The following is a 55255-nucleotide window of genomic DNA, read 5'->3' as shown; positions in this document are numbered from 1 at the left end:
ACCGCCCCAGGTGCCAGTCCGACGTGTGCAGAATTCTCAAGTGACGGCTCCGCCCCGCATGTTCACTTCCTCCGCCCCCTGAGCCCGCGCCGGACCGGCGCGGACCTCACTGACCGCTTCGACCACGTTAGCGCCGCCCGGCACCCCGCCCGCCACGGACCTCGGTTTTGCCCGGCCGTCTCAGGCGTCGCCGTACGCCTCTCCGCCGGTTTCGAAGCCGGCCGTGCCCGCGGTGGTGTCGGCGAGCCACGCGCGGAAGGGCTCGACGTCCGCCTCCGGCAGGCCGACCTCGATCGTGACCGCCTCGGCGTACCGGACCTCGCGCACCGCCCGGCCGGTCGCCCGCAGGTCGTTCTCCAGCTTTCCCGCGCGCTGGTGGTCGACCGTGACGGTGACGAGCCGGAAACGCTGCCGGGTGATCGTGCCGACGGCGTCCAGAGCTTCGCCCACCACTCCCCCGTACGCCCTGATCAGCCCGCCGGCGCCGAGCTTCACGCCACCGTAGTAGCGGGTGACGACGGCGACGGTGTACCGGACCTCGCGGCGCATCAGCATCTGGAGCATCGGGACCCCCGCCGTACCGCCCGGCTCGCCGTCGTCGCTCGCCTTCTGCACGGAGGCGTCCGCGCCGATCACGTACGCGAAGCAGTGGTGCGACGCCGTCGGGTGTTCCTTGCGGACGTGCGCGACGAAGTCCTGCGCCTCCCGTTCGGTCGCCGCGGGCGCGAGCGCGCACAGGAAGCGGGATCTGCTGATCTCCGCTTCGTGCACGCCCGCGCGGGCGACGGTCCGGTACTGCTCCTGCATTCGGCCCACCCTATGCGCAGGCCGCGGGGGTGCTACTTCCGGAGCAGCAGGACCACGGCCGCGACGACCAGGCCGACGGCCACGGCGGCGACGCCGTACGCGAGACGGTGGGTGCGCAGACCGGGCAGGAAGCGGTCGGCGGCGTACCGGCCGGGGCCGGTCAGCGTGAGCGCCGCCGCGGCCGCTGTGAGAAGCACCTCGTACTCCACGCCCTCGGGGGCGAAGAAGCCGCCGCCCCACTTCACCGCGAGCACGTTGACCAGGGTGCCGAGGACGGCCGCGCCGGCCAGCGGGGTCAGCAGTCCGAGAGCGAGTCCGAGACCGCCCAGGGTCTCGGTGAGACCGGCCACGACGGCCATCGCCCCGCCGGCCGGGTAGCCGCTCGCGGTGAAGAACTGCCCGGTTCCTTCGAGTCCGCCGCCGCCGAACCAGCCGAAGAGTTTCTGCGCGCCGTGGGCGGCCATGGTGAGGCCGAGGGCGATACGGAGCACGAGGAGGCCCGCGTCGTAGCCGTGGAGCGAGGAGGTGCGGCCGACCGCGGTGCCGCTGATGACGGGTACGCCGAGGGTGCTGGTGGGGGGAGTCATGTGAGGGGCTCTCTCCTGTTGCCGTGGGGGGAACGGATCACGTTACTTGAAACTTCAAGTCACAGGTCGCGACGATACACATCGGTACAACGTTGAACAACAACGCGCCCATGAACAGCTCGCGCGTCGTCGGGGAATGTCCGCACGGCACCGCCTGTTGGCCCCGTGCAGTGACCTTTCGACTCCTGGAGGCAGGGCGTGTACGGCGACCCGGCAACGATCCGCAAGATCCTCACCCAGTCCGGTGACACGTGGGCGGTGGTGGGCCTGTCCACCAACCGGACGCGGGCGGCGTACGGCGTCGCCGAGGTGCTCCAGCGCTACGGCAAGCGCGTCGTCCCGGTGCACCCGAAAGCGGAGGTCGTCCACGGCGAGCAGGGGTACGCCTCACTGGCCGACATCCCGTTCCCCGTCGACGTCGTGGACGTGTTCGTCAACAGCGACCTCGCGGGTGGCGTCGCGGACGAGGCGGCGGCGGTCGGCGCGAAGGCGGTGTGGTTCCAGCTCGGTGTGATCGACGAAGCGGCGTACGACCGCACCCGTGCGGCGGGCCTGGACATGGTCATGGACCGCTGCCCGGCGATCGAGATCCCCCGGCTGGGCTGACGGGCGACCCAGGGCGCGCAGGACGCGCGCGCTCCCGGGAGGGCCGACGGACCAGGCCGCGCCCGGCGGACCTCAGACGCCGAGCCCCTCGATCACGACGGCGCCCGGCAGACCCGCGAAAGCCTTGCCGGGCACGATGAGCTTTCCCCTGCGGCGCCCGCTGCCGACCAGCACCCACGGGACGCCGGTGACGGCGGCGTCCACGAGCAGCGGCCAGCCGGCGGGCAGCCCGATCGGGGTGATGCCCCCGTACTCCATGCCGGTCTCGCCGACGGCCGTGTCCATGGGGGCGAACGACGCCTTGCGCGCGCCGAGCTGCTTGCGGACCGCGCCGTTCACGTCGACCCGCGTACGGGAGAGGACCAGGCAGCCGGCCAGGGTGCTCTCACCGCCCCGCTTGCCCGCGACGACCACGCAGTTCGCCGACGCGTCGAGGAGACCCGCGCCGTAGTGCTCGACGAAGGCCGCCGTGTCGGCGATCTCCGGGTCGGTGTCGACGTAGAGGATCTGGTCGGCGGGTACGTCGTTGCTCCAGGCGCGCACCGCGTCCGCGACCGGCGCGGTCAGCAGGCCGAGGCAGTCGGGGGCCGGGGTGGCGTCGTCGAAGTCTCCGAGGGGTGCGCGCATGAGAGCGACGCTAACAGCCCTCACCTGCGGACGGGTTGACCGTCTCGCTGTGCGGGCGGGGCCGGGACGAGCCACGCTCCCGCTCGCCGCCGCGGGCGTACGGGCGGCTCACTCGGCGGTCTCCGCCTCCAGCTCGGCCAGCGCCAGCAGCTGCTCCGGGGTGACGCCCTCCGGGATCGGTACGGGCGCGGGCGTCCGCAGCGGCGGCTGCCAGCCCTTCACCGCGTCCCAGCTGCGCACGACGCGGGCCGGCGCTCCGGCGACCACCGCGTGGTCGGGCACCTCGCCCCGCACGACGGCGCCCGCGGCGACGACGACGTTACGGCCGAGACGGGCGCCCGGGAGTATCACCGCGCCCGTGCCGATCCAGCAGCCGGGCCCTATCTCCACCGGTTCGGTGCGGGGCCACTGCTTGCCGACGGGGACGTCCGGGTCGTCGTAACTGTGGTTGGTGGACGTGACGTACACATAGGGGCCGAAGTAGCAGTCGTCCGCGACGGTCACGGTCGTGTCGGCGATGACGTGGCTGCCCCGGCCGAGGACCACACCGTTGCCGAGCCGCAGGATCGGGTCGGGGCCGAGGTCGAGGCCGGGCATCATGCCGGCCGTCAGCGTGACCTGTTCGCCGATGATGCAGTGCTCGCCCAGGTGGATCCACTCCTCGCCGAACACGGTCCCCTGCGGGAAGGCGAGCTTGGTTCCGGCACCGATCGAACCGAACCGCAGCCGTCCCGGATTCTCGGCGCTGACCGCGCCGGTCCGCTGGACCCATCGCCAGCCCGCGTGCACGGCGCCGGTCACCAGGCGGCGTCGCCAGGCGGTCACCGCGGAGAACGATGAGAACGTGTTTCTGTTCTTCGGCACCCGCTCACGGTAGTCGGCCGGACCCGGGCCGCCCGTCGCCGCCTGCTGTGATGTTCGCCCCACCCGGCATCGCGGGGGCCGGGGCCGTCGCTTACGGTTCCCCCTGGCGCGACCGACCAGCACACAGGCACCGAAGCACCGAGGAGCACGCGATGGCGGAGCAGGCTTTGATCACCGGCGTGGGCGGCAAGGAGCCGCGCGTCGACCCGTCGGCCTTCGCCGCGCCCACGTCCGTCGTCATCGGGGACGTCACCCTCGGCCCGGGCGCCAGCGTCTGGTACCACACCGTGCTGCGCGCCGACTGCGGCCCGATCGTCCTCGGCACGGACAGCAACATCCAGGACAACTGCACGGTGCACGTCGACCCGGGCTTCCCCGTCACGGTCGGCGACCGCGTCTCGGTCGGGCACAACGCCGTACTGCACGGATGCACGGTCGAGGACGACGTGCTGGTCGGCATGGGCGCCACGGTGCTCAACGGCGCGCACATCGGAGCCGGTTCGCTGATCGCCGCGCAGGCGCTCGTTCCGCAGGGCATGCGGGTGCCCCCGGGCTCGCTCGTCGCCGGCGTACCCGCCAAGGTGAAGCGGGAGCTGACGGACGAGGAGCGCGAGGGCATCAAGCTGAACGCCGCGATGTACCTGGAGCTGGCGCAGGGCCACCGCGAGGCGCACGCCGACTAGCGACGGCGGGCGGCCGTCAGTCGGCGGCCGCCGCGACCTTCTCGGGTGCGGCGGCCTCGGCGTCGGCCACCTCGGCCCGCGCCTCGGCCTGGGCGGCGGCCTTCTTCGCGCGGTTCTTGAGTACGAGCATCGACGTGACGCCGAAGAGCACCGCGACCACCAGGCCCAGCCAGGAGAAGCGCTTCAGCCACGCCTCCGCGACCACGCCCACCGAGTAGATGACGGCGGTGGTGCCGCCCGCCCACAGGATGCCGCCGAAGACGTTGGCGATCAGGAACTTCCAGTACGGCATGCGCAGAACGCCCGCGAGCGGTCCGGCGAAGATCCGCAGCAGCGCCACGAAGCGGCCGAAGAAGACCGCCCACATGCCCCACTTCTCGAACGAGCGCTCCGCCATGGCGATGTTGGACTCGCTGAAGTGCTTGGGGAACTTGCGGCCCAGTCTCGCCAGCAGCGGCCGGCCGCCCCTGCGCCCGATCGCGTAGCCGATCGAGTCGCCGATGATCGCGCCGGCCGTGGCGCAGGCGCCGAGCACGTACGGGTCGATGTCGCCGTGCTGCGAGGCGAGCAGGGCCGAACTGACGAGAACGATCTCCCCCGGCAGCGGAATGCCCAGGCTCTCCAGCCCGATGACGACCCCCACCAGGAGGTAAATGCTGACCGCGGGGATGGTCTCCAGCCACTCCGTGATGTGCAACGCCGGTTCCTGTCGTCGAGAAGGTGCGGCTGACCGCCGTGCGCCCCCGTGGCACACGGCGGGCAGCCTACCCGCACCTCGTCGCGCCGTGACGGCGTCCGGGAGGTCGCACCCGTCACACGGGGCAGTGGATCAGCTGTTGGGGCGCAGGGTCCAGACGACGGTCATCTCCCCCGTCACGGCGCCGTCCTCGCGCTGGATGGAGATCTCGACGGGGAACTCGGGGCGCTGTCCGGCATCGAGCTCCGCGACGACGTCGGCCACCGGGCGGCCCAGGGTGGCGGTCGCGGTGACCACGCCCATGGCGAGCTTCTTGTAGCCGATCTCGGCCTTCACGGCGAGCGGCACGGCGCGCTGGAGCTGGTCGCCGAAGGCGGCGATGACGATGGCGCCGCTCGCCGACTCGGCGAGCGTGAACATGGCGCCGGCGTGCGGGCCGCCCACGTGGTTGTGGTACGCGGCCTGGTCCGGCAGGCGGACCACGGCACGCTCGGGGGTGGTCTCCAGGAACTCGAGGTCGAGGGTACGGGCCATGGGAACCGTGGCGACGAGCATCTCGCCGACGGACATCTGATCTGCGCTCATGAAGCGCGATGTTACCCACGAGTAGGCAGCCTTGGCCATCCCTCCGGGGGCGGACGTCCCCCCAGCGGCCGGACACCTCTATCGTTACGGGCCATGTGGCCAGGACAGCAGCCGCCCGGGGGCGAGCAGAACCCGCAGGACGCGAACCAGAATCCGTACCAGCAGCCCGGCTCTCATCAGCCGTACCAGCAGCCGGGGTACCCGCAGGCCGGCCAGCACCCCGGTCACCAGCAGCCCAACCCCTTCCAGCAGCCCCAGCAGCATGCGGGCGCGCCGCAGTACCCGCCCGCGATGCCGCCGGGCGGCGGCGGGAACGGGAACCGGACCACCGTCATCGCGGTCGTGGCCGCCGTCGCGGTCGTCGCCGCGGCGGTGGTCACCGGCGTGGTGCTCCTGGGCGAGGACGACGAGGGCGGCCCGACCCGGGCCGCCGGCAAGGAGACCTCGGCGCCGCCGTCCCCCACGCCCGAGGAGCCGTCCGCTTCCGCCTCGCCCACCGAGAACCCGCGTGGCGGCTCGGTCGACGGAGCCGAGCCGACGATCCCCGGCTGGAAGGTCGTCACCAACCCGAAGTACGGCACGGCCTTCGACGTACCGCCGGAGTGGGAGGTGAAGTCGCCCGGCCTGAGCATCAGCTTCACGGACGACAAGGACAAGCCCCTCATCTCCATGTCGGGCCCCGCCTACTTCAAGAGCGGCTGGTGCGGCAAGAACAGCATCCTCGGCGCGGCCGGAACCCGCGGTGCGAACGGGGCGAGCAAGACGGGCCCCGAGGCCGAGAACGTGGCCGCCGCCTGGGTCTTCGGCGGGTACGACCAGAAGGAGACCGGCACCTTCAAGGTGTCCGAGGCAGCGCCCTTCACCGCGACGTCCGGACTCAAGGGCAGTGTCTCCGTCGCCACCGTCACGGGCGTCAAGAAGGAGGACAAGTGCGACACCGACGGCAAGTCGATCGCCTTCGCCTTCAAGAACGCGAACGGTGACTTCGCCGTCTGGAGCCTGTTCACCTCGAAGGGCGTCAAGGACGAACTCCCCGAGGCGACCGTCAAGCGGATCCTCGGCACGGTCCGGCTGGCCGGCTGATCATGGCCGGTCCGCCGCCCGACCGGTTTGGCAAGGGCGGGCGACGCCAGCGATAGTCCCGGGGTGACATCTCCCGCCGCCGTTCCCCGCCGAGTCCGCCGCCCCGACTGGGCCGGCCGCAACTACGTACTGCTGACCGCCGCCGCGATCGTGACGAACTTGGGCACCCATGGTGCGCTGATCGCGTCGGCGTTCGCCGTGCTCCAGTCGGGCGGCGACGGCGGGGACGTGGGGATGGTGGCCGCCGCCCGTACGCTGCCGCTCGTCCTGTTCCTCCTCATAGGCGGAGCGGTGGCCGACCGGATACCCCGGCACCACGTGATGGTCGCCGCCAACGCGCTCAACTGCGTCTCCCAGGGCGCCTTCGCCGTCCTGGTCCTGACGGGCGACCCCAAGCTGTGGCAGATGATGCTCCTGACCGGCCTGTGCGGCGCGGGTCAGGCGTTCTTCAACCCGGCGGCCGAGGGCATGCTCCTGTCGAGCGTCAGCGGCGAGCAGGCCAACCGCGCCTTCGCCCTCTTCCGGATGGCCATGCACGGCGCGTCCATCGGCGGCGCCGCGCTCGGCGGCGCGCTGATCGCCGCGGTCGGCCCCGGCTGGGTCCTCGCCGTCGACGCGGTCGCGTTCGCGTTCGCCGGCGCGCTGCGCGCGTTCCTCGACGTGAGCCACATCCGGCCGCGCCAGCCCGGCGGCGGGATGCTGGCCGACCTGCGCGAGGGGTGGCGGGAGGTCGTCGGACGGCCCTGGCTGTGGAGCATCGTGGCCCAGTTCTCGGTGGTCGTCGCCGTCGTCGGAGCGGCCGAAGCGGTGTACGGGCCGCTGGTCGCCCAGGACGAACTGGGCGGCGCCGCGCCCTGGGGCCTCGCCCTGGCCGCCTTCGGCGCGGGCACGGTCGTCGGCGCGTTCGTGATGATGCGGTGGCGGCCCCGGCGGCTGCTGCTCGCCGGAACGCTGTGCGTCTTCCCGCTCGCCCTGCCGTCGGCGGCGCTCGCGGTGCCGCTGCCGGTGGCCGGTCTCGCCGCGGTGATGTTCGTCAGCGGCGTCGCGATCGAGGTGTTCGGCGTCTCCTGGATGACGGCGCTCCACCAGGAGATCCCGGAGGAGAAGTTCTCCCGGGTGTCGGCGTACGACTGGTTCGGCTCGGTCGCGATGCTGCCGCTGGCGACGGCGGTGGCGGGGCCCGTCGAGAGCCTGGTCGGGCGGCACGAGGCGTTGTGGGGGTGCGCGGCGCTGGTGGTTCTCGTGACGGCCGCGGTGCTGTTCGTGCCCGACGTACGGAACCTGACGCGCCGTACCCGCGAAGTGGCGAAGACGGACGGGGCCCTGGCGGTGTCAACCGACGCGGAAGGCGCCCCCGGGCGGCTCGGGTGACTCCACCGCGTCCTCGTCGCGCACGGTGCGCGCTTCACCGGTGAAGCGCCGCAGGGAAGGGCCGCTCTCCACGCGCGCGGGGAACACGTCGGCGGCGGTCCTGCGGGCGAGGGCCGCCGTGTCGATCGGCGCGTGCGAGGCGACGAGTACCGCGTTGCCGAAGCGGCGGCCGCGCAGGACGCCCGGTTCCGCGATCAGCGCGACCTCCGCGAAGACGGCCGCGAAATTGGCCAGTTGGGAACGCAGGAAGGCGAACGGCGCGCCGTCCGCGAGGTTGGCGGCGTAAATCCCGCCGGGGCGCAGGACGCGTCCGGCCAGGCGCGCGTACTCGACGGACGTGAGATGCGCGGGCACCCGGGAGCCGCCGAATACGTCGGCGACGAGTACGTCGGCGGACGCGGCGGGGGCGCTTTCGAGCCAGGCGCGCGCGTCGACGCCGTGCACGTGCACGCCGCAGTCGCCGGGCAGCGGCAGGTGTTCGGCGACCAGCGCCAGCAGGCCCCGGTCGGCCTCCACCACGTCCTGGCGCGAACCCGGCCGGGTGGCGGCGGTGTAGCGCGGCAGGGAGAGGCCGCCGCCTCCGAGGTGCAGTACGTCGAGGGGGGTGCCCGGGCCGGCCGTGCAGTCGACGACGTGGGCGAGGCGGCGCGCGTACTCGAACTCCAGGTGGGTGGGATCGTCGAGGTCGACGTACGACTGGGGCGCGCCGTCGACCGTGAGCAGCCAGGCGCGCGGCCGGTCCACGTCGGGCATCAGCTTGGCAACGCCCCAGTCCACGTCCCGGATCACGGGTATCGGCTCGTCCACGCCACCATTGTGCGCTGCCGCGCCGCCGCCCGGTTACGGGTGGGCGCCGGGCCGGCGCGCGGCAGGGAACGCCGGAGGCTTAGGGCGACCGGGGGCAGAAGCCGCCCCCGGTCGCCGGGGGCGGCATCCGTCAGGTCAGCAGGGACGTCACCGTGCCCGCGCCCACCGTGCGGCCGCCTTCACGGATCGCGAAGCCGAGACCCGGCTCCAGCGGTACCTCGCGGCCCAGTTCGACGGTCAGCGTGAGCGTGTCACCGGGGCGGGCGACAGCGGTCTCCCCGAGGTCGATGTCCCCGACGACGTCCGCCGTCCGGATGTAGAACTGCGGCCGGTAGCCCGTCGTGACAGGCGTCGTACGACCGCCCTCCCGCGCCGACAGCACGTACACCTGCGCGGTGAAGCGCCGGGTGGGCGTCACGCTGTCCGGCGCCGCCACCACGTGGCCCCGGCGCACCGCGTCGCGCGGCATGCCGCGCAGCAGCAGCGCGACGTTGTCGCCCGCCTCGGCGGACTCCATGGGCTTGCCGAAGGTCTCCACTCCGGTGACGGTGCTGGTCTGCGGACCCCCGTCCGCGCCCAGCACCTCCACCCGGTCGCCGACCCTGATCGTGCCGCGCTCGACGGCGCCGGTGACGACCGTGCCGCGCCCGGTGATGGTGAGGACGTTCTCCACCGGCATGAGGAACGGCGCGTCCGTGTAGCGCTCCGGAATCGGTACGTACGTGTCCACCGCGTCCAGCAGCGCCTCGATGGCCGCCGTCCAGCGCGGGTCGCCCTCCAGCGCCCTGAGCCCCGAGACCCGTACGACGGGCACCGAGTCGCCGCCGTAGCCGTGCTCGGACAGCAGGTCGCGCACCTCCAGCTCGACCAGATCGGTCAGCACGGCGTCCTCGCCGTCGTCGACGGCGTCCGCCTTGTTGAGCGCGACGACGATGTGGTCGACGCCGACCTGGCGGGCGAGCAGGACGTGCTCGGCGGTCTGCGGCATGATCCCGTCGAGCGCGGACACGACGAGGATCGCCCCGTCGACCTGCGCGGCTCCGGTGACCATGTTCTTGACGTAGTCGGCGTGGCCGGGCATGTCGACGTGCGCGTAGTGGCGGGTGCTGGTCTCGTACTCGACGTGCGCGATGTTGATGGTGATGCCGCGCTGCGCCTCCTCGGGGGCCCGGTCGATGCGGTCGAACGGCACGAAGGCGCCCGTCCCGCGCTCGCTGAGGACCTTGGTGATGGCGGCGGTCAGGGTGGTCTTGCCGTGGTCGACGTGGCCCATGGTGCCGATGTTGAGGTGCGGCTTGGTGCGCACGTATGCCGTCTTGGGCATGGTGATCTTCCTCGGAAGTTCGAAGCGGAGGGGACCCCTGGGCCTTGCCGACCCTCCCCCTGTGGGGTCCGCCGGACGATCCGGGAAGGGTCAGCTTCGGGCGCCGTCGAGGGGCGCTGCGGCAGGCACGGCCGCGGCGGACGCCGTGCCTGCGGCCGCTGCTGCGGCGACTGCGGCGAGGGTGGACATGGCAGCCTTCGGCGCGGCCGCGACTGCGGTCCGTGCTGCGAGGAAGGCGTGCGTGAACATGCGTTGATCCTCGCCGACGCCCGCCCGCGCGTCGAACGAATTATCCGTGCGACGGGTGCGACGGGTGCGACGTGCCCCCGCCGTACGGCGCGTCCGCGCGACCGGCACGTGCGACGCGCGTTGCGGCGATCACATGCGCTTGTCGGTTAGTCTCCCCGGATGCTCGACACCGCCGCCCCGCCCGTGGGGTTCGCCGTCCGCTGTACCAGAACGCTGCTCTCCCCGTGGTCCCGGCTGTCGTTCCTCGTGCTGATGCTCGCGGCCGCGGTCACGGCCGTGCTGGCCTTCGAGCCGCAGCGGCTCCTGAGCGGGGGCTGGCCCCCGCAGTTGAGCGGTGCGGCGGCCGTGGTGCTCTTCGGCGTCGCGTACGGGCTGTGCACCGCGGCGTTCGTACCGCGCCCGATCCTCAACCTGGCCGCGGGTGCCCTCTTCGGTTCGCAGGCGGGACTCGTCGCCGCCGTCGCGGGAACGGTCGTCGGCGCCGGGATCGCCTTCGGCCTCGGCCGCGTCCTCGGGCAGGACGCGCTGCGCCCGCTGCTGCGCGGGCGGGCGCTGCTCGCGGCGGACGGCCAGCTGAGCCGGCACGGGTTTCGCACGATGCTCGCGATCCGGCTGTTCCCGGGGGTGCCCTTCGCGGCCGCCAACTACTGCGCCGCGATCTCCCGCATGGGATGGCTGCCGTTCCTCCTGGCCACCGGGATCGGCTCGATCCCGAACACGGCGGCGTACGTCATCGCGGGGAGCAGCGCCTCGTCCCCCACCTCGCCGGCGTTCCTGATCGCGATGGGCTTCATCGCCCTGTCGGGCCTCGCCGCCGCGGTGGTCGCCTGGCGCAGGCGCCACCGCCTGCGCGGCGAACGGCCCGCTGCCTGAGCCGCGCGAGAGGCCGGCGGGCGTCGCACCCGACGCCCCCGCCCCGCGCGTCCGCGCGCCCGGCCGGATGCCCGCGGGGCCCGTTCCCGCCTGATCGGTTGCGCAGTCGGGGGCTTCCCGCAGCGCCGACATCTTCGGGCGATACGCTGCGCACCAACTGACCTTGACTGCACCTGCACGCTGCACGCCGCTGCACAAATACATCGGGACGGCCTTAGCCCCATGAGTTGGTTCGAATCATTCATCCTCGGACTCGTCCAGGGGCTCACAGAGTTTCTGCCGATCTCGTCGAGCGCCCATCTGCGTCTGACAGCGGCCTTCGCCGGCTGGCACGACCCGGGCGCGGCCTTCACCGCGATCACCCAGATCGGCACCGAGGCGGCCGTCCTCATCTACTTCCGCAAGGACATCGCCCGGATCGTCTCCGCGTGGTGCAGGTCGCTCGTCGACCGGTCGATGCGCGGCGACCACGACGCCCAGATGGGCTGGCTCGTCATCGTGGGCTCCATCCCGATCGGCGTGCTCGGCGTCACCCTCAAGGACCACATCGAGGGCCCTTTCCGCGACCTGCGGCTGATCGCCACCACCCTGATCGTCATGGGCATCGTCCTCGGCATCGCCGACCGCCTCGCCGCGCGCGACGAGGTCGGCGGCAAGCACCGCGCGATCCGGGAGCGCAAGACGCTCAGGGAACTGGGCGTGAAGGACGGCCTGATCTTCGGCATCTGTCAGGCCATGGCCCTGATCCCCGGCGTTTCCCGCTCCGGCGCGACGATCAGCGGCGGCCTGCTGATGGGCTACACCCGCGAGGCGGCGGCCCGCTACTCGTTCCTGCTCGCCATCCCCGCCGTGCTGGCGTCCGGGGCCTTCGAGCTCAAGGACGCGAGCGAGGGCGGTCATGTGTCGTGGGGCCCGACGATCTTCGCGACGATCATCGCCTTCGTGGTCGGATACGCCGTGATCGCGTGGTTCATGAAGTTCATCACGACCAAGAGCTTCATGCCGTTCGTGATCTACCGCGTCCTGCTCGGCATCCTGCTGTTCATCCTGGTCGGTACGGACACGCTCAGCCCCCACGCGGGCGAGTCGGCGGGCTGATCCGCGCGCCTCACCAGTGCGAAGGGCGGGTCAGCGCGGGCGGGAGCCCGGTGCCGGCGTCGCCCTTCGCCGCGTTGAGCTGGGCCTGCGTGAGGAAGAAGCTGCCCGTGAGGTCGGCGCCCGAGAGGTCGGCGTCGCGGAGGTCCGCGCCGATCAGGTCGGCCACCCTCAGGTCGGCGCCCCGCAGGTCGGCGCCGATCAGGTACGCCCCTCGCAGGTCGGCGCCGTGCAGGTCGGCGCCCTTGAGGTTCGCGCCGATGAGGTCGGCGCCCCTGCGGTTCTTCTTCGCCCCGCCCTTGCTGCCGCCGCGGCCCTTCGCGGCCCGCGCGCCCCGGCCGGCGGTCCCGCCGGCCGCGCCCGTGGCACCGGCGCGCACGAGTTCGCTCGTACGCAGCAGGAGCACGTTGACCTCCTGGCGGTGCGCCGCCACGTCGAGGGCGAGGATCTCGTCGGGGCTGCCCTGCGAGAGGCGCTCGATCCTGGTCAGCGCCCCGCGCAGGTCGGCGTGGAGCGAGCGGGCCGGCTCCAGCGCCAGCGCCTCGGTGAGGTACCAGAGCAGCTCGTGGAGCTGCCGCACGACGGGAAGCAGCGCGAACATCTGCCGCGCTGTCTGCGGGGCGCTGCGCCAGTCCTGGCCGGCATAGGTGACCTGGGAGATCCGCTGCCCCGCGCCGAAGCAGTCGTACACGGTGCAGCCCTGGTAGCCCACGGGCCGCAGGCGCTCGTGGACACCGCAGCGGAAGTCCGGGAGCAGGTTGCGGCAGGGCCTCCCGGCGTCCTTGTCGACCGCGAAGTCGGCGGAGGCCGTGAAGGCGAGTGCGACACAACACAGTGCGAAGCAGTTCGCGCAGTCGGCACGCAGATCGAGGCCGCCTCGGCCGGGGTCGGATTCGGCGTGAACGCGCTGCTCGGACAAGGTGTGCGATCTCCTGGTGCGGGAACAGGACGCCGTCGGCCGGCGTCGGCGATCAATGCTAGTGCGAGGAAAACCACTGCCGTTCTGGTGCTCACTGTCAGTGCCTGGCCGTAGTCTTGTCGCATGTACCGCACACCCCCGCCGGTTGGTTCCGTGCGACCCCTGACCGAGGCGAATGAGGCAATTCGCGCTCTGGTGGAGTCCCGCGCCGACGAGGCATGGCCTGCGGACGAGTACGAGACGCTGCTCCTCCAGTGGGCCGCGGCCGTGCGCGGGGAGATCGCCGAAGCGGCCTAACCGGCCCCGCCCGCCGTCTCGCCGCCCGCACCGACCCGTTCTCCACGGCTGCCGCCTCCCCGGATGCCGCCCGGCGCCACCGCGCGCCGCCCCCGGATGTCCCACATGCGGACTTCACCCGCGTGCGTTCTACTGGCCGAGGGCCTGTGGCACGGCGCAGCCCCATGCCCACGCCCCGCCACGGCCAGGCCGGCCCGTGGCCACAGGACCGCTCCAGCACGCCATCGTCCGGAACAGCTCCACGGAGGCACCCGCATGGCCACGCTCCCCGTCTGGAAGTTCGACGCCCCCGACTCGGCGGAACGGGTCGAGACGACCCTGCTGTCCCTGCGGAAGGAGGGGCTGATCACCGTCGACGACGCGGCGGTGGTGAGCTGGGCCGACGGCGACAACAAGCCGAGGACCAAGCAGCTCCACAGCCTCGTCGGCACCGGCGCTCTCTCCGGCACCTTCTGGGGGATGCTCTTCGGCCTGATCTTCTTCGTGCCGCTGCTGGGCGCCGCGATCGGCGCCGCGGCCGGGGCCCTGGGCGGCAGGCTCACCGACGTCGGCATCGACGACGACTTCATCGAGCAGGTCAAGGCGAAGGTGACGCCGGGCACTTCGGCGCTCTTCCTGCTGTCCCGGGACGCGGTGACCGACCGGGTCCGTGACGCGTTCCCCGTCGGCCACGCGGAGCTGGTGCACAGCAACCTCGACCACGAGGCCGAGGCGAGGCTCCGCGAGGTCTTCGCGCACTGACCGGCCGTCGCGCCCAGGGGTGATCCGGTGCCGGGGTCCCCCGCGCACGGCCCTTGGCCCGGGGCGCCGGCTGCCGGAGACTGGCCCGATGACGCAGCGTGAAGAGCTCGCGACCGTACTGGACCGCCTGGCCGTCGACGCGGTCGTCACCGGCTACGCGGTGGCCGTGGACGACGCCGACTGGGCCGGCTACCGCGCCCTGTTCACCCCGGGCGGCCGGGCCGACTATCGCACCGCAGGCGGCATCGAGGGCCCGGCCGCCGAGGTCGCGGACTGGCTGGCGGAGACGATGCGGCTCTTCCCCGTACGCCAGCACCTCATCGTCAACCGGCGGCTGCGGCTCGAACATCACGGCGGCGTCCCCGGGGACCGAGCGGCGCTCCGGGCCGACTACGTGAACCCGATGATGTTCGACACCCCGCCCGAGGGGACCACGGCCGACGACGGTCCGCGGCGCCCGGCCGAGCCCAACGTCATGACCGGCGGGCGGTACGCGTTCGGCCTCGTCCGCACGGAGGACGGCTGGCGGATCAGCTCGGTGGTCGTCCAGGAGAAGTGGCGGCGCACCACGCTCTGACGTGCGGGGATCCTGTTACTCCCGTCCCGTCGCGGGCACACTGTCCGCGATCGCCGCGCTGCCACACACTGGTGGCAGGGACTGCTCCCGGACTCCTCGCGGGGCAGAGCGGCAGGACGAGGAGGCGCGCGCATGCGGATTCCGGCCGGCCGGTGGGACGGGCTGTCGTCGCCCTGGTGGCGCGGCCTCGCCGCGGTGGTGCTCGGCGCTCTGCCCGCGCTCTCCTTCCCCGCGCCGTCCCTCTGGTGGTTCGCGTACGTCGCCCTCGTGCCGTGGATGCTGCTGATCCGCTCGGCGCCGACGGGCAGGCGGGCGGCTCTGGACGGCTGGCTCGGCGCCACCGGGTTCATGATCGCCGTGCATCACTGGCTGATGCCGAGCCTGCATGTGTTCATCGTGGTCCTGGCGGCGCTGCTGGCCCTCCTGTGGCTGCCGTGGGGGTGGCTGGTCGGGTCGATGCTCCGCGGGACGCCCTCGGTCCGCCGCGCGACGGCCGCCCTCGCCGTCGTGCCCTCCGGGTGGCTGATGGCGGAACTGGTCAGGTCCTGGCAGGGGTTGGGCGGACCGTGGGGGCTGCTCGGTTCGAGCCAGTGGGAGGTCGCCCCGGCGCTGCGGCTCGCGTCGGTCGGCGGTGTGTGGCTGGTGAGCCTGCTGGTGGTCGCGGTCAACACCGGCGTCGTGGTCCTGGTGGCCGTGCCGTCGGCCCGCAGGCCGGTGGTCGCCGCTCTGGTGGCCTGCGCCGTCGCGGCGGGCGCCGTGTGGGCGTGGGCGCCGCGCCCCGAGGAGGCCGGCCGGGCGCGCGTGGCCGTCGTACAACCGGGCGTCGTGAGCGGGCCCGAGCGGCGCTTCGCGCTCAGCGAGGCGCTCACCCGTGATCTCGCGGGGCGGGACCTGGACCTGGTGGTGTGGGGCGAGAGCAGCGTCGGGGCGGACCTGAGCGAGAGCCCCGACCTCGCGGCCCGGCTCGTCACCCTGTCCCGCCTGGTGGGCGCCGACGTCCTGGTCAACGTGGACGCGCGGCGCGCCGACCGGCCCGGCATCTTCAAGAGCTCGGTGCTGGTGGACCCGCAGGGCGTCACCGGCCGCCGGTACGACAAGATGCGCCTCGTCCCCTTCGGTGAGTACGTCCCCGCGCGGTCGGTGCTCGGCTGGGCGACCTCGGTGGGCAAGGCCGCGGGCGAGGACCGCAGGCGCGGCACGAGCCCCGTGGTGATGCCGCTGTCCGGCGGGCTGCGCGTCGGGCCTCTGGTGTGCTTCGAGTCGGCGTTCCCCGACATGAGCCGTGAACTGACCCGGCGGGGAGCCCAGGTGCTGGTCACGCAGTCGGCGACGTCGACGTTCCAGAACAGCTGGGCGCCCGAGCAGCACGCCTCGCTCGCGGCGCTGCGGGCCGCCGAGACCGGCCGGCCGGTGGTGCACGCGACGCTCACCGGGGTCAGCGCGGTGTTCGGCCCCGGCGGCGAGCGCGTCGGGGCGCCCCTGGGGACGGACGAGAGTGCGTCCGCGGTGTACGACGTACCGCTGGCCGGAGGCACGACGGTGTATGCGCGGGCCGGCGACTGGGCCGTCCACGGCGCGCTCGCCGTACTGGTCCTGCTGGGCGCGGCGGCGGGCGTACGGGCCCTCAGGCGGCCCGCTGCCCCTCGGCCGCCAGGACGATCCGCTCGCACAGCTCGTGCGTCAGCAGCGCGTCCCGGGCGCTGAGCGGCGTTCTGGCCCGTACGGCGTCGAGGAAGGCGTCGACGGACTGCTCGATGCCCCGCTGGCGCGCCACCGGCACCCAGTCGCCGCGACGGCGGACGGTCGGCTGCCCCTTGTGGTCGACGACCTCGGCGAGGTTGAGGACCTGGCGCTTGGCGTCCTGGCCGGAGACTTCGAGGATCTCCTCGGTGGAGCCGTTCATCCGGTTCATGGTGCCGATCGCGGTGAACCCGTCGCCGGACAGCTGGAGGACGACGTGGTGCACCAGTCCCTCCACGACCTTCGCCCGTACGTCGATGTGCTCGACGGTGCCCGGGACGAGGAAGCGCAGGGTGTCGACGACGTGGATGAAGTCGTCGAGGACGAGCGTGCGCGGGTCCTCGGGAAGGCCGACACGGTTCTTCTGCATGATGATCAGATCGCGCGGGTGCTCGGCGCACTGCGCGTACCCGGGGGCGAGCCGGCGGTTGAAGCCGACGGCGAGGCTCACGCCGCGCTCCTCGGCGAGCCGCACGAGCCGCTCGGACTCGGCCAGTTCGTACGCGAGCGGCTTGTCGACGTACGTCGGCACGCCCGCCTCCAGGAGCCGGGTCACGATCTGCGGATGCACGGTGGTGGGCGCGTGCACGAAGGCGGCGTCCAGGCCCTGGCCGAGCAGCGCGTCGAGGTCCGAGTGGCACTGCGCGTCGGGGATCCGGTGGGTCGCGGCGACCTGCGCGAGGGTGGCGGGCGTGCGGGTCTGCAGGTGCGGTTCGAGCCCCGGTCGGGTGGTCAGTACGGGCAGGTATGCCTTCTGAGCGATGTCTCCGAGCCCGATGACGCCGACCTTCACGGAGGGTCTCCCTAACGCTGTGCCTGGTGATCGCGGACCTGGCGGTCCCGCGCTCCGGCAGCATACGTGCGCTGCGGCGGCAGCCAGTCGGCGATGCCGTCGAAGGTGCGCAGGGCGAGACCCGGGCCGAAGCCGGCGAGGCGCATCGCGGTGTCGCGCACGGCGACGCCCGGGGCGCTGCGCAGCGACACCAGCCGCGCGATGGTCGCGGACTTGCGGACGATGCCGGTGGTGCGCGGCAGCCGGTCGGCGGAGTACGCCGCGAGGCCGCTCCCGAGGTCGGTCGCGTCCGGCAGGTGGTGGGCCAGGACGACGCCGTCCTCGATGGCCTGGTTGCCGCCCTGGCCCAGGGTGGGGCACATGGCGTGCGCGGCGTCGCCGAGCAGCACGGTCCTGCCGCGGTGGAAGGCGGGCAGCGGGTCGATCAGGTGGTGCACGTCGTGGCGCAGCACCTCGGCGGGGTCGGCCGCTTCGATGATCCGGGGCACGGGGCTGTGCCAGTCGCCGAACCTGCGCAGGAGTTCGGCCTTCTCGCCGTCCGGGGCGCGCTCGCCGGCGGGGGCGACGGCGGCGGCGTACGCGTAGACCCGGCCGTCCTTGAGCGGCTGGCTGCCCCACAGGGCGCCGCGTCCCCAGGTCTCGTGCGGCGCGAAGGAGGGGACGGCGCCGGCGGGAACGACCACGCGCCAGGTGGTGAGGCCGGAGTAGGCGGGGCCGGGGTGGTCCGGGAACAGGGCGCGGCGCGTCGCGGAGTTGATGCCGTCCGCGCCGACGACGAGGTCCGCCTCGATGCTCCCGTCCGGGGTGGTGACCACGGCGGGACGGCCGCCCGCCACGCCGGGGTCGGCCGACGTCGCGGCGGACCCCGTGCGTACCGCGCCGCCGGGGAGCCGCGCGGCGAGGCGCTCGACGAGGGTGGCGCGGTGGACGAGGACAAGGGGGCCGCCGAAGCGCTCGGCCGCGGCGGAGCTGTTCGTACGGGAGAGCCAGCGGCCGGCGGGGGTTCGCATGCCGCCGTCGCCCTGCCACGCGGCCAGGGCGCGGATCTCCTCGCCGATTCCGACGACGTCCAGGGCGTGATGCCCGTTGGGGGCGAGGGCGATGCCGGCGCCGACCGCCTCGATCGACTGCGCGCGCTCCAGGACCGTGACGCGCCAGCCGTTCTGGTGGAGGGCGACGGCGGCGGTCAGTCCGCCGATGCCGCTTCCCACCACGACGGCGTGGGGCTGGGGCCGGGCCGGTGCGGGGGGTTGTGTGCGGGGCTTTGGGCTGATGGCCATGACGCCTCCTCGGCAACTACACCTGTAGTGACACGACGAGCGTACTACAGGTGTAGTCGACGCGGTAGGTTGGTCCCATGACCGCACGTGCCACGACGGGCCGCTCCCGTCCCGAACTGATCACCGACGCCGCGCTGGCCCTGCTCGTCGAGCGCGGGATGCGCGGGCTCACCCACCGGGCCGTCGACGAACGCGCCGGCCTGCCGCAGGGCTCCACGTCCAACTACGCCCGCACGCGCCAGGCGCTCCTCGAGGCGACCGTGCGCCGGCTGGCCGAACGCGAGGCCCGGGTGCTCGCCCTGGACGAGATGCCCGCGCCGACGGGCGGGCTCGACGACATCGTCGGCGCGCTCGCGGGCGTCCTGCACCGCCATCTGACGCACCACCGTGAGCTTCTGGTCGCGCGGTACGAACTGGGTTTGGAGGCGACGCGCCGGCCCGAACTGCGCGCGTTCTACGACGCGGCCGGACGCCACCATTTCCGCGAGCCGCTCAACGCGCTCATGTCGGCGGCCGGTTCGCGGGAACCCGAGCGCCATGCCCTGTCTGTGGTGGCCTGGTGCGAGGGGCTGATGTTCTCCTGCGCGGCGGGTTCGTACCACGCGGCGGTCCCCAGCGAGGAGGAACTGCGCAAGGGGTTCGGCGAGTTGCTGCGCGGGATGCTCGGCGTGCCGGGAGGCGGCGCCGAAGGGCCGGCCGGGACATGAGGGCGGCCGGTGAGCCCTGGCGGTGAGTGGATCAGTGAGTGACGATGAGCGTCATGACACACCCCGACGCGCGCATCGATCCCTCCACCACCGCCGGCGAGCGCGACATGCTCGAAGGCTGGCTGGACTTCCACCGCGAGACACTGGCGCTCAAGTGCGCGGGCCTGAGCGAGGAGCAGCTGCGGGAGACGGCCGTGCCGCCGTCGGACCTGTCGCTGCTCGGACTCGTACGGCACATGACGGACGTCGAACGGGGCTGGTTCCACCGGGTGCTGGCCGACGAGGACGCCCCCGCGCTCTACTGCTCCGGCGAGGACCCGGACGGGGACTTCCACTTCACGGACAAGGACACCTGGGCCGACGCCGACACCGCCTGGCGCGAGGCGGTCGGCCGGGCGCGCGAGCTCGCGGCGGGACGCTCCCTCGACGACCTCGGCGCGGGCGAGCACCGCAGCGGGAAGCAGTACAGCCTCCGCTGGATCTACGTCCACATGATTGAGGAGTACGCCCGCCACAACGGCCACGCGGACCTGCTGCGCGAGCGCGTCGACGGCACCACGGGCGACTAGCGCATCACTCGTGCGGGCCAATCTCCCGCTCCGAACTCCCGGAAACCACCCCGCGCCCCCCAGAGTTGCGCGGGTGCACCGAACGAGAACCACAGTGAAGATCCTCATGGGAGTGGCGGTCACGGCCGTCTCCGCCACCGTCACCGGCTGCGTGGCGGTGGAGCCCCCGCCCTCCCCCGCCGCCGTTCCCTCGCCGGACTCCGAGCCGGTCTCGCGGGACCAGGAGGTGAAGCCGCAGATCGTCCAGGCACCCGCCCGTGAGGCGCTGGACGCCGCGCTCCAGCCGTCGGAGGAGGCAGCACCCAGGGCCGAGCGGCGCCGGGCCCCGGTGGTGCGCCGGACGGCCCTGCCCGCGCCGCCCCGCCGCCCGGCCCGGCTGCCGGCCGCCGACCCGGCCCCCGCGCCGCCCGTACCGGCCGCCCCCGGGCCCCCCGAAGCCGCCGGGCCGGTGCCGCGCGTACTGCCTTCCCTGCCCGTGCCCGCCCCGGGCGCGGACGTGTGCGCCCTGGGCGAGGGGTACGGGGGCTGGCAGCACGACAGCGCCCAGGCCCGGATCTGCCGCGAGACCTACGGGCGCTGACGTACCCGGAGCGGTCATCCCGCGTCGGTGAGTCTGCGCTCGAGCCGGTCGATGGCCGCCCGCACCCCGTCCCCGTACCCGTCGTCGCCGAGCGCGTCCGACGCCGCCCGCGCCCGCCCCAGGTGAGTGCGGGCGGCGTCCGGGCGGTGCAGCTTCAGGTAGTCGGCGGCGAGGTTGAGGTGCAGCGAGGGGTAGAACCCGCGCACCGCGACCGAGGAGTCGTGCCGGGCCACCCGCGCGTCGGTCAGCCCGTCGGCGGCCGCCAGCGCCCTCAGATCCCACACCAGTTCGTCATGGGCGTCGTCCTGGGTGTCCGCCATGTAGTGCGCGAGCGTGCAGCGGTGGAACGCGTCACCGTCCTCGCCGATCTCCTCCCACAGCTCCGCGAGGCGGTTGCCCGCCTCCTCGCGGTCGCCTGCGTGGAGAAGCATGATCGCCTGTCCGATCCGCGTCATCGTGACGTCCTCGGACGTCTCCCGCTGCTCCATCGCCGTTTCTCCTCGCCCGCCGTACGTGCGCGTGAAAGCCAATACCGACGATCACGACGCTAGACCCCGCCACTGACAATCGGGCTCAGGCTCGGGCGGCCGCCCGGCGCCGCTGCGCCAGGCCGGTGACCGTACGCGGATCTGTGCCCGCGCTCGCGGAGAGCAGCGGGCCGCGGCGAAGGGCGGGCCGGCCCGGCCGCGCGACACGGCGGGCCGGTCCGTCCCCTCCACCTTCGGGCACGAAGTGGGCCGGTCAGCCCAGGTTCGGGACGGTCCAGTCGACGGGCTGGTGCCCCTGCGCCGCGACCGCCTCGTTGATCTGCGTGAACGGCCGGGACCCGAAGAACTTCTTCGCCGACAGCGGGGAGGGGTGCGCGCCCTTCACGACCACGTGCCGCTCCTGGTCGATCAGCGGGAGCTTCTTCTGCGCGTAGTTGCCCCAGAGCACGAAGACGGCCGGGTCGGGCCGCGAGGCCACGGCGCGGATCACCGCGTCCGTGAACGTCTCCCACCCCTTGCCCTTGTGGGAGTTCGCCTCACCGGCCCGCACCGTCAGTACGGCGTTGAGCAGCAGGACACCCTGCTCGGCCCACGGCATCAGATAGCCGTTGTCCGGGATCGGGGTGCCCAGCTCCGCGTTCATCTCCTTGTAGATGTTCCGCAGGGACGGAGGCACCTTGACGCCCGGCCGCACCGAGAAGCAGAGCCCGTGGCCCTGCCCCTCGCCGTGGTAGGGGTCCTGGCCGAGGACCAGGACCTTCACACGGTCGTACGGCGTCGCGTCGAGGGCGGCGAAGACCTCTTCGCGCGGCGGGTAGACCGGCCCGTTGGCCCGCTCCTTCTCGACGAATTCGGTGAGCTGCTGGAAATAGGGCTTCTGCAGCTCGTCCCCGAGGACGCCGCGCCAGGACTCGGGCAGCATGTCGGTGTCGGTCACGTCAACAACCTCCGGTAAACGATCAGTTCTTCAGCAAAGAACCTACCCGCGGCCACTGACAACCGGCTCCTACCAGCTGGTCTTCTTGTGCAGCTGCCAGACCTGCATGATCGTCTGCGGGTCCAGCGCCCGTTCGGCACCGGCGATCTCGTCCGAGGCGGCGACGTACAGCTTGCCCTGCCACAGCGGCAGCAGACGCACGTCCTCCAGCAGGATCTCCTGGGCGCGCCCGAACTGGTCGCCCACCGCCGCGCGGTCGCTCTCCTGTCGCGTCTTCGGCAGCAGGCTGGCCGTGATCTCCGGGGTGTTGTACGGCGTACCGACGGCGTTGTTCTCACCGACGAAGGGGGCGACGAAGTTGTCCGGGTCCGGGAAGTCGGGAGACCAGCCTCGGCCGAAGACCGGGTACTCGCCCTTCTGGTAGCCCTTGGCGAAGGCGTTCCAGGGGCGGTGCTTCAGCGTGATCTTGAACAGCCCGGACGCGTCCAGCTGCCGCTTGAGCTCGGCGAACTCCAGCGCGGTGGACGATCCGTACCGGTCGGAGGTGTACCAGAAGGTCAGCGGCACCGGCTCGGTGATGCCCGCCTCGGCGAGGATGTTCTTCGCCTTCGGCACGCTCGGCTCGCCGTACGTGTCGAAGAAGCTGGTCGCGTGGCCGGCGACGCCGCTCGGGATCATCGAGTACAGCGGCTCGGCGGTGCCCTTGTAGACCTTGTCGACGAGGGCGCCCCGGTCGACCAGCTGGGCGATCGCCCGGCGGACGGCGGGCTTGCGCGCGTTCGGGTCCTTGGGGTTGAAGACCAGGTAGCGGATCTCGGCTCCCGTCGCCTCGACGACCTGGAGCTCCTTCTCCTTCGGCTGGTCCTCGAGGTCGATGACCTGCTCGGCGGTCAGACCGCGGAACGTCGCGTCGATCTCCTTCTTCTTCAGGGCCGCCACCATCACGGCGGAGTCCTGGTAGTAGTGGATCGTGACGGCGTCGTTCTTGAGGTCGGCGAACCCGTCGTACTTCGGGTTCTTCACGAGTTCAGCCATTTTGTCCGGCTGGTACGACGCGAGCGTGTACGGTCCCGAACCCGTCAGCTGGTTGCCCGCACGGAGCTCGTCCTTCGGGTAGTCCGCCGGGCTCACCATCGACATCGCCGGCGTCGCGAGCACGAACGGAAAGGTGGCGTCCGGCTTGTTCAGACGGAAGGTGATCTTTCGGTCGCCGCTCGTCTCCACCTCGTCGAGGCTGGTCAGCAGCCCGCTCGGACCTCCCTTCTGGTTGATCGTGACGATCCGGTCGATCGAGTGCTTGGCCGCCTTCGCGTCCAGCGCCGTCCCGTCGGAGAAGGTGAGCCCCTCGCGGAGGGTGCAGGTGTAGACCTTGTTCGAGCTGTCCGTGAAGGCGCACTCCTCGGCTGCGTCGGGCTCGGGCGTGGTGCTGCCCGTCGGGTAGCTCACCAACGTCTGGAAGACGTTTCTGTACAGCTCCCAGGAACCGTCCCACGCACCGGCCGGGTCGAGTGTGCTGGGCGTGCTCGTCGTACCGACGGAGAGCTTCTGCTCGGTGTCGGACTGATCACTGGACAGCATCCCGCATCCGCTCAGCAGGGATATGGACGCAAGGGCTGCAGCGGACTGCAGACATCTGGTCCGGTTGAACACGTGCACGCTCCTCGATCAGCCATGGGTCGGCAGACCATACCGCAGCGCCCCGACGGGTCAACGGGCAGTCCCGGCAGGGCGCTTGGGCATAATCCACGGCAAAAACGGGTAAAGCGACTCAGCCGACGCCAGCGTTCAGGAAGATACCGCCGTCCACGACCAATGTCTGCCCCGTGATCCAGTCCGACTGGTCCGAGGTGAGGAAGGCGGCCGCTCCCCCGATGTCCTCGGGGACGCCGAGCCGTCCCAGAGGGTACGCCGCGGCCGCCTCGGCCTCGCGGCCCTCGTACAGCGCCTGGGCGAACTTGGTCTTCACCACGGCGGGCGCGATCGCGTTGACCCGTACCGCCGGCGCGAACTCGTGCGCCAGCTGCAGGGTCAGGTTGACCATGGCCGCCTTGCTCATGCCGTACGCGCCGATGAAGGGCGAGGCGGAGATGCCGGCGACGGAGGCGATGTTCACGATCGCCCCGCCGTTCTCCTTCTGCCACGCCTTCCAGGTCTGCTGCGCGAACCCGAGCGCGGAGATCACGTTGGTCTCGTACGTCTTTCGGGCGACGGCGAGATCCAGCTCCGCGATCGGACCGAAGACCGGATTCGTGCCGGCGTTGTTGATCAGGAAGTCGACGCGGCCGAACGCCTCCATGGCGCGCTCGACGGCGATAGCCTGGTGCGCCTCGTCGTGGGCCTTGCCCGCGACGCCGATCACCCGGTCCGAGCCGAGCGCCTCGACGGCCTCCTTGAGCGCGTCCTCGTTGCGCCCGGTGATGCATACGCGGTCGCCGCGGGCGACGAGCGCCTCCGCGACGCCGTAACCGATTCCGCGGCTCGCGCCCGTGATGAGCGCGACCTTCCCGCTGTCCCGTACCTCTGCCTCAGCAGCCATGTCCCTCAGTCCCTCGTGAATGGTGCGGCGTCAGTTGAGCGGGCCGCCGGCGACGTACATGACCTGGCCGGAGACAAAACCGGCGTCCTCGCCCGTGAAGAAGGCGATGGCGTTGGCGATGTCGTCCGGCGTGCCGACGCGCTGCACGGGGATCTGGGTGGCGGCGGCGGCCTGGAACTCCTCGAAGCCCATGCCGACGCGGGCGGCGGTCTGGGCCGTCATCTCCGTGACGATGAAGCCGGGGGCGACGGCGTTGGCCGTGATGCCGAACTTGCCGAGCTCCTTGGCGAGGGTCTTGGTGAAGCCCTGGAGGCCGGCCTTGACGGCGGAGTAGTTCGCCTGTCCGCGGTTGCCGAGCGCCGAGCTGCTGGAGAGGCTGACGATGCGGCCGAACTTGGCGTCCACCATGTGCTTCTGGCACGCCTTGGCCATCAGGAACGCGCCCTTGAGGTGCACGTTCATCACGGTGTCCCAGTCGGACTCGCTCATCTTGAAGAGCAGGTTGTCGCGCAGGACGCCCGCGTTGTTCACGAGGATCGTCGGCGCACCGAGCTCCGCGGCGACGCGCGCCACGGCGGCCTCGACCTGACCGCTGCCGGAGACGTCGCAGCCGACGGCGAGGGCGGTGCCGCCCGCCGCGGTGATCTTCTCGACGGTGTCCTTGCACGCGGCCTCGTCGAGGTCGAGTACGGCGACGGCGCGGCCCTCGGCCGCCAGACGGACGGCGGTGGCGGCGCCAATGCCGCGCGCCGCCCCGGTCACGATCGCGACACGCTGCTCGGTGGTGGACATGCTGGTTCTCCTCGCCCTTGGATGCGGCCGCCGGGTCACCGGGAGTGAGTTCCCGATCACTGAGCAACCGCTTAGTAGCTTCAGCAGACGTGACGCTAGAAGCCATGGCACCCGGTGTCAACGGCCCGAGGATCCGCCCGGGGAATCAGTAGCGGAGATCACCGCACCAGCAGGTCGAGCAGACGCTCGACCTCGGCCTGCGGATCCGCCGTGAGGCCGGTGTGCACCGGCCCGGGCTGTACGACGGTGCTGCGCGGCGCGATCAGCCAGCGAAAGCGCCGCCCGGGGTCGTCGCCCGCCGCCTGACCGGCCGCCTGCCCGCCGCCGCAGACGCCCTCCACGGCGCGCAGGGCGGCCCGTACGCCCGCCACGTCGGCGCCGGGGTCCAGCGCCCTCAGCTTGGCCTCGTCGAGGTGCGTCCTGGCGGCGACGAACGACTTGGCGCGGCAGTAGACGAGCACGCCGGCATTGAACATCTCACCGCGCTCCACCCGCGGCACGACGCGCACCAGCGCGTATTCGAAGACGTCCCGCTGGGTGCTCACTTGCCGCCGTCCTCGTCGTGCTGCGGGCGCCGGTCGACCTGCGCGGCGTCGGCGGGGGCCTGGGCCGTCCGGCCTGTCGTTCGGGGCTGCGGCGTCAGGCGGTCCGCCAGCCAGCCGGGGGCCTGCGACGGCCTGTCCCTCGTCGGCGCGCCGAGCGTGATCCGCTCATGGATCGTCGCGGCACGCGGGAGCAGGGCCTCGACGTAGGCCCGGCGCAGCGCGTCGGCACTCTCGAAGCCGGGCTCGTCGACCAGCCACTCGGCGGGGACCTGCGCGGCGACCTCGGTCAGCAGCTCCTCGGTGACCAGCGGCGCCAGGTCGGCCGCCGCGGCCGCGATGTCGGGGCCGAACGGCGCGAGGACGTGGTCCGAGGCGTTGTACGGCTTGGCCGCCGCGCTCGCGGCGGTCGGCCAGTTGTGCTGCCAGATCATGGTGGCGCCGTGGTCGATCAGCCACAGGTCGCCGTGCCAGACGAGCAGGTTGGGGTTGCGCCAGGACCGGTCGACGTTGTTGATCAGCGCGTCGAACCACACCACGCGGCCCGCCTCGGCCGGGTCCACCTCGTAGGCGAGCGGGTCGAAGCCGATCGATCCGGGGAGGTAGTCCATGCCCAGGTTCAGGCCGCCGCTCGCCTTGAGCAGCTCCTGCACCTCCTGGTCCGGTTCGCCCAGGCCGATCACCGGGTCGAGCTCGATGGTGACCAGCTCGGGGACGCGGAGCCCCAGCCCGCGGGCCAACTCGCCGCAGATCACCTCGGCGACCAGGGTCTTGCGGCCCTGTCCCGCGCCGGTGAATTTCATGACGTACGTACCGAGATCGTCGGCCTCGACGATCCCCGGGAGCGAGCCGCCCTCACGCAGGGGCGTGACGTAGCGGGTCGCTGTGACTTCGGAGAGCATTTCCCCAGATTACTGCCGCCTGACGGGCTTTCGATCAGTTGTCCGCGTGCCTGGGCGCCCCTCCGTTGATCTGCTGCTGGAAGAAATCCCTCGGCGGGTGAACACCGGCGTCCGGCGCCCCGTACAACACGGCACAGCAGGTCGCCGAAGGGGAGTACGAGGATGACGGGCATGACAGGGTCTCAGGAGACAGGGCGGCTGTTCGGCCGCCGTACGGTCGTCGCCGCAGTGGGCGCCGCCGGAGTCGCCGCCGCGCTCACGGCGTGCGGCGGTTCGGACAGCGACAGCCCGTACGGCACCGCTGCCGAGAAGCCCGCGGGTGGCGAGGCCGAAGCGGGCGGCGGCGAGGCGGGAGCGGGCGGCGGCGAGGCGGGAGCGGGCGGCGGCGAGGCGGGAGCGGGCGGCGGCGCGGTGCTCGCGAAGACCGCCGACATCCCGGAGGGCGGCGGGAAGGTATTCGCCGACCAGGGTGTGGTCGTCACCCAGCCCGCGGCGGGCCAGTTCAAGGCGTTCTCGTCGAAGTGCACCCACCAGGGCTGCGCGGTCAAGGAGGTCGCCAACGGGATGATCAACTGTCCCTGTCACGGGAGCATGTTCGACGCCACGGACGGCACGGTGAAGGGCGGCCCGGCGAAGCAGCCGCTGCCCGCCGCCGCCATCAAGGTCGAGGGCGACTCGATCACCCTTGCCTGACCGTCCCCCCGCCACCGGCTCGTCGCGGGTGCCTCCAGCACGCCAGCACCTCGTCGGTCGTGGTGATCGTCGCGACGAGGGCGAGCGTGTTGCGGATCATCGCGGGGGTGTACTCGGAAGGCACGCCCGCGACGGCGTCCGAGGGGACGACGGCGGTGTAGCCGAGATTGACCGCGTCGAAGACGGCGTTGGGAATCGCCACGTTGGCCGACACTCCCGTGACGAGCAGGCTCCGGCAGCCGAGATTGCGCAGGAGCGCGTCGACGTCCGTTCCCGAGAGCGGCGAGAGGCCGTGCAGCCGCCGTACGACGAGGTCCTCGTCCGCGACTTCGATCGGCTCCGCGACGCGCACCGCGGCCGTTCCCGGGAGCTGCCGCACGGGCAGCCGCCGCGCGGCGCGGAACAGCCGCGCGTTGGCGCTGGAGCCGCGCCCGTCCGGACGCCGTTCCGCCACCGCGTGCAGGACCTGGACGCCGGTCTCATGGGCGGCCGCGACCAGCCGTGCGATGCGCGCGAGGGCGCCCGAGGAGCGGGCTTCCTCGGCGAGTTCGGGAAGCGCGCTGTCCGGGCCGACGACGCCGCGCTGGCATTCCACGGTGAGCAGCACGGTGGTCGCCGGATCGAGCTGCTCCGCAAGCTGTTCGTACGACGGCAAGGCTCCCCCTCGGGTCTCGGCGCGCGAGGCTAACGGGCATTGCGTGACGAGGGAAGAGACCCCATGCTTTCTGACACTCAGTCAGGAGCCATGGAGGGAAGCCGATGACCGCGACACAGCGCAGAGGCCGCCGCATCATGATGACGGACGCCGAACGGGACGCGTTCCTCACCGAACAGCGCACGTGCCGGGTGGCGACCGTCTCGGCGGACGGCAGCCCGCACGTGGGCGCCCTGTGGTTCGTCTGGGACGGGGAGTCCCTGTGGCTGTACTCGATCACGCGCAGCCTCCGCTGGGCGCAGCTGCGCGAGGACGCCCGGCTGGCGGTGGTCGTCGACGACGGCGTGGAGTACGGCGAACTGCGTGGCATCGAGCTGTCGGGCACCGCCGTCTTCGTCGGCGAGTCGCCGCGCACGGGAGAGCCCTGCCCCGAACTCGACGTACCGGAGTGCCTGTTCCCGCGGAAGTACTTCGGCATGCCGCGGATGCCCCACGACGGCCGGCACGCCTGGCTGCGCCTCACGCCGGACGCGGTGACGTCATGGGACTTCCGCAAGCTGGGCGGCGCCTGAGCCCCGGAAGCGCCCGCACCCGCTCACCCGGGCCGGGACTCAGCCGACGACGGCCTCGCCCGCCGCACACAGCGCGTCGACCGCCGCGCGGATCGACGGCCTCCGGTCGGCGTCGGCACGCCAGACGGCGTACACGTGCCGCCGCATCGCGTGCCGCACCGGTACGACGCGGACCCGGTCCGGCACCGGACCGCGTCCCAGCCGGGGCGCCACGCACACCCCCAGGCCCTCGGCGATCAGCGCGAGTTGCGTGGCGTGCTCCTCGGCGACGTGCGCGATCCGGGGCTCGACCCCCTTGCCGCGCAGGGTGAACATCAGCCACTCGTGGCAGAACTCGCCCTCGGCCCAGGTGACCCAGTCGTCGTCGGCGAACTCCTCCAGGTCCACGGCGTCCCGGCCGGCGAGCGGGTGGTCGACGTGCATCGCGACATCGGCGGGGTCGTGCAGCAGCTCCTGTTTGGCGAGCCCCTCGGGCATGGAGAGCGGCCTGTTGTACCAGTCGAGCACGACGGCGAGGTCGTAGTCGCCGCGCATGACCCCGCGTACCGCCTCGTCCGGCTCCATCTCCCGCATCTGCACGCGCAGTTGCGGGTGCTCCACGCGGAGCGCGGAGAGCGCGGCCGGCAGCAGCCCGCGGGCGGCGGTGGGGAAGGCGACGACGGTGAGGTCGCCGACGACGCGCCCGCGCTGCGCCTCGATGTCGGACTGCGCCAGCTCGACCTGGGAGAGGATGCGCGCGGCATGATCGGCGAGCAGCCGGCCGGCGTCGGTGAGGCGCACCCCGCGGCCGTTCTTGGCGAGCAGGGGCTGACCGACCTCGCGCTCCAGCTTGGCCAGCTGCTGGGAGACGGCGGATGTCGTCACATGCAGGCCGTCGGCCGCCCCGCTGACGGAACCGTGCCGGGCGAGGGCGTCGAGCGTACGCAGGCGCTCCAGATTCAACATGTAAGCGATGCTAAGCGATCGTCTCCACGATATCTCGCTTGTGCTAAGAGGTCATGGCGGGCCAGGGTACACACCATGAGCTTCGTCGCCCTACGCCGCCGCGCCGCACAGCCCGCCGCCTCCGCGCAGCCCCTCGCCTCCGCCGCCGCCCCTGCCCCGCTCGAGGACGGGCCGCTCGACAGCGCCAACACGCCGGGCCGGCGCCCGGCCCTGGACTGGCGCATCCGCTTCGGGGTGCTCGCGCTCATCTGGGGCTTCAGCTTCCTGTTCATCAAGGTCGGCACGCAGGCGTACGCACCGTTCCAAGTGACCCTCGGACGACTGCTCTTCGGTACGGCCGTGCTCGCCGCCGCGATGGCCGTGAAGCGGGTCGGGCTGCCGCGCGGCGCCCGGACGTGGGGCCATCTCGCCGTCGCCGCGTTCTTCCTCAACGCCCTGCCGTTCTCGCTCTTCGCCTACTCCGAGCTGACGATCCCCTCGACTCTGGCCGGCATCTGCAACGCCACGTCGCCGCTGTGGGGCATGGTGCTCTCCCTGGTGGCCTTCTCCGAGGACCGCCCGACCCGCCGCCGCGTCGCGGGGCTTGGTATGGGCTTCATCGGCGTACTGACCGTGCTCGGCGCCTGGCAGGGCTTCTCGGGCCTCGACTTCGGCGGTACGGCGATGGCGCTGCTGGCCTCGCTCAGCTATCCCGTGGGCTGGATCTACCTGCGCCGCACGCTCGCCGGCACCAGCAACTCGGCGCTCTCCATGACCGGCGCCCAGCTCCTGCTCGGCACGGTCCAGCTCGCCGTGGTGACTCCCCTCTTCACGAGCATGCCGACCTCGTTCCCCGTTGTCCCCCTGCTCGCGGTGGTGGCGCTCGGCGCGCTCGGCACGGGGTTCGCGATGCTGCTCCAGTACGACCTGGTGGCCGAGGTGGGCCCGACGACCGCCCAGATGGTCACGTACTTCGTCCCGGTCATCGCCACCGTCGCGGGCGTCACCCTGCTCGGTGAGCACCTGAGCTGGAACACCCCCGTGGGCGCGCTCATCGTCCTGGCCGGCGCGGCCCTGACCCAGAGCCGCCCCCGGCGCCGGGCCCCGGCCCCGAGCCGACACTGAGCCGTGCCGGGGTCGGAGAAGGGCCGTCGGGCCCGAGCGACGTCAGGCCCGCCCGGGCCGGTCCGGCCGTTCTCGTCACCCGTGACGCCGGCCGCCCGACGGCGGCCCGGCCGCGGCGGCGACGGCGTCGGCGAGCGGGCCGACGTCGGCCGGTGCCATCGCCGCCACCGTCAGCCGCACCCCGGGGGGCGCGGCCATCCGGAATCGCGCCCCCGGTGCGACGGCCCACCCCGAGTGCAGCAGCCGCGCCACCACGCCGGTCTCGTCCGCCACGGGCACCCACACGTTCAGCCCGCTGCGCCCGTGCGCCTCGACCCCCCGTTCCTCCAAGGCCCGTATCAACGCGTCACGGCGCCGGCCGTACTCGCGCGAGACGGCCCGCACGTCCACGGCGCCCGCCTCCCACAGCTCGACGACCGCCCGCTGCACCAGCCGGCTGACCCAGCCGGGACCGAGCCGCTGGCGCCCCACGACCCGGTCCACCGTGACCGCGTCGCCGGTCATCATCGCGAGCCGCAGATCGGGCCCGTACGCCTTGGCGACCGATCGCACGAACACCCAGTGGTCCGTCGCGCCCCCGAGCGGGCGCACCGGGAGGTCGACGATGGCGTGCCCGTGGTCGTCCTCGATGAGCAGGACGCCCGGAAACATCATCAGGACGCCCCGCAGTTCCTGGGCCCGCGCGACGCTCACCGCTGCGCCGGTGGGGTTCTGCGCCCGGTCGGTGATCACGAGCGCCCGGGCTCCGCCCCGCAGCGCCCGTTCGACCTCGCCGGGCAGCGGCCCCTTGTCGTCGAGCCCGACCGGTACGGCCGTCAGTCCGAGCGCCGGCACGAGGTCGAGCAGGCTGCTCCACCCCGGGTCCTCGACCGCCACCGCGTCGCCCGGCTTCAGATGGGCGGCCAGCACCCGCTCGATCGCGTCCAGCGACCCGGACGTGACGGCTATGGGCCCGCCCGGCACCCCGTCGGCGTCGAAGGCGGCCCGCGCGAGCCTCGCGAACTCCGGGTCGACGGGGTCCTGCCCGTACAGCACGGGCCGCTCCGCGTTGCGCCGCACCGCGGCCGCGAACGCGTCGTGCAGCGGCGGCAGCAGCGCGGGATCGGGATTCCCCTGGCTCAGGTCCCGCACCCCGGGCGGTACGTCGACTCTGATCGAGTCCCGCGCCGTACTGGCCGGCCGGGAACGCACCCGGCTGCCCCGGCGGCCCGAGGTCTCGATCACCCCGCGCTCGCGCAGCGTCCGGTACGCGGCGGCGACCGTATTCGGATTCACCCCCAAGTCCCCCGCCAACTCACGCATGGGCGGCAGCAGTTGGCCGGGCTCCAGCTCCCCGGAGCCCACCGCGCGCTCCACACTCGCCGCAATCTCCGAGGCACGCCGCCCACTGATCCGATACTCTCGCCCTAGCACAAACCAAAGTATGCACTAGTGCAATGGAGAACGCAATGCCGGACACCACCTCCTACGCGCCGTCCGAGCGCACCGTCCCGACCCGCTCCCGGGAACGCGCGTCGTACAACCGCGCCCTGGTGCACGCGATACTCGACGAGGGGTACGTGTGCCATCTCGGGTTCGTCCGGGACGGCGCACCCGTGGTCCTGCCGACGCTCTACGCCCGCGTCGGCGACCGCCTCTACGTCCACGGCTCGACGGGCTCCCGCCCCCTGCGCATGGCAGGCCAGAGCGACCCGGGCCTCGCCGTCTGCCTGACCGTCACCCACGTGGACGGTCTCGTCCTGGCGCGGTCGGCGTTCCACCACTCCATCAACTACCGCTCCGTGGTGGTGCACGGCGTCGCGCACGAAGTCGTCGACGAGGAGGAGGAGCGCCGTACCGCGCTCGACGCGCTGGTCGACCACGTCGTCCCCGGCCGCTCCCACGACTCGCGCCCGGCCAACGCCAAGGAGCTCGCGGCGACCGCCGTGATCCGTCTCGACCTGGAGGAGGTCTCCGCGAAGGTACGCACCGGCGGCCCCAACGACGACCCCGAGGACGCCTCGCTCCCCCACTGGACGGGAGTCGTCCCGCTGACCCGCGGCTACGGCGCCCCGATCCCGGCATCGGACCTCGACCCGGCCGTCGCACTGCCCGACTACCTCACGACGCTCTGAGCGCCGCGCCCCGTCGAACGTCGAGGAAAACCACGGTCCCCCCGCCCCTTCCAGCCCGTCCGGCACGTACGGACGGAAGCCCGGGCCGGAGTCCGGGTTCGCGGAGGGGCGGGGCGGGGCGGGGCGGAAACAGCGACCGGGCCACGCCCCGCCCGAGCCGCTACCGGAACACCGACGTGGCGCGTACGCGGGCGCCGTCGGTAGCGCCGCCACCCACGCCGACAGCCGTGACCGCACGCCCCGCAACGCGCCGGCGGGAGTCGGAAGCACCGTCACATGCCTGCTCGTCGCCCTAGGCGCGGTCGGCCCCCGCGGACAACTCCGCGTCCACGGAACGCGCATCGGCCGCCCCCGCCCCCTCCGCCACCACCGGCGGCCCGCCCGCCACCGGCCCGCCGGGAGCCTTCGGCGCCGACGACTGCGCGATGAACGCACCGATCAGCACGACAGCCCCGCCGACGATCTGCGGCGCGGACAGGTGCTCACGCAGCAGCACCCATGCCAGGACGGTCGCGATGACCGCCTCCAGGCAGGCCACCACACCGGCCACCTGCGGGGAGAGCCGGCGCACCGACACCACACCGGTGACGTACGCGACGACGGTCGCGATCAGCACGATCCAGCCGAGCAGCAGCGCGGCGGGCACATCCGTCCCGCCCATGTCGGCGTTCCCCGCGAGCAGCGACCACTCCATGCCCCAGGGCCGGGCCACGACGGTCAACACGGCGGCGCCGACGAGGAGTCCGTACGCGATGACACCGAGCGGATCGGCGGCGTCCGCGTCCGCACTGCCCTGGTCGGACAGCACGAAGTAGCCGACCTGACAGCACGCGGCGCCGAGCGCGAACAGCAGCCCCAGCGCGTCGAAGCTCAGCCCCGCCCAGACCTCGACCACGCACGCCAGCCCCCCGACGGCCAGCACCACACCGACCGCCGCGGCACGCGTCACCGGCCTGCGCTGCACGAACCGGACCCACCCGAGCACCAGCGCCGGGGCCAGATACTCGATGAGCAGGGCCACGCCGACCGGGATCCGGGACAGGGAGGCGAAGTAGAAGGCCTGCACACCGGCGACCGCGAGCAGGCCGAAGCCGGCCAGCAGGGCGGGTTTGCGCCGCAGCAGATCACGATGACGCCAGGCCACGGGCAGCATGACAAGAGCCGCACCCGTCACCCGGAGCCACACCACGTGCAGCGGGTCGAGCCCGGCTTCGATCAGCGGCTTCGCCGCGACACCTGAACCACCGAATGCGAACGCCGACGCCAGGGCGAGTCCCAGGCCGGCGCTCCTTCCCTGAGACGCTTGCATCGGCACATCATGCCAGCCGGGGTCAGGAGCTTCATCCCTGTGACACCTGTCGAGACGGTACGTGCAGACGCCCGGCCAACAGCTCCGTGTCCACGCCGCCGCGCCGCAGCACTTCGACCGCCCGGCAGGCGGGATCCGAGGCCAGTACGGCGAGCAGATCGAGCCCGCCGGCCCGCTCGTCGCCGCGCGCGGAGGCCCGCCCCAGGGCGCCCTCCATGGCGGTGACAGCAGCGCGCGACCAGCCCGGAAGGGCCGCCGTACTCCTCACAGCGGACCCACCGTCCGCAGCCGGCACCACGGGCCCTGCCGGAATCACCGGCGTTCCCGGTGAGGCCGGCGCCCCGGCCCCACCCCCGGAAGCCTCCTCCGCGCCCTGCCAGCGCAGCCCGTAGCCGATGCTGCGCTGCACGAGGTAGCCGAGCACCCTGGCGACCTGCGCCGGACCGCCGTCGAACGCGGCCCTGACCTCGGGCTCCGCCTCCAGCACCGAATGCAGCAGATGCGCGGTGTCGATCTGCCGGTCGCCGTCCCGCAGCGCGCGCCTGCGCGCACCCGCGACCACGGAGGCGAGTTCCGCGGTGAGCCGTAGTTCGATGTCGGCACGCTGTGGCGCGGGTTGGTGGGGAACCCACGGAGTAGGGCTTTGCACACCACCCACCTCATCAGCCGCGGCAGGCGGGAGCATCCCCGCCGGGGAGCATTTGCACATCCCACCGAAGGTGGGCAACCCCGCCCAGGCTCTCCTCCTTACGGATGAGACCAGGGATACCGGTACAACCACGAGATCTGACGGCCCATCAGTATTGAATGTTGCGCCCTCCCCGACTACGTTCCGCGCACACAGCCGAGCACAGCCCAGGGCATCCGAGCACAGCCCGGCACAGCGCAGTGACGGTCGAGCACAGCCGATACGAATGAGGTGGTCGCATGGCGGAGGCCAGCGCGGAGGCGCACATCGGGGCACCGGCCGAGAAGATCTGGGCGCGGCTCACGGACTTCACCTCGTACGCCGAGTGGAACGCGACCCACACCAGCTTCCCCAACGGCGGCCCGGCGGAACTGGCGGTCTCGGCGACGTACGACGAGAACATGAAGCTCATGGGTTTCCCCGCCGAGGTGACGTGGACGGTGGAGGAACTGGAGCCGGCCCGGCTGCTCACCACCAGGGGCAAGGGCCCGATGGGCGTCAACCTGGCCATGCGCTACGCGCTCACGCCCGACGGCGACGGCACCCGGGTACGGATCGAGGGGGAGTTCACCGGCGCCGCCGTGTCCCTGATGGCCGGCAAACTCAAGGATTCGGCGGGCGCCGCCCTGACCGAGTCACTGCGCAGGCTCGACGGCCTGGTCACCTGAGACCCCGCACGCGCCCCGCGGACCCCGTACGCGACCCGGCCGTCCTCACCCGCGTGCGACGGCGCCCCGCGGAAATCCGCGACCCGCCGTCCCCTCGGCCATCGGCCGTCAGTCCTCGTCGGCAAGGATCAGATAGAGCTTCTTGCGGGACTCGTTGATGACGGCGAGGGCCTTCTGCCGCTGCTCGGCCGACCCGGTCTTCCAGACCTGACCGAACGCCTCCATCAGGCCGAACCCGGCCTGACGGACCTCGTTCATCGACTCCCAGTCGACACCGCGCCCCGCCTCCTCCCACGGAGCCCGCGGCCCCGCCTCGGCCTCGGTGCGCCCGGCGTCGGTGAGCGTGAACAGCTTCTTGCCGCCCTCACTCTCACTGACGATCAGACCCTCGTCCTCCAGCAGTTGGAGCGTCGGGTAGACCGAGCCGGGGCTGGGCCGCCAGGCCCCGCCGCTGCGCTCGGCGATCTCCTGGATCATCTCGTAGCCGTGCATGGGCCGGTCGGCCAGCAGCGCCAGGATCGACGCGCGTACGTCGCCGCGCCGCGCCCTGCCCCTGGGTCCGCCCCTGCCCCGGCCGCCGCCACCCCACGGCCCGCCGAACGGCGGCCCGAACGGCCCGAAGGCGGCGCGTCGCCCCTCGAACTCACCCCGACCGCGATGGCCGGGCCCGCAGTCCCCATGTCCATGTGAACGCATCGCTACGCTCCTTCCATCGTTGATCTGTCGCGATACCCCAACGATATATCGGAACAGCTCGCCCGGCAAGCATGCTCGCACACCAAAGGGGGCCAGAGACCCACGATTGGCCTTGGCCTGCGGCTTTGTCCTGCCCATACGTTCATGTCCATGCGGATTCGAATCGTCGACGCCTTCACCGACCGGCCCTTCGCCGGCAACCCGGCCGGAGTGCTGCTGCTGGACTCCGATGCCTTCCCCGACGACGCCTGGCTCCAGCGGGTGGCGACCGAGATGAACCTCTCGGAGACCGCCTTCGCGCACCCGCTCCCCCCGGGCGGCGACGCGGACTGGGCCCTGCGCTGGTTCACCCCCGCGGCCGAGGTCGCCATGTGCGGCCACGCCACCCTGGCCGCGGCGCACGTCCTGCGCTCCACCGGCGCCGCCACGGGCACGGTGCGCTTCGCCGCGCTGTGCGGGATCCTCACCACCACCGCACGGGACGACGGCACGTTCACCCTCGACTTCCCGACCGCGCCGCTCACCGAGGTCCCGGTCCCGGACGGCGTCGCCGACGCCCTGGGCGCCGATGTCCTGTCGGCCCACGACACGGGGCCGCACATCGGCGACCTGCTGGTGGAGCTGGCAGACGAGCGGACCGTCCGCGCGCTGACACCCGACTGCCCCGCCCTGGTGGCCCACTCCCGGCGCGGCATCATCGCCACGGCCGCCGCCGAGGACCCCTCGTCGAGCGGCTACGACTTCGTCTCGCGCTGCTTCTTCCCGCAGCTCGGCATCGACGAGGACCCGGTGACCGGCAGCGCGCACACGGCCCTCGCCCCGTTCTGGTCGGCGCGCCTGCGCCGCGACGAGCTGACCGGCCTCCAGGCGTCCGCCCGCTCCGGCCTCGTCGCCACCTCGCTGCGCGGCGACCGCACCCTGCTGACCGGCGGCGCCGTCACCGTCGTCGACGGCGAGCTGCTCGCCTGACCCTGCGCTCGGGTGTTCAACCGAAAGGGGGCGTACGGATGATCCGTACGCCCCCTCCCCGCCACTGCGGCCCCGGGCTACTTCACCGTCGGCAGCCAGGTCACCTTGCCCGCGAGCAGCGCGTACCCCACGAAGGCCCCCACGTCGAGCAGCGTGTGGGCCACCACCAGCGGCCCGATGCGCCCCCACCGCCGGTACAGCAGCACGAACACGGCGCCCATCACCATGTTCCCGATGAAACCGCCGATCCCCTGGTACAGGTGGTACGAGCCGCGCAGCACCGAACTCGCCGCCAGCGAGGCCTTCGGTGACCATCCCAGCTGGTCCAGCCTGCGCAGCAGGTACCCGACGACGATGACCTCCTCCAGTACGGAGTTCTGCGTCGCGGAGAGGATCAGCACCGGAAACTTCCACCACACCGGTGGCAGCGACTCCGGCACCACCGTGAGGTTGAACCCCGTCTCGACGGCGACCAGGTAGAACGCCAGCCCCGCGCTGCCGATGCCCGCCGCGATCACCGTGCCCCGTCCCAGATCCGGCCACGGCCTCGTACGGTCGAACCCGATCGCGCGCAGCCCCGTCCCCTCCCGCATCAGCAGGTACGCGACGAGCGCCACGGGTGCCAGCGCCGTGGTGATGCCGAACAGCTGCCAGACGAGATCCAGCCACGGCCGCTCGGGCGTGGCCGACGTGTTGAGCCTCGCCGCCTGGTCCCTGAGCCCGCCCGGTCTGGTGACGGCACCGACGAACCTGATCAGGGACGCCACCGCGCTCGCACCCAGCGACAGCGCCAGGACGATCAGTATCTCCAGCCGCAGGATCCGGCGTGTCACCCCCTCGTCAGAGGGAAATTCAGCCACCCGCCCCGCCTCTGCCCGCACACCAGCCTCCAGTTCAGCAGTCGCGCCTCGTCCACGGGCCCCGCCCCGCCAGGGTCTCGAACGCGGGTACGGGGATCGCGCGCGACAAGCCGCGGGCGGGCGCCTTTCCAGTAGTGGTCCCGCCCTCGCTGCTCAGAACGCGAGGAGGGCTCCACTGCCGTGGGAGGTCACAGCTTGCCCGACGCGCACGCGAACGACGGCACCAGGGCCGGTCCACACGGCCGTCCGATGCCGTCGGTACAGCTGGGCGGGGACGCCCGGCCGGGCTGTCACCCCGCCCCCGGCCGCCGCTTCAGGCGCGTCCCGGGAACCCCACCGGCCAGGTGTGCACCGGATCGCCCTGGTGCATCAGCTCGCTGTAGCGGCGGGTGGTGGCGGCCAGCGCGGCCTCGCGCTCCAGGCCGGCCTCCAGGGCGCGGTGGTACGTGTCCACCTGCCAGGAGGCCCCGTTCACACGCCGCCTGCACCGCTGCTCGATGACCCCGAGGTAGTAGTCGCGGTCGGCCGGCTCGATGCCCCAGGCGTCCAGCCCGGCGGCGGCCAGCGGCAGCAGTTCGTCCCGTACGAGCTTGACGGCCGGCACGCGTGCCGTCCCGCCGGCCCGGCCCGCCTTCGGCCAGATGATCTCCGCGTCGATCCCGTGCCTGCACGCGGTGTCGAAGTTCTCCTCCGCGGCCTCGAAGGACATCCGCTTCCACACCGGCCGGGAGTCCTCCGCGAGCGCGCGCACCAGCCCGTAGTAGAACGCGGCGTTGGCGATCACGTCCGTCACGGTCGGCCCCGCCGGCAGCACCCTGTTCTCCACCCGCAGATGCGGTACGCCGTCGGCCAGCCCGTACACGGGCCTGTTCCAGCGGTAGACGGTCCCGTTGTGCAGCACGAGCTCCTGGAGCCGCGGCACCCCACCGTCGTCGAGCACCAGCAGCGGGTCCTCGTCGTCGCAGATCGGCAGCAGCGCAGGGAAGTACCGCAGGTTCTCCTCGAAGAGCTCGTACGCCGAGTCCACCCACCGCTCGCCGAACCACGTCCTGGGCCGCACGCCCTGGGCCTGAAGCTCCGGCGGACGGGTGTCGGTGGCCTGGAGGAACAGCGGCGGCCGCGACTCGCGCCAGAGCTCGCGGCCGAAGAGGAACGGCGAGTTGGCGCCCAGGGCGATCTGCACGCCCGCGACCGCCTGCGCCGCGTTCCACACGTCCGCGAACCGGTCCGGTGTCACCTGGAGGTGCAACTGCACGGACGTACAGGCCGCTTCAGGCGCGATGGACGCGAAATTGCAGGTCAGGCGCTCCACACCGGAGATGTCAACGGTGAAGTCCTCACCCCGGGCGGTGACGATCTGATCGTTGAGCAGCTGGTAGCGGTCGACGTCCGAGAGATTCGCCGAGACCAGGTCGTGGCGTCCGAGGGTCGGCAGGATCCCGATCATCACGATGCCGGCGTCGACCTCTTTCGCTTTTCGGTGCGCGTATCCCAGTCCGGTGCGGAGCTCTTCGGCGAGCTGATCGAAAACACGCCCGCCCAGCCGGTGCGGAACAATATTTACTTCCAGGTTGAACATGCCGAGTTCGGTCTGGAAATCCCGGCTCGCGATCCGTTCCAGGACCTCCGCGTTCATCATCTTCGGCATACCGTCGGCACCGGCCAGATTGAGCTCGATCTCCAGCCCCATGAAGTTCTTGGGACGGTCGAAACCCTTCTCCGCCAGCAGCCGCCCCAGTCCCTCCAGGCACTGCTGGAGTTTCTTCCGGTACCTCTGCCGGTCCGACAGGTCGAACCCGCCTGCCACGACCTTCTCCCCCATCGAAGCATCCCTCCTCGAGTGGGCGGCTCACAGCATCGGGCACCCATGTCACGGTCGATGATGCCCAGGCGGGCTGATCAGTAACGCCCCACGGCCATCAATGACCGGGTACCCTCATTCTGGAACTTCATCGGGCACATTCACGCGGCATGCGGCAGTGAGCAGATACCGGCCCGTGGCGGCTGGTGAAAAAAGCCGACGAGTTTCGGCCTACCGCACGCGGCGGGGCTTTGCAGGCCACAGGTCTGGCCCTCCAGCTGAATGGGTACATTCTCCGCAGTAAAGGGTCCTGATACCGCCTTGCCCGCAATGCCCGCGACGGCTAGCCGAAACATCATGTGAACACGGCTCGTATAAACTCCGCAGACGAGGCAGAGAGTTGGCGCCCGGCCCATCGCCCCACGGCCCCCCTCTGACCCCGGAACGCAGACAGCGCCGTCCGCACCGCCCACGCACACCCACGCGTCACCGTGTCTCCCAGTGAGAGGCGACCCACCATGCCGCTGCTTGTCCCCCCGGCTCCCGCGCCCGCCCTGCGCAGCGTCCTCGCGGCACTCGGTTCCCCCACCGCCGTTCGCGAGGCCCGTCCCCCGGCCCTCCGCGCGGCTCAGGGACCCCTCAGCCCCGAGTTCCCGCTTCCCTTCCACGTACTGGACGGAATCGTCCCGTCAGGCAGGCCGCCGCGCACCCGGCTGACCGGCTGGCGGTTCCTCATCCGCAGCGGCGACCGTACGGTGGCTGCCGCCGACACCGTGCTCACCGCCGACGGCTGGGCCTTCTCCCACTTCTGCGAGGGCCCGTACATCGCCTCCAGCCAGCTCGCCATGCGCCAGGCCGAGGCGATGACAGCGCGCTACCAGCCACGCCTGCTGTCCGTCCCGGAGCTCTACATGCTCACCCTGTGGCTGCACGACGGCCCGGTGGCCGACGCCGACGAGCCCGAGGCGATGCCGCTGCCGACCGATCTGCTCGTCCCGCTGGCGCCGGCGCCGCCGGGCATCGCCTCCCACCGCCCGCACCGGGCCGCCGACCTCCTTCCGCTGCTCACCCACCGCCTGACGCCGCCCACCGTTCCGCTGCTCAGCCAGCCGGCCTGACGTCGGCGTCCAGCCACCTCGGGGGGCCGCCGGTGCCTCCGCGCTGTCGGCGTTCCCTGCGCCCCGTGACCGCCCGGGTCACGGGGCGCGGTCCGTCCCGGCCCCCTCACCCCCCATCCGGACTAGCCCGTATCGGCCACCCCGAACCACCCGAAGGGACACCCCGGTTGGGCTGAACCGTCCGCACGAGTGACGCGTCATTAATCAGTAAGGAGAGCTGCCGTGAAATCCCTGCGGAAAGACGCCCGTGGGGCAACACTGGGACCGGACCGACTGATACGGGGGGCGGCCATGAACACCGCATCGAGCCGCAGGACACTCACCACAACGCAGCGAAAGAACCCTTCCATGTGCCAGCACCAGCCACCCTGCCCGACCGCCGACTCCGCCGACCGGGAGGCCGCCCTGCTTGTGGCGCACCACCCGGAACAGGGCTGGAGCCTGCTGTGCAACGGAGTGCTCGTCTTCGAGGACACCGGTGAGCTGTTGCCGGACGGGCAGATCATCGCTCCGCACCGCCCACTCGACGTGGTCAAGGCCGCCTGACCGGCCCGTAGACCCGCGTCACCGGCACGCGAAGGGGCCGGCCCGGAGGAATCCTCCGAACCGGCCCCGACCCCTGTCCGCGCCCTCTGCGGTGCGCCGGTGTCCGTCAGTTGTCGTACTCGTCCAGCGGCGGGCACGAGCACACGAGGTTGCGGTCACCGAACGCGCCGTCGATCCGGCGCACCGGCGGCCAGTACTTGTCGGCGGCCGAGACCCCGGCCGGGAAGACCGCCACCTCGCGGCTGTACGCGTGCTCCCACTCGCCGCCCAGCGCGGCCGCCGTGTGCGGCGCGTTGCGCAGCGGGTTGTCGTCCGCAGGCCACTCGCCCGACGCCACCTTCTCGATCTCCGCACGAATGGCGATCATGGTGTCGCAGAACCTGTCGATCTCCGCCAGGTCCTCGCTCTCGGTCGGCTCGATCATCAGCGTCCCGGCGACCGGGAACGACATGGTGGGCGCGTGGAAGCCGTAGTCGATCAGGCGCTTGGCGATGTCGTCCACGCTGACGCCGGTCGCCTTCGACAGCGGCCGCAGGTCGACGATGGCCTCGTGCGCCACCAGGCCGTTGGGGCCGGTGTAGAGCACGGGGTAGTGCGGCTCCAGGCGCTTGGCGATGTAGTTCGCCGCCAGCACGGCGACCTGCGTCGCCCTCTTGAGGCCCTCCCCGCCCATCAGCCGGACGTACGCCCACGAGATCGGCAGAATGCCCGCCGAGCCCCACGGAGCGGCCGAAATGGGCCCGACGCCGGTCTGCGGACCGGCCGTCGGCTGGAGCGGGTGGTTGGGCAGGTACGGCGCGAGGTGGGCGCGTACGCCGACCGGGCCGACGCCGGGGCCGCCACCGCCGTGCGGGATGCAGAAGGTCTTGTGCAGGTTCAGGTGCGAGACGTCGCCGCCGAACTTGCCCGGCTTCGCGAGGCCGACCAGCGCGTTGAGGTTGGCGCCGTCGACGTACACCTGCCCGCCGGCCTCGTGCACGGTCGCGCAGATGTCGGCGACGTGCTCCTCGAACACGCCGTGCGTGGACGGGTAGGTGATCATCAGCACCGACAGCTCGTCACGGTACTGCTCGATCTTGGCGTGCAGGTCCTCGACGTCGACCTCGCCGTCCTCGCGGGTCTTGACGACGACGACCTTCATGCCGGCCATGACCGCGCTGGCCGCGTTCGTACCGTGCGCGGACGACGGGATCAGGCACACCGTGCGCTGGTCGTCGCCGTTGGCCCGGTGGTACGCCCGTACCGCCAGCAGGCCCGCGAGCTCGCCCTGCGAACCGGCGTTGGGCTGGATCGACACCGCGTCGTAGCCGGTGACCTCCGCGAGGCGCTCCTCCAGCTCGTGGATCAGCGTCAGGTAGCCCTCGGCCTGCTCGACGGGCGCGAAGGGGTGCACCGCGCCGAACTCCGGCCAGGTGACCGGCTCCATCTCGGTGGTCGCGTTCAGCTTCATCGTGCACGAGCCGAGCGGGATCATGCCCCGATCGAGCGCGTAGTCACGGTCGGCCAGCTTGCGCAGGTAGCGCAGCATCGCGGTCTCGGAGCGGTGCTGGTGGAAGACGGGGTGCGTCAGCACCGCGTCGGTGCGCAGCAGCCCCTCGGGCAGCGCGTCGGCCACCTCGGCGTCGAGCGCCTCGATGTCGGCGTCGACGCCGAAGGCCGCCCAGACCGCGGCGATCTGCGCGCGGCCCGTCGTCTCGTCGCAGGCCATGGAGACGTGGTCCGCGTCGGCCAGGTACAGGTTGACCCCGCCCTCGCGGGCCGCGGCGACGACGTCGGCCGCCTTGCCGGGAACGCGCGCGGTCAGCGTGTCGAAGTACGCGCCGTGCACGACCTCGACGCCGCCGGCGCGCAGGCCCTCGGCGAGGAGCGTCGCGTACCGGTGCGTGCGGTGCGCGATGCCGCGCAGGCCGTCGGGGCCGTGGTAGACGGCGTACATGCCGGCCATGACCGCGAGGAGGACCTGCGCGGTGCAGATGTTGCTGGTCGCCTTCTCGCGGCGGATGTGCTGCTCACGCGTCTGGAGCGCGAGCCGGTACGCCTTGTTGCCGTCCGCGTCGACGGAGACGCCGACGAGCCGCCCGGGCAGGCTGCGCGCGAACTTCTCCCGCACGGCCATGAACCCGGCGTGCGGACCGCCGAAGCCCATCGGCACGCCGAAACGCTGCGTGGTGCCCACCGCGATGTCCGCGCCGAGCTCGCCGGGCGAGGTCAGCAGCGTCAGCGCCAGCAGGTCGGCGGCGACGGTCACGATCGCCCCGAGCTCGTGCGCCTGCTCGATGACGGGCTTGATGTCCCGTACGGCGCCGGACGCGCCCGGGTACTGGAGCAGCACGCCGAAGACACCACGCTCGGCCACCTCGGCCGGAATGCCCTCGGACAGATCGGCTACGACGACCTCGACACCGGTCGGCTCCGCGCGCGTCTGAATGACGGCGACGGTCTGCGGCAGCGTGTCGGCGTCGATGAGGAAGACGCCGTTCTTGACCTTGCCGACGCGGCGCGCGAGCGACATGGCCTCGGCGGCGGCGGTGCCCTCGTCGAGCAGCGACGCGCCCGAGGTCGGCAGTCCGGTCAGGTCCGCGACCATCGTCTGGAAGTTGAGCAGCGCTTCGAGCCGGCCCTGCGAGATCTCCGGCTGGTAGGGCGTGTACGCCGTGTACCAGGCCGGGTTCTCCATGACGTTGCGCAGGATCACCGGCGGCGTGAAGGTGCCGTAGTAGCCGAGCCCGATCATCGGGGCGAGCACCTGGTTGCGGTCGGCGAGCGTGCGCAGCTCGGCCAGTACCTCGGCCTCGGTCCGCGCGTCGGGCAGCCCGAGCGCCTCGGCGCTCTTGATGACGTCCGGCACCGCGGCCGCGGTCAGCTCGTCGAGCGAGCCGTAACCGACCTGGGCGAGCATCTTGGCCTGAGCTTCGGCATCGGGCCCGATGTGGCGCTGCTCGAAGGGGATGCCACGCTCAAGCTGGGAGAGCGGAATGCGGTTTGCGGTCATCTGCGGAAGGCCTCCTGGTCTGACGCGACCTGCGAGGGGCACCACGGCACGGGTACCCGGACGGCCTCCCCCTCTGTCATCTCAACCTGAGAGCTTCACCGGAAGACCGTACGGACGCCGCTGACGTCGAGGATCGTTCCGGCTTTCACCGTCGGTGAGGACGGGACCGTGACAGGTGCTGTGCCTTGTTTCCGGCACGTGCCCGTCCGGCGCCCGTCCTGCTTTCCAGAGTGACCTCGTCCGTGCGGTACGTGGGCCTGAGAGATTCCGGGGAGGATTTGCTCCTTCGGCGCCTCCGGCACGTTCACCGGAGACTCTCCCGCACGGGGTCAGCAGCCACTGGCCAGCCTACCAGCGAGGCCCGTCGTGGATCCCTCGAGTGGCCGAGTCCACAGTTGTGCCCTTTCGTAGCCTTTACGGGGTTACGGAGCAGCTGCGAGCAGTTGGAGGGACCGTGCAGACCGACATCGATCCGCGCAGCCTGATCGGCCGCAAGGCGTTCGACCGCAACGGCGACAAGATCGGAACGGTGGACGAGGTGTACCTCGACGACGCCACGGGGGTGCCCGAATGGGCCGCCGTACGCACCGGTCTCTTCAGCCGGGACGCCTTCGTCCCCCTGGAGCCCAGCAAGGTGGTCGACGACTCGCTGCGCGTGCCGTACGACCGCTCCCTGATCAAGGAGGCGCCCGACTTCGGCGTCGGCCGCCACCTCTCCCCCGAGCAGGAACTGCAGCTCTACCACCACTACGGGCTCGACATCTCCTCGCCGGCCCCCGACCGGGACTTCGGACGGCTGGCCGGCGAGGACCCCGCCTGATCCCCGGCCGCCCGGACCAGCGGGAGCGGATCCGACGGCGCCAGGTCCGGATCGTCCACCGGGAAGGTCCGCACCCGTCCGGGCGGCGACGTCGGCTCCTCGAACCGCACGGTCACCCGCCCGACGCCACTGCCCTGCACCCATCCCACGCCGTACTCCGTGTGCCGCACGTCCTGCCCGGCCAGCCACCGTCGATGCGGCTCCGGCTCCGGTACGGGCGGCACCACCGGATCCCCGGCCCCGCCCCCGCCCTCAGCCGTCTCGACGGCTTCCCGCGCCGCTCCAGCCTCCGCCTCCGCCTCCGCCAGCTCACCCGCCGCCTGGGCGAACAGATCCTCCTGGGTGAAGTCGGCGAGCCCGGTGACCCCCACCCCCAGCAGCCGCACCCCGCCCGTGGTGTCCACCGACTCCAGCAGCCGCCCCGCGGCCTCGCGCACCACCGCCGGGTCGTCCGTGGGCCCGCGCAGCGTCTCGGAGCGCGTCAGCGTCGAGAAGTCGTACCTGCGCACCTTCAGCACCACGGTCCGGCCCGAGCGCCCGGCCGCCCGCAACCGCTGCACGCACCGGTCGGACAGCCGCACCACCTCGTTCCTGACCCGGACCCGGTCGTGCAGATCGACCTCGAAGGTGTCTTCGACCGACACCGACTTCGCGTCCCTCTCGGCCACCACGGGCCGCTCGTCGTGCCCAACGGCCATCCGGTACAGCGAGACGCCGTGCGCCTTCCCCAGCAGCCGTACGAGCTCGTCCTCGCCCGCTTCGGCCAGGTCGGCCACGGTCGTCATCCCCGCCCGTCGCAGATGCTCCCCGGTGGCCGGCCCGACCCCCGGCAGCACCCGCACCGGCATGGGTCCCAGGAGCTCCCGCTCGGTGCCCGGCTCGATGAGCACCAGGCCGTCCGGCTTGGCCTGCTCCGACGCGATCTTCGCGAGCATCTTGGACCCGGCGAGCCCCACCGATCCCGTCAGCCCCGTGACGGACTTGATGTCCGCCCGCAGCAGCTCGCCGGCCCTGCGGGCCGAGGCCGAATCGTCCGCCACCCCGCCCGCCTCCAGGTCGACGAAGGCCTCGTCCAGGCTGAGCGGCTCCACCAGCGGGGAGAGCCGGCCGAGCAGCTCCATGACCTGCTCGCTCACCGACCGGTAGAGGGCGAAGCGCGGCATCAGGTACGCGGCGTTCGGACACAGCCGCCGCGCCTGCGCCACCGGCATCGCGGAGTGCACCCCGAAGCGCCTGGCTTCGTACGAGGCGGTGGCGACGACTCCGCGGGTACCGGTCCCGCCGACCACCACCGGCTTTCCGCGCAGGCTCGGCTTCGCCGCCTGCTCTGCGGCGGCGTAGAAGGCATCCATGTCCAGATGCAGGATGGTCGGCGCGGCTCTCACACCACCGATGCTGCCGTACGGCACTGACAACCGGCGGCCGGCGGCGCGACGGGGAGGCCCGTCCCCGCCCGGTCAGCCGGCCTTGTTGCGGCGCCGGGCCAGCTCGTCGGTGGGGTTGTGCCCGACCAGCGTCTCGCCCGTGTCGACGCGCTCGCCGTGCAGCTGGGAGAGCGCGCTCTCCACATCACGCCAGACCACGCCCACGGCGATCCCGAAGACGCCCTGGCCCCCTTGGAGCAGCTCGACGACCTCGTCGGGCGAGGAGCACTCGTACACGGTGGCGCCGTCGCTCATCAGCGTCATGCGCTCCAGGTCCTGGAATCCTCGGGCGCGCAGATGCTGGACGGCGGCGCGGATGTTCTGCAGCGCGACACCCGTGTCCAGGAAGCGCTTGACGATCTTGAGGACGACGACGTCGCGAAAGCTGTAGAGGCGCTGCGTGCCGGACCCGTACGCGGGCCTGACGCTCGGCTCCACCAGTCCCGTACGCGCCCAGTAGTCGAGCTGCCGGTACGTGATCCCGGCTGCCGCACACGCGGTCGGCCCCCGGTACCCGATGCTCTCCGTGCTGTCGGCCTCCGTCGTCCGGCCCATGGCCGAAGACACGCCCTGCCGCCCCGCCAGAGGGTCGACCGCACTGCCGTGAAGCGGATACGGCCCGCCCGCCACCGTACCGTCGCCGCTGCTTCTCACGCCGACCTCCGTCCTTGACCTGCCCTGTCGACGGTAGGCAGTCACCCGGGGTGCGTCAACGATCGCCACACTCGGCACGCCGAGTGATAATCACCCTGAGAGTGGTTTCCCGTGCCTCGGTTCGGGGAAAGGCTACTCGAATGCGCGGACAGTGCCGGGTGCGCGGCTCACTGACTGTTGGTCCCGAAATCCTCGGGAGAGATCTGGTCGAGGAACTCGCGGAACTTCTCCACCTCGTCCTCCTGCTCGTCGGGAATCGCGATACCCGCGTCGTCCAGCACCCCGTCGCTGCCGTAGATCGGCGTTCCGGTGCGCAGCGCCAGCGCTATGGCGTCGGACGGCCTGGCACTCACTTCGACTCCGCTGGCGAAGACCAGCTCGGCGTAGAAGACCCCTTCCCGCAGGTCGGTGATGCGGACTTCGGTGAGCTCCTGGCCGACCGCTTCCAGTACATCCTTGAAGAGGTCGTGGGTCAGCGGCCTGGCAGGGGCCATCCCCTGCTGGGCGAAGGCGATCGCGGTCGCCTCTCCCGGCCCGATCCAGATGGGGAGGTACCGATCGCCCCCCACTTCACGCAGGAGCACGATCGGCTGGTTCGAGGGCATTTCTACCCGGACACCTACGACGTCGAGCTCGTTCACACAGCAACCCTAGGACGTGCCTGGCAGGTTTGGGTAGTCGGGATCCCCCGAGCTCAGTGCAGCCGCACGCCGAGTGCTGCCTGAATGAGGGCCGAATGGAGTCTGACGGACAGCTCCGCGAGCTCTTTGGCCGTGGCCTCCGCATGGGCTCTGGTCTGCGGGTTCCGGTGCCGGCGCAGGGGCGCGACGACCTGTTCGACGAGGTCGGCCTCGCGGTCGGCCGCCGCTTTCACGGCGCGCAGATGCCGCGGTTCCAGACCGAACCGCCCGAATTCGGCGACGAGCTTGGCCACCGTGACAACCTCGGCGTCGTAGCCGCCGCCCGGCAGGGGCGAGATCAGTCCGTACGACTCCCAGAGCTCGAGCTCCTCCTCGCCCGCCTCGGCGGCCGCCAGGAGCTCCTCCCGCCCGATCCTGGCCGCGGTCGGGCGGTCCGCACCGCTGTCCGGCGCACCGTCCTGCGGTTCGCCGGAACCGCCGGCCGCGGGCAGCCGTACCTGCTCACCGCGCTCCAGAGCGTCGAGGTGCTCGCGGATGACCTTGAGCGGCAGATAGTGGTCGCGCTGCATGCGCAGCACCTGGGCCAGCCGCTCGACATGGCCGGGGCTGAACTTGCGGTACCCGGAAGCGGTCCGCTGCGGTTCGACGAGCCCCTCGGTCTCCAGGAACCGGATCTTGGAGATGGTGACCTCGGGAAACTCGTCACGCAGCAGGTTCAGCACGGTGCCAATACTCACCAGCCGGTCGCCCGCGGTGGCGGTGCCGTTTCCGGCACCGCCCGTCGGTGTTCGCTGCATGGACCTTCCCGTACGGGTCAGATGGCCCGCTGGCTCGCGTAGAAGACCAGCCGGTACTTACCGATCTGCACCTCGTCGCCGTTCGCCAGCGGGACCGAGTCGATCCGCTCGCGGTTGACGTAGGTGCCGTTGAGACTGCCGACGTCCGAGACGGTGAAACCGCCGTCCGCACCCCTGCGGAACTCCACATGGCGACGCGAGACGGTCACGTCGTCGAGGAAGATGTCGCTCTGCGGGTGCCTGCCGGCCGTGGTCAGCTCGCCGTCCAGAAGGAAGCGGCTGCCCGAGTTCGGACCGCGTCGCACCACCAGCAGCGCCGCTCCCAGCGGAAGGGCGTCGACGGCCGCCTGGGCCTCCGGGGAGAGCGAGGGAGCGGCGGTCTGTCCCGTCACCTCTGCCTCGTACGCCTCGAGACCGGAGATGGAGATCGTCGAGGTCGTCTCCGAGGGACGCTCCGCGGCCGCCCCGGCCCGCAGCGGCGCTCCACAGTTGGAACAGAAGCGGCTGGCCTCGGCATTGCGGTGCCCGCACCTCGTACAAACCGGCAAGGCCGACATGGACGGATCCTCCTGCCGCGGCTGCCCCTGCGGGGCATGGGCTGATTCCCCGAAACCTATGCGGCCGGGACCAGCGGGGTCAACAGACGACGCGCCCGGTCCGCCCGAAATGTCACCGCCCGGACCAGTGATCTCGTCCCGGAAGAGCGGACGCTCGCCACCCTGCTCCTCCGCTTCTCCACCACGCGGCGCGCGGTGACGGGCGGTGCCGTTCGTACCGTCCTCGCGTGCACTCTTGCCGAACAACTTCGCAAACAACTTCACGGGCGATTCCCCTTGACTGAAACAGACCCGCCCGTGGGGCAGGACGAACCCTGAATGAACACACCTGCCGAACCGGACATCTTCACAACGTCCGTATCCGCCAAACAGTTTCCACCACGCACCACGCCTTCGGTGCGCCGACCCCCCGCAACCTCATGCCCTTGTCCCCGTGCCCCCATGCGCCCCCGCCTCACCGCGGTGACGACTGAGCGTAGTCAGGCTGCTTCGCCGGTCGCAAGGCGTCCACAACGATCTTCTGCGAGCGCGTCACGGTCACGACGGCCCGCTCCTCCTCCAGCGTCTGGACGACGCCGCCGGGGATGTTGAGCGCCGGCTCCAGATCCTGCGGCTTCCCGATCACCTCGAAGCGGTACGGCGCGGTGACCTTCTTCCCGTCCACCTGCACACCGCCGCCGCTGTCGAGGAAGTAGGTGTCCGCGACCACCCGGACGTCGTTGATCTGGATCGCCTCAGCACCCGCCGCGCGCAGTTCCTGGATCGCGTCCAGCAGCATGTCCGCCTCCACCGTGGAGTGCGGATCCGTGATCGTCAACGTGATTCCCGGCCCCTGCGCCGCCACCGTGCCCGCCAGCACACCCAACTGACGTTCCTTCTCCAGCGTCTGCTTGCGCGCCTCTTCCGCCTGGTCCGAGCTGTTCTCCAGCTCGGTCTTCTGGTCGTCGAGCTCCTGCTTCTCGTCCTCGAGCCGCTGCGTACGGTCGTCCAGCTCGTCGAGGATGCGCACGAGGTCCTCCTGCCGGGCTCCCCGCAGCGCGCTGTCGTCACTGTTCGACCGGACCTGGATGGCCAGCCCGAGCCCGAGCACGAAGAGCAGCAGCGCCACGATCAGCTGCGCCCGTGTGACCCGCGGCGGCCAGAGCCCCGCGCGCAGTCTCTGACGCCCCGTCGCCGGCCGCTGCGCGACCCACTCCTGAGCCGGAACCTGGGCCTCTTCCTCGTCGCGGTCGGGCCGAGGGGTGGGGTTGTCCTCTGTACTCATCTGCCTCACGCCCGGAAAACGTGACGGCGAATCGCCGCCGCGTTGGAGAAGATCCGGATGCCGAACACCACGACCACACCCGTGGAGAGCTGTGCGCCGACGCCCAACTTGTCACCCAGGAACACGATCAGGGCCGCCACCACGACATTGGAGAGGAAAGAGACCACGAAGACCTTGTCGACGAAGATGCCGTCGAGCATGGCCCGCAGGCCACCGAAGACCGCGTCGAGCGCCGCGACGACAGCGATCGGCAGATACGGCTCGACCACCGCCGGCACCTCGGGCCGGACCAACAGTCCGACCACGACTCCCACGACGAGGCCCAGTACGGCGATCACGATGTGCCCTTCCCTGAATTGGCCGCGGCCTGCCCGGAACCCGCGACCAGCGGCTCTGCTGTACGTACGATCAGGCTCGGCGCGGCGGGCAGCCGGACCCGTTCCTGAGCGGAAATGCTGGTCCTGATGCCGTAGCTCTCCTGCAGGACATGCAGGTACTGGCCGTCGGCGCTGTCCTGAAAAGCGGTGCTCAGCCGCTGCCCGTCCCCCACCGCCAGCACCGTGTACGGCGGCACCAGCGGCCTGTTGTCGACCAGTATGGCGTCGCCCGCCGCCCGGATCGCCGACAGGGACGTCAGCCGCTGCCCGTTGATGGCCACCGCTTCGGCGCCCGAGGACCACAGCCCGTTGACGATCCGCTGCATGTCCCGGTCCCGCAGCCGGCCGGTGTCGGAGAAACTGGTGCTCTCCCGCGGCCCGCCACCGCCCTCTTCGGTGTCCTTGGCGTCGTCAACGACGAGCTTCACACCCCGCCCCTGCACCGCCGTGGCACCGGACAGCAGCGCCACGAGCCCGCCCTGGTCCCCGCCGTGCTCCTGCAGCGCCTTGCGCTGCCGCTCTCCCACTTCCGCCCGGAGCCGGTCGACGCCGCGCTCCAGTTCGTCCGCCGCGGAGGTCTCCGCCTCCACCCGGTCGATGAGCTCCTCGCGCTCCTTGGCGATCACCGGCGCCTCTATACGCGCCTGCGCCGCACCCACCGTCACGACCAGGGCGGCCAGCACCAGGCCGGCCGCCAGTCCGAGCTTCGCGCGCAGCGTGCGCGGCATCCCCGCGCTGCCGTCGGCCTGCCTGCGAGCGGTCGCTTCCGCGTACCCGTCGTCGAGGCTGTGGTCCATGACATTGGTCAGCAGCGACATGGACGCGTCGGGGCGCCGGGGTGGCGGAGACGTACTCCGATCAGGGGACTGCTGCGACATGCCGCACATCGTCGCACGCCGTGGCGGCTACCGCCGAATGGCCCCACCGGTGTGCCGGACGGCGTTCTCCATCGCCGTCCGGCACACCGCTCACGCGTCAGTGACCTGCGCTGTCCACGACCGCCGACCACTCGTCGAGGAGCGCCTGGGCCGAATCGTCGTCGGGCCCTTCCGCCCACAAATGGGTGACGGCCTCCGCGGGGTCGGGCAGCACCATCACCCATCGCCCGTCCGCCTCGACCACGCGCACACCGTCCGTGGTGTCCACGAACCGGTCTCCTGCGGCCTCGACCACGCGGCGCATCACGAGTCCCTTCACGGCCCACGGCGTGGCCAGATCCCGCTTGAGGACATGGGCTCGCGGTATCCGCGCGTCGATCTGGCTCAAAGTGAGCTGTGTCCTGGCCACCAGCCCGATCAACCGCACGAAGGCGGCGGCGCCGTCGAAGACGCTGCTGAACTCCGGAATGATGAAGCCGCCGCGCCCGTCGCCACCGAAGATCGTGGACTCCTCGCGGCCGACCCGCGTCAGGTCGTCCGGCGAGGTGGTCGTCCACTCCACCTGCGTTCCGTGGTACGCGGCGACCTGCTCGGCGATCCTGGTCGTGGTCACCGGCAGCGCGACCCGGCCACTGCGACGTTCGGCCGCCACGAGGTCGAGCATCACCAGCAGCGCCCGGTCGTCCTCGATGATCCGTCCGCGCTCGTCCACGAGCGACAGCCGCTCACCGACCGGGTCGAACCGCACGCCGAAGGCCGCCCGCGCCGAGGCGACGATCTCCCCCAGCCGCACCAGACCGGATCGCCGGGAGTCGCTCGTCTCGGTGGGCCTGGACTCGTCAAGACCCGGATTGATCGTCAGTGCGTCGACACCCAGCCGCCCGAGCAGGCTGGGCAGCACGAGACCGGCGCTTCCGTTCGACGCGTCGACGACGACCTTGAGCCCGGCGTCGGCGATCCCCGTGACATCCAGGTTCCGCAACAGCGACCCCGTGTAGGAGTCGAAGACGCTGGCCGGGAAGTGCAGATCTCCGATCTCGCCCGGGAAGGCCCGCCGGTACTCCTGTCGCGCGAACACCCGGTCCAGCTTGCGCTGCCCGGCCTGCGACAGGTCGGCGCCCCGCTCGTCGAAGAACATGATGTCGACCGAGTCCGGCACACCGGGAGTCGTACGGATCATGATGCCGCCGGCGCTGCCTCGCGCCGTCTGCTGACGTGCCACGGGAAGCGGCACGTTCTCCAGGTCGCGTACGTCGATGGCGCTCGTCTGGAGCGCCGAGATGACGGCCCGCTTCAGCGCTCGCGCACCACGCGAGTGGTCACGGGCGGTGGTGACCGTCGCCCCCTTCTTGAGCGTGGTGGCATACGCGCCGGCGAGGCGTACCGCCAGCTCGGGAGTGATCTCCACGTTCAGGATCCCGGAGACCCCGCGGGCCCCGAAGAGGTGCGCCTGCCCCCGTGACTCCCAGATCACGGACGTATTGACGAACGCTCCGGCCTCGACGGTCTTGAACGGGTAGACCCGCACATTGCCCTGAACAATCGATTCCTCACCGACGAGGCACTCGTCGCCGATGACGGCGCCGTCCTCGATCCGCGCGGCCCGCATGATGTCGGTGTTCTTGCCGATCACGCAGCCACGCAGATTGCTGTGCTGGCCGATGTAGACGTTGTCGTGCACGACAGCGCGGTGGAGGAACGCCCCGCTCTTGACGACGACGTTCGACCCCACGACGGTGTGCTCGCGGAGCTCCACACCGGCCTCGATCTTGGCGTAGTCGCCGATGTAGAGCGGCCCGCGGAGCACCGCGTCCGGATGCACCTCCGCGCCCTCGGCCACCCACACACCGGGAGAGATCTCGAAGCCGTCCAGATCGACGTCGACCTTGCCCTCGAGTACGTCGGCCTGCGCCTTGACGTAACTCTCGTGGGTGCCGACGTCCTCCCAGTAGCCCTCGGCGATGTAGCCGTAGATGGGCTTGCCTTCCTTCATCAGCTGAGGGAAGACGTCACCGGACCAGTCGACGGATACGTCCGCCTCGACGTAGTCGAAGACCTCGGGCTCCATGACGTAGATGCCCGTGTTCACGGTGTCCGAGAAGACCTGCCCCCACGTGGGCTTCTCCAGGAACCGCTCGACCTTTCCCGCCTCGTCCACGATCGTGATGCCGAACTCCAGAGGGTTCGGCACCCGGGTCAGGCACACCGTGACCAGTGCGCCCTTCTCCTTGTGGAATCTGATCAGGTCGGTGAGGTCGAAGTCGGTGAGGGCATCGCCGGAGATGACGAGGAAGGCATCGTCCTTCAGCGCTTCCTCGGCGTTCTTCACGCTGCCCGCAGTGCCGAGTGGCTTCTCCTCATTGGCATAGGTGAGCTCCATTCCGAGCTCTTCGCCGTCACCGAAGTAGTTCTTGACGAGCGAGGCCAGAAACTGCACGGTTACGACGGTTTCACTGAGCCCATGCCGCTTGAGCAGCCGCAGCACATGCTCCATGATCGGCCGATTCGCGACCGGCAGGAGCGGCTTGGGCATGCTCGAGGTCATGGGGCGAAGGCGCGTGCCTTCGCCACCAGCCATCACGACGGCCTTCATGTCGGGAAAGTCCTCCTCGAAGAGACGACGGTCTAGCCGACTTCACCCGTCCGGGACAGAGGCATTGTGCGCAGACAATCCGGCGCTGACAGCGCCGCAATCGAACAGGCTCAATCGGCCGTGGTCTCCGCCTTCACCAGCCGGCGGACCTGGACCACGTAAAGGATTCCTGCCCACCAATACAGAGTTGTACCCCATCCGGCGAACGCCCATCCGAAAATAGCAGCCAGTGACGGCAGCCAGCCGTTTCCGTCACTGAGAAGCAGCAACGGGAAGGCGTACATCAGGTTGAAGGTGGCGGCCTTCCCGAGGAAGTTCACCTGCGGCGGCGGATAGCCGTGCTTACGGAGGATGCCCACCATGACCAGCAGCATCAGCTCGCGTGCCAACAGTGCGGCGGTGAGCCACAGAGGCAGGATCTCGCGCCAGGTGAGGCCGAGCAGCGTGGAAAGGATGTACAGCCGGTCGGCAGCGGGGTCGAGCAGCCGCCCGAGCTTGCTGATCTGATTCCAGCGGCGGGCGAGCTTACCGTCGAGATAGTCGCTGATGCCACTGAGCATCAGCACCAGCAATGCCCAGCCGTCGCTCTTGGGCCCACCGAACACGGGCAGGAGAATCAGCCACAGGAACAGTGGCACGCCGGCGAGGCGAGCCATGCTGAGGATGTTCGGGATGGTGAGTACCCGGTCCGTCTGAACGCGGGTCTCCTGAACCTCCACCCGGGGGCCTCCTGAGGGAACGTGCCGATGATGCGCCCCCGACCCTACCCTCAGCCAAGGCCACTGGGCACACAGGGGTCCAGGGCCGGCCCGGGAACGCAGAAAAGCCCCGCACCATAAGGTGCGGGGCTTTCCCACAATGA

Annotated in this window: 61 protein-coding genes and 1 riboswitch (1 of these 62 cut by a window edge); of the genes, 22 read left to right on the top strand and 39 right to left on the bottom strand. The window is 71.6% G+C overall.

Going from position 1 to position 55255, the window contains the following annotated elements; translation table 11 throughout:
• From IE185_RS20090 to IE185_RS20080, 3 genes are all read right to left on the bottom strand, one after another.
• Positions 1-40, bottom strand: partial view of an exonuclease SbcCD subunit D gene (locus tag IE185_RS20090; RefSeq protein WP_138894476.1) — the start only. The gene continues 1127 nt to the left of window position 1, outside the view; only the first 40 of its 1167 coding nucleotides appear in the window; it begins with the start codon at positions 38-40; its stop codon lies beyond the left edge, outside the window.
• Positions 41-180: 140 nt separating this feature from the next.
• The gene (locus IE185_RS20085) at positions 181-807 is read right to left on the bottom strand and encodes a YigZ family protein (RefSeq protein WP_138894477.1); all 627 of its coding nucleotides are present in this window, start codon (positions 805-807) and stop codon (positions 181-183) included.
• 32 nt (positions 808-839) lie between these two features.
• Positions 840-1394, bottom strand: a complete 555-nt coding sequence (locus tag IE185_RS20080) for a DoxX family protein (RefSeq protein ID WP_138894478.1) — start codon at positions 1392-1394, stop codon at positions 840-842.
• A 198-nt stretch (positions 1395-1592) separates the two neighbouring features.
• Between IE185_RS20080 and IE185_RS20075 the strand changes: the two genes are divergently transcribed.
• Positions 1593-2000, top strand: coding sequence for a CoA-binding protein (locus tag IE185_RS20075; protein WP_138894479.1), 408 nt, complete (start codon positions 1593-1595; stop codon positions 1998-2000).
• Between the two features lie 72 nt (positions 2001-2072).
• Here the strand turns inward: IE185_RS20075 and IE185_RS20070 are convergent, their stop codons facing one another.
• Positions 2073-2627 carry a YbaK/EbsC family protein gene (locus IE185_RS20070; RefSeq protein WP_138894480.1) on the bottom strand — a complete coding sequence of 185 codons (555 nt, stop codon included), beginning with the start codon at positions 2625-2627 and terminating at the stop codon, positions 2073-2075.
• Positions 2628-2735: 108 nt separating this feature from the next.
• The gene (locus tag IE185_RS20065; RefSeq protein ID WP_189715679.1) at positions 2736-3491 is read right to left on the bottom strand and encodes an acyltransferase; all 756 of its coding nucleotides are present in this window, start codon (positions 3489-3491) and stop codon (positions 2736-2738) included.
• A gap of 152 nt (positions 3492-3643) precedes the next feature.
• On the opposite strand from IE185_RS20065, the gene IE185_RS20060 reads away from it, so the two are divergent.
• Positions 3644-4174 carry a gamma carbonic anhydrase family protein gene (locus tag IE185_RS20060; RefSeq protein WP_138894482.1) on the top strand — a complete coding sequence of 177 codons (531 nt, stop codon included), beginning with the start codon at positions 3644-3646 and terminating at the stop codon, positions 4172-4174.
• 16 nt (positions 4175-4190) lie between these two features.
• On the opposite strand, the gene IE185_RS20055 is transcribed toward IE185_RS20060, so the two are convergent.
• Both IE185_RS20055 and IE185_RS20050 read right to left on the bottom strand, forming a co-directional pair.
• A complete protein-coding gene (locus IE185_RS20055) occupies positions 4191-4871 on the bottom strand; it encodes a DedA family protein (RefSeq protein ID WP_138894483.1) in 681 nt (226 codons plus the stop codon).
• A 132-nt stretch (positions 4872-5003) separates the two neighbouring features.
• Positions 5004-5441 (bottom strand): DUF4442 domain-containing protein, encoded by a 438-nt coding sequence (locus IE185_RS20050; protein ID WP_138894491.1) that lies wholly within the window; start codon positions 5439-5441, stop codon positions 5004-5006.
• A 108-nt stretch (positions 5442-5549) separates the two neighbouring features.
• Between IE185_RS20050 and IE185_RS20045 the strand changes: the two genes are divergently transcribed.
• A complete protein-coding gene (locus IE185_RS20045) occupies positions 5550-6539 on the top strand; it encodes a DUF8017 domain-containing protein (RefSeq protein WP_138894484.1) in 990 nt (329 codons plus the stop codon).
• A gap of 63 nt (positions 6540-6602) precedes the next feature.
• Complete coding sequence (locus IE185_RS20040) at positions 6603-7910, top strand: MFS transporter (protein WP_138894485.1); 1308 nt, start codon at positions 6603-6605, stop codon at positions 7908-7910.
• On the opposite strand, the gene IE185_RS20035 is transcribed toward IE185_RS20040, so the two are convergent.
• The 3 genes from IE185_RS20035 to IE185_RS20025 all read right to left on the bottom strand — a co-directional run bounded on the left by IE185_RS20035 (position 7872) and on the right by IE185_RS20025 (position 10290).
• Positions 7872-8717, bottom strand: coding sequence for a spermidine synthase (locus IE185_RS20035; protein WP_138894486.1), 846 nt, complete (start codon positions 8715-8717; stop codon positions 7872-7874). The genes IE185_RS20040 and IE185_RS20035 overlap by 39 nt on opposite strands.
• Positions 8718-8847: 130 nt before the next feature.
• A complete protein-coding gene (gene tuf, locus IE185_RS20030) occupies positions 8848-10041 on the bottom strand; it encodes an elongation factor Tu (RefSeq protein ID WP_138894487.1) in 1194 nt (397 codons plus the stop codon).
• Between the two features lie 90 nt (positions 10042-10131).
• A complete protein-coding gene (locus tag IE185_RS20025) occupies positions 10132-10290 on the bottom strand; it encodes a hypothetical protein (RefSeq protein ID WP_170198269.1) in 159 nt (52 codons plus the stop codon).
• Positions 10291-10449: 159 nt separating this feature from the next.
• On the opposite strand from IE185_RS20025, the gene IE185_RS20020 reads away from it, so the two are divergent.
• Positions 10450-11163 carry a TVP38/TMEM64 family protein gene (locus tag IE185_RS20020; protein WP_138894488.1) on the top strand — a complete coding sequence of 238 codons (714 nt, stop codon included), beginning with the start codon at positions 10450-10452 and terminating at the stop codon, positions 11161-11163.
• A 222-nt stretch (positions 11164-11385) separates the two neighbouring features.
• On the top strand, positions 11386-12261 hold the full coding sequence (locus IE185_RS20015) for an undecaprenyl-diphosphate phosphatase (RefSeq protein WP_138894489.1): 876 nt from the start codon (positions 11386-11388) through the stop codon (positions 12259-12261).
• A 10-nt stretch (positions 12262-12271) separates the two neighbouring features.
• Here IE185_RS20015 and IE185_RS20010 read toward each other — a convergent pair whose 3' ends face one another.
• A complete protein-coding gene (locus IE185_RS20010; protein WP_138894490.1) occupies positions 12272-13177 on the bottom strand; it encodes a pentapeptide repeat-containing protein in 906 nt (301 codons plus the stop codon).
• A 123-nt stretch (positions 13178-13300) separates the two neighbouring features.
• Here IE185_RS20010 and IE185_RS20005 point away from each other — a divergent pair, with 123 nt between their 5' ends.
• The 4 genes from IE185_RS20005 (at position 13301) to lnt (ending at position 16496) form a co-directional block, all read left to right on the top strand.
• Positions 13301-13474, top strand: a complete 174-nt coding sequence (locus IE185_RS20005; RefSeq protein ID WP_167518853.1) for a hypothetical protein — start codon at positions 13301-13303, stop codon at positions 13472-13474.
• Positions 13475-13729: 255 nt separating this feature from the next.
• Positions 13730-14215: a DUF1269 domain-containing protein gene (locus IE185_RS20000; RefSeq protein ID WP_138896628.1), complete on the top strand. Its 486-nt coding sequence runs from the start codon at positions 13730-13732 to the stop codon at positions 14213-14215.
• An 88-nt stretch (positions 14216-14303) separates the two neighbouring features.
• Positions 14304-14792: a nuclear transport factor 2 family protein gene (locus IE185_RS19995; protein ID WP_138896629.1), complete on the top strand. Its 489-nt coding sequence runs from the start codon at positions 14304-14306 to the stop codon at positions 14790-14792.
• A 132-nt stretch (positions 14793-14924) separates the two neighbouring features.
• A complete protein-coding gene (gene lnt, locus IE185_RS19990; protein ID WP_138896630.1) occupies positions 14925-16496 on the top strand; it encodes an apolipoprotein N-acyltransferase in 1572 nt (523 codons plus the stop codon).
• Here the strand turns inward: lnt and IE185_RS19985 are convergent.
• Positions 16417-17325, bottom strand: a complete 909-nt coding sequence (locus tag IE185_RS19985) for a Gfo/Idh/MocA family protein (RefSeq protein ID WP_138896631.1) — start codon at positions 17323-17325, stop codon at positions 16417-16419. The two genes, lnt and IE185_RS19985, sit on opposite strands and share 80 nt — an antisense overlap.
• 11 nt (positions 17326-17336) lie before the next feature.
• Positions 17337-18605 carry an FAD-dependent monooxygenase gene (locus IE185_RS19980; protein WP_189715677.1) on the bottom strand — a complete coding sequence of 423 codons (1269 nt, stop codon included), beginning with the start codon at positions 18603-18605 and terminating at the stop codon, positions 17337-17339.
• Positions 18606-18682: 77 nt separating this feature from the next.
• Between IE185_RS19980 and IE185_RS19975 the strand changes: the two genes are divergently transcribed.
• The 3 genes from IE185_RS19975 (at position 18683) to IE185_RS19965 (ending at position 20461) form a co-directional block, all read left to right on the top strand.
• Complete coding sequence (locus IE185_RS19975) at positions 18683-19312, top strand: TetR/AcrR family transcriptional regulator (RefSeq protein WP_138899537.1); 630 nt, start codon at positions 18683-18685, stop codon at positions 19310-19312.
• 44 nt (positions 19313-19356) lie between these two features.
• Entirely contained in the window at positions 19357-19881 is a 525-nt protein-coding gene (locus tag IE185_RS19970; RefSeq protein ID WP_138899536.1) for a DinB family protein, read from the top strand.
• Between the two features lie 73 nt (positions 19882-19954).
• A complete protein-coding gene (locus IE185_RS19965; protein ID WP_189715675.1) occupies positions 19955-20461 on the top strand; it encodes a hypothetical protein in 507 nt (168 codons plus the stop codon).
• 14 nt (positions 20462-20475) lie between these two features.
• On the opposite strand, the gene IE185_RS19960 is transcribed toward IE185_RS19965, so the two are convergent.
• The 7 genes from IE185_RS19960 to IE185_RS19930 all read right to left on the bottom strand — a co-directional run bounded on the left by IE185_RS19960 (position 20476) and on the right by IE185_RS19930 (position 26658).
• Positions 20476-20949, bottom strand: coding sequence for a hypothetical protein (locus tag IE185_RS19960; RefSeq protein ID WP_138896042.1), 474 nt, complete (start codon positions 20947-20949; stop codon positions 20476-20478).
• Positions 20950-21202: 253 nt separating this feature from the next.
• Positions 21203-21886 carry a uracil-DNA glycosylase gene (gene ung / locus IE185_RS19955; protein ID WP_138896041.1) on the bottom strand — a complete coding sequence of 228 codons (684 nt, stop codon included), beginning with the start codon at positions 21884-21886 and terminating at the stop codon, positions 21203-21205.
• A gap of 69 nt (positions 21887-21955) precedes the next feature.
• Positions 21956-23536, bottom strand: coding sequence for an ABC transporter substrate-binding protein (locus IE185_RS19950; protein WP_138896040.1), 1581 nt, complete (start codon positions 23534-23536; stop codon positions 21956-21958).
• Positions 23537-23654: 118 nt separating this feature from the next.
• Positions 23655-24422 (bottom strand): SDR family oxidoreductase, encoded by a 768-nt coding sequence (locus IE185_RS19945; protein WP_138896039.1) that lies wholly within the window; start codon positions 24420-24422, stop codon positions 23655-23657.
• A 30-nt stretch (positions 24423-24452) separates the two neighbouring features.
• Positions 24453-25214, bottom strand: a complete 762-nt coding sequence (gene fabG, locus IE185_RS19940; RefSeq protein WP_138896038.1) for a 3-oxoacyl-ACP reductase FabG — start codon at positions 25212-25214, stop codon at positions 24453-24455.
• A 158-nt stretch (positions 25215-25372) separates the two neighbouring features.
• Positions 25373-25759, bottom strand: a complete 387-nt coding sequence (locus tag IE185_RS19935; RefSeq protein WP_138896037.1) for a DUF3037 domain-containing protein — start codon at positions 25757-25759, stop codon at positions 25373-25375.
• Complete coding sequence (locus tag IE185_RS19930) at positions 25756-26658, bottom strand: HipA family kinase (protein WP_229843604.1); 903 nt, start codon at positions 26656-26658, stop codon at positions 25756-25758. Before IE185_RS19930 ends, IE185_RS19935 begins: the two co-directional genes overlap by 4 nt.
• Before the next feature lie 171 nt (positions 26659-26829).
• Here IE185_RS19930 and IE185_RS19925 point away from each other — a divergent pair, with 171 nt between their 5' ends.
• Positions 26830-27351: a Rieske (2Fe-2S) protein gene (locus tag IE185_RS19925; protein WP_138896036.1), complete on the top strand. Its 522-nt coding sequence runs from the start codon at positions 26830-26832 to the stop codon at positions 27349-27351.
• On the opposite strand, the gene IE185_RS19920 is transcribed toward IE185_RS19925, so the two are convergent.
• Entirely contained in the window at positions 27338-28006 is a 669-nt protein-coding gene (locus IE185_RS19920; RefSeq protein WP_138896035.1) for a cysteine hydrolase family protein, read from the bottom strand. The two genes, IE185_RS19925 and IE185_RS19920, sit on opposite strands and share 14 nt — an antisense overlap.
• A gap of 104 nt (positions 28007-28110) precedes the next feature.
• Here IE185_RS19920 and IE185_RS19915 point away from each other — a divergent pair, with 104 nt between their 5' ends.
• Positions 28111-28578, top strand: coding sequence for a pyridoxamine 5'-phosphate oxidase family protein (locus tag IE185_RS19915; RefSeq protein WP_138896034.1), 468 nt, complete (start codon positions 28111-28113; stop codon positions 28576-28578).
• A 39-nt stretch (positions 28579-28617) separates the two neighbouring features.
• Here the strand turns inward: IE185_RS19915 and IE185_RS19910 are convergent, their stop codons facing one another.
• Positions 28618-29523 carry a LysR family transcriptional regulator gene (locus tag IE185_RS19910; RefSeq protein ID WP_138896033.1) on the bottom strand — a complete coding sequence of 302 codons (906 nt, stop codon included), beginning with the start codon at positions 29521-29523 and terminating at the stop codon, positions 28618-28620.
• Positions 29524-29598: 75 nt separating this feature from the next.
• Between IE185_RS19910 and IE185_RS19905 the strand changes: the two genes are divergently transcribed.
• Positions 29599-30627, top strand: coding sequence for a DMT family transporter (locus IE185_RS19905; RefSeq protein WP_138896032.1), 1029 nt, complete (start codon positions 29599-29601; stop codon positions 30625-30627).
• A 75-nt stretch (positions 30628-30702) separates the two neighbouring features.
• On the opposite strand, the gene IE185_RS19900 is transcribed toward IE185_RS19905, so the two are convergent.
• A complete protein-coding gene (locus tag IE185_RS19900) occupies positions 30703-32040 on the bottom strand; it encodes an aminotransferase class I/II-fold pyridoxal phosphate-dependent enzyme (RefSeq protein WP_138896031.1) in 1338 nt (445 codons plus the stop codon).
• 23 nt (positions 32041-32063) lie between these two features.
• Between IE185_RS19900 and IE185_RS19895 the strand changes: the two genes are divergently transcribed.
• The gene (locus tag IE185_RS19895; protein ID WP_138896030.1) at positions 32064-32741 is read left to right on the top strand and encodes a pyridoxamine 5'-phosphate oxidase family protein; all 678 of its coding nucleotides are present in this window, start codon (positions 32064-32066) and stop codon (positions 32739-32741) included.
• A gap of 292 nt (positions 32742-33033) precedes the next feature.
• On the opposite strand, the gene IE185_RS19890 is transcribed toward IE185_RS19895, so the two are convergent.
• Positions 33034-34050: an EamA family transporter gene (locus IE185_RS19890; RefSeq protein WP_189715671.1), complete on the bottom strand. Its 1017-nt coding sequence runs from the start codon at positions 34048-34050 to the stop codon at positions 33034-33036.
• 31 nt (positions 34051-34081) lie between these two features.
• Positions 34082-34699: a peptidase gene (locus IE185_RS19885; protein WP_189715669.1), complete on the bottom strand. Its 618-nt coding sequence runs from the start codon at positions 34697-34699 to the stop codon at positions 34082-34084.
• A 278-nt stretch (positions 34700-34977) separates the two neighbouring features.
• On the opposite strand from IE185_RS19885, the gene IE185_RS19880 reads away from it, so the two are divergent.
• Positions 34978-35406, top strand: a complete 429-nt coding sequence (locus tag IE185_RS19880) for a type II toxin-antitoxin system Rv0910 family toxin (protein ID WP_138899147.1) — start codon at positions 34978-34980, stop codon at positions 35404-35406.
• Between the two features lie 108 nt (positions 35407-35514).
• Here the strand turns inward: IE185_RS19880 and IE185_RS19875 are convergent, their stop codons facing one another.
• Positions 35515-36102, bottom strand: a complete 588-nt coding sequence (locus IE185_RS19875) for a PadR family transcriptional regulator (RefSeq protein ID WP_189715667.1) — start codon at positions 36100-36102, stop codon at positions 35515-35517.
• A gap of 150 nt (positions 36103-36252) precedes the next feature.
• On the opposite strand from IE185_RS19875, the gene IE185_RS19870 reads away from it, so the two are divergent.
• Positions 36253-37071 (top strand): PhzF family phenazine biosynthesis protein, encoded by an 819-nt coding sequence (locus IE185_RS19870; protein WP_189715665.1) that lies wholly within the window; start codon positions 36253-36255, stop codon positions 37069-37071.
• A gap of 77 nt (positions 37072-37148) precedes the next feature.
• On the opposite strand, the gene IE185_RS19865 is transcribed toward IE185_RS19870, so the two are convergent.
• Entirely contained in the window at positions 37149-37952 is an 804-nt protein-coding gene (locus IE185_RS19865; protein ID WP_138898853.1) for a CPBP family intramembrane glutamic endopeptidase, read from the bottom strand.
• Between the two features lie 292 nt (positions 37953-38244).
• Positions 38245-39753: a glutamate-cysteine ligase family protein gene (locus tag IE185_RS19860; RefSeq protein ID WP_138898852.1), complete on the bottom strand. Its 1509-nt coding sequence runs from the start codon at positions 39751-39753 to the stop codon at positions 38245-38247.
• Between the two features lie 497 nt (positions 39754-40250).
• Here IE185_RS19860 and IE185_RS19855 point away from each other — a divergent pair, with 497 nt between their 5' ends.
• Both IE185_RS19855 and IE185_RS19850 read left to right on the top strand, forming a co-directional pair.
• Positions 40251-40850 carry a hypothetical protein gene (locus IE185_RS19855; protein ID WP_189715663.1) on the top strand — a complete coding sequence of 200 codons (600 nt, stop codon included), beginning with the start codon at positions 40251-40253 and terminating at the stop codon, positions 40848-40850.
• A 348-nt stretch (positions 40851-41198) separates the two neighbouring features.
• Positions 41199-41396, top strand: a complete 198-nt coding sequence (locus IE185_RS19850) for a DUF5999 family protein (protein WP_280117310.1) — start codon at positions 41199-41201, stop codon at positions 41394-41396.
• 106 nt (positions 41397-41502) lie between these two features.
• Here IE185_RS19850 and gcvP read toward each other — a convergent pair whose 3' ends face one another.
• Positions 41503-44388, bottom strand: coding sequence for an aminomethyl-transferring glycine dehydrogenase (gene gcvP / locus IE185_RS19845; protein ID WP_138898475.1), 2886 nt, complete (start codon positions 44386-44388; stop codon positions 41503-41505).
• A gap of 235 nt (positions 44389-44623) precedes the next feature.
• Positions 44624-44720: riboswitch (glycine riboswitch) on the bottom strand.
• A 122-nt stretch (positions 44721-44842) separates the two neighbouring features.
• On the opposite strand from gcvP, the gene IE185_RS19840 reads away from it, so the two are divergent.
• Positions 44843-45208 (top strand): PRC-barrel domain-containing protein, encoded by a 366-nt coding sequence (locus tag IE185_RS19840; RefSeq protein WP_138898476.1) that lies wholly within the window; start codon positions 44843-44845, stop codon positions 45206-45208.
• Here IE185_RS19840 and IE185_RS19835 read toward each other — a convergent pair.
• From IE185_RS19835 to clsA, 10 genes are all read right to left on the bottom strand, one after another.
• Positions 45136-46593 (bottom strand): DNA polymerase IV, encoded by a 1458-nt coding sequence (locus tag IE185_RS19835; protein ID WP_189715661.1) that lies wholly within the window; start codon positions 46591-46593, stop codon positions 45136-45138. The two genes, IE185_RS19840 and IE185_RS19835, sit on opposite strands and share 73 nt — an antisense overlap.
• Before the next feature lie 72 nt (positions 46594-46665).
• Complete coding sequence (locus tag IE185_RS19830; RefSeq protein WP_138898807.1) at positions 46666-47286, bottom strand: MerR family transcriptional regulator; 621 nt, start codon at positions 47284-47286, stop codon at positions 46666-46668.
• A 167-nt stretch (positions 47287-47453) separates the two neighbouring features.
• A complete protein-coding gene (locus IE185_RS19825) occupies positions 47454-47927 on the bottom strand; it encodes a bifunctional nuclease family protein (RefSeq protein WP_006123076.1) in 474 nt (157 codons plus the stop codon).
• Positions 47928-47980: 53 nt separating this feature from the next.
• Positions 47981-48724, bottom strand: a complete 744-nt coding sequence (gene ftsR, locus IE185_RS19820) for a transcriptional regulator FtsR (protein ID WP_138898808.1) — start codon at positions 48722-48724, stop codon at positions 47981-47983.
• A gap of 17 nt (positions 48725-48741) precedes the next feature.
• Positions 48742-49587 carry a double zinc ribbon and FHA domain-containing protein gene (locus IE185_RS19815; RefSeq protein WP_229843610.1) on the bottom strand — a complete coding sequence of 282 codons (846 nt, stop codon included), beginning with the start codon at positions 49585-49587 and terminating at the stop codon, positions 48742-48744.
• Between the two features lie 148 nt (positions 49588-49735).
• Positions 49736-50545 (bottom strand): DUF881 domain-containing protein, encoded by an 810-nt coding sequence (locus tag IE185_RS19810; RefSeq protein ID WP_138898021.1) that lies wholly within the window; start codon positions 50543-50545, stop codon positions 49736-49738.
• Between the two features lie 5 nt (positions 50546-50550).
• The gene (locus tag IE185_RS19805) at positions 50551-50883 is read right to left on the bottom strand and encodes a small basic family protein (protein WP_023543062.1); all 333 of its coding nucleotides are present in this window, start codon (positions 50881-50883) and stop codon (positions 50551-50553) included.
• Complete coding sequence (locus IE185_RS19800; RefSeq protein WP_229843602.1) at positions 50880-51800, bottom strand: DUF881 domain-containing protein; 921 nt, start codon at positions 51798-51800, stop codon at positions 50880-50882. The genes IE185_RS19805 and IE185_RS19800 overlap by 4 nt, the downstream gene beginning before the upstream one ends.
• 97 nt (positions 51801-51897) lie before the next feature.
• Entirely contained in the window at positions 51898-54393 is a 2496-nt protein-coding gene (locus IE185_RS19795) for a mannose-1-phosphate guanyltransferase (RefSeq protein ID WP_138898023.1), read from the bottom strand.
• 110 nt (positions 54394-54503) lie between these two features.
• A complete protein-coding gene (clsA, locus tag IE185_RS19790) occupies positions 54504-55112 on the bottom strand; it encodes a cardiolipin synthase ClsA (RefSeq protein WP_138898024.1) in 609 nt (202 codons plus the stop codon).
• Between the last annotated feature and the right edge of the window lie 143 nt (positions 55113-55255).

Source organism: Streptomyces chryseus (assembly GCF_014650755.1).
In the GTDB taxonomy this organism is placed as follows: Bacteria; Actinomycetota; Actinomycetes; order Streptomycetales; family Streptomycetaceae; genus Streptomyces; species Streptomyces chryseus.
The sequence above is the reverse complement of the archived record's forward strand: the minus strand, read 5'-3'. Positions and strand labels throughout refer to the sequence as shown.

Bases quoted from the DNA above. Each gene is read 5' to 3' on its own strand.
- IE185_RS20085 (WP_138894477.1), bottom strand. From the start codon at position 807: ATGCAGGAGCAGTACCGGACCGTCGCCCGCGCGGGCGTGCACGAAGCG.
- IE185_RS20080 (WP_138894478.1), bottom strand. From the start codon at position 1,394: ATGACTCCCCCCACCAGCACCCTCGGCGTACCCGTCATCAGCGGCACC.
- IE185_RS20070 (WP_138894480.1), bottom strand. From the start codon at position 2,627: ATGCGCGCACCCCTCGGAGACTTCGACGACGCCACCCCGGCCCCCGAC.
- IE185_RS20060 (WP_138894482.1), top strand. From the start codon at position 3,644: ATGGCGGAGCAGGCTTTGATCACCGGCGTGGGCGGCAAGGAGCCGCGC.
- IE185_RS20050 (WP_138894491.1), bottom strand. From the start codon at position 5,441: ATGTCCGTCGGCGAGATGCTCGTCGCCACGGTTCCCATGGCCCGTACC.
- IE185_RS20045 (WP_138894484.1), top strand. From the start codon at position 5,550: ATGTGGCCAGGACAGCAGCCGCCCGGGGGCGAGCAGAACCCGCAGGAC.
- tuf (WP_138894487.1), bottom strand. From the start codon at position 10,041: ATGCCCAAGACGGCATACGTGCGCACCAAGCCGCACCTCAACATCGGC.
- IE185_RS20025 (WP_170198269.1), bottom strand. From the start codon at position 10,290: ATGTTCACGCACGCCTTCCTCGCAGCACGGACCGCAGTCGCGGCCGCG.
- IE185_RS20020 (WP_138894488.1), top strand. From the start codon at position 10,450: ATGCTCGACACCGCCGCCCCGCCCGTGGGGTTCGCCGTCCGCTGTACC.
- IE185_RS20015 (WP_138894489.1), top strand. From the start codon at position 11,386: ATGAGTTGGTTCGAATCATTCATCCTCGGACTCGTCCAGGGGCTCACA.
- IE185_RS20005 (WP_167518853.1), top strand. From the start codon at position 13,301: ATGTACCGCACACCCCCGCCGGTTGGTTCCGTGCGACCCCTGACCGAG.
- IE185_RS20000 (WP_138896628.1), top strand. From the start codon at position 13,730: ATGGCCACGCTCCCCGTCTGGAAGTTCGACGCCCCCGACTCGGCGGAA.
- IE185_RS19995 (WP_138896629.1), top strand. From the start codon at position 14,304: ATGACGCAGCGTGAAGAGCTCGCGACCGTACTGGACCGCCTGGCCGTC.
- lnt (WP_138896630.1), top strand. From the start codon at position 14,925: ATGCGGATTCCGGCCGGCCGGTGGGACGGGCTGTCGTCGCCCTGGTGG.
- IE185_RS19980 (WP_189715677.1), bottom strand. From the start codon at position 18,605: ATGGCCATCAGCCCAAAGCCCCGCACACAACCCCCCGCACCGGCCCGG.
- IE185_RS19975 (WP_138899537.1), top strand. From the start codon at position 18,683: ATGACCGCACGTGCCACGACGGGCCGCTCCCGTCCCGAACTGATCACC.
- IE185_RS19970 (WP_138899536.1), top strand. From the start codon at position 19,357: ATGAGCGTCATGACACACCCCGACGCGCGCATCGATCCCTCCACCACC.
- IE185_RS19960 (WP_138896042.1), bottom strand. From the start codon at position 20,949: ATGGAGCAGCGGGAGACGTCCGAGGACGTCACGATGACGCGGATCGGA.
- IE185_RS19945 (WP_138896039.1), bottom strand. From the start codon at position 24,422: ATGGCTGCTGAGGCAGAGGTACGGGACAGCGGGAAGGTCGCGCTCATC.
- fabG (WP_138896038.1), bottom strand. From the start codon at position 25,214: ATGTCCACCACCGAGCAGCGTGTCGCGATCGTGACCGGGGCGGCGCGC.
- IE185_RS19930 (WP_229843604.1), bottom strand. From the start codon at position 26,658: ATGCTCTCCGAAGTCACAGCGACCCGCTACGTCACGCCCCTGCGTGAG.
- IE185_RS19925 (WP_138896036.1), top strand. From the start codon at position 26,830: ATGACAGGGTCTCAGGAGACAGGGCGGCTGTTCGGCCGCCGTACGGTC.
- IE185_RS19915 (WP_138896034.1), top strand. From the start codon at position 28,111: ATGACCGCGACACAGCGCAGAGGCCGCCGCATCATGATGACGGACGCC.
- IE185_RS19910 (WP_138896033.1), bottom strand. From the start codon at position 29,523: ATGTTGAATCTGGAGCGCCTGCGTACGCTCGACGCCCTCGCCCGGCAC.
- IE185_RS19905 (WP_138896032.1), top strand. From the start codon at position 29,599: ATGAGCTTCGTCGCCCTACGCCGCCGCGCCGCACAGCCCGCCGCCTCC.
- IE185_RS19895 (WP_138896030.1), top strand. From the start codon at position 32,064: ATGGAGAACGCAATGCCGGACACCACCTCCTACGCGCCGTCCGAGCGC.
- IE185_RS19890 (WP_189715671.1), bottom strand. From the start codon at position 34,050: ATGCAAGCGTCTCAGGGAAGGAGCGCCGGCCTGGGACTCGCCCTGGCG.
- IE185_RS19880 (WP_138899147.1), top strand. From the start codon at position 34,978: ATGGCGGAGGCCAGCGCGGAGGCGCACATCGGGGCACCGGCCGAGAAG.
- IE185_RS19875 (WP_189715667.1), bottom strand. From the start codon at position 36,102: ATGCGTTCACATGGACATGGGGACTGCGGGCCCGGCCATCGCGGTCGG.
- IE185_RS19870 (WP_189715665.1), top strand. From the start codon at position 36,253: ATGCGGATTCGAATCGTCGACGCCTTCACCGACCGGCCCTTCGCCGGC.
- IE185_RS19860 (WP_138898852.1), bottom strand. From the start codon at position 39,753: ATGGGGGAGAAGGTCGTGGCAGGCGGGTTCGACCTGTCGGACCGGCAG.
- IE185_RS19855 (WP_189715663.1), top strand. From the start codon at position 40,251: ATGCCGCTGCTTGTCCCCCCGGCTCCCGCGCCCGCCCTGCGCAGCGTC.
- IE185_RS19850 (WP_280117310.1), top strand. From the start codon at position 41,199: ATGTGCCAGCACCAGCCACCCTGCCCGACCGCCGACTCCGCCGACCGG.
- gcvP (WP_138898475.1), bottom strand. From the start codon at position 44,388: ATGACCGCAAACCGCATTCCGCTCTCCCAGCTTGAGCGTGGCATCCCC.
- ftsR (WP_138898808.1), bottom strand. From the start codon at position 48,724: ATGCAGCGAACACCGACGGGCGGTGCCGGAAACGGCACCGCCACCGCG.
- IE185_RS19810 (WP_138898021.1), bottom strand. From the start codon at position 50,545: ATGAGTACAGAGGACAACCCCACCCCTCGGCCCGACCGCGACGAGGAA.
- IE185_RS19800 (WP_229843602.1), bottom strand. From the start codon at position 51,800: ATGTCGCAGCAGTCCCCTGATCGGAGTACGTCTCCGCCACCCCGGCGC.
- IE185_RS19795 (WP_138898023.1), bottom strand. From the start codon at position 54,393: ATGAAGGCCGTCGTGATGGCTGGTGGCGAAGGCACGCGCCTTCGCCCC.